Annotated in this window: 51 protein-coding genes and 1 pseudogene; 45 read left to right on the top strand and 7 right to left on the bottom strand. The window is 55.8% G+C overall.

Translation table 11 applies throughout. From position 1 onward, the window contains the following. The 8 genes from ACZRKZ_RS26410 to ACZRKZ_RS26375 form a co-directional block, all read left to right on the top strand. Positions 1-188: hypothetical protein (locus ACZRKZ_RS26410; protein WP_463983122.1), on the top strand; the 188-nt coding region annotated here is incomplete at its 5' end. A 535-nt stretch (positions 189-723) separates the two neighbouring features. Continuing rightward, entirely contained in the window at positions 724-993 is a 270-nt protein-coding gene (locus tag ACZRKZ_RS26405) for a hypothetical protein (RefSeq protein WP_463897850.1), read from the top strand. Beyond that, complete coding sequence (locus ACZRKZ_RS26400) at positions 990-1607, top strand: hypothetical protein (RefSeq protein WP_198792722.1); 618 nt, start codon at positions 990-992, stop codon at positions 1605-1607. Before ACZRKZ_RS26405 ends, ACZRKZ_RS26400 begins: the two co-directional genes overlap by 4 nt. 169 nt (positions 1608-1776) lie before the next feature. Further along, positions 1777-2301: a hypothetical protein gene (locus ACZRKZ_RS26395; RefSeq protein ID WP_463983121.1), complete on the top strand. Its 525-nt coding sequence runs from the start codon at positions 1777-1779 to the stop codon at positions 2299-2301. Positions 2302-2348: 47 nt separating this feature from the next. Next, the gene (locus ACZRKZ_RS26390) at positions 2349-2591 is read left to right on the top strand and encodes a hypothetical protein (RefSeq protein WP_198792726.1); all 243 of its coding nucleotides are present in this window, start codon (positions 2349-2351) and stop codon (positions 2589-2591) included. A 170-nt stretch (positions 2592-2761) separates the two neighbouring features. Continuing rightward, entirely contained in the window at positions 2762-3064 is a 303-nt protein-coding gene (locus ACZRKZ_RS26385; RefSeq protein WP_198792728.1) for a hypothetical protein, read from the top strand. Beyond that, positions 3061-3351 (top strand): hypothetical protein, encoded by a 291-nt coding sequence (locus ACZRKZ_RS26380; protein WP_198792730.1) that lies wholly within the window; start codon positions 3061-3063, stop codon positions 3349-3351. Before ACZRKZ_RS26385 ends, ACZRKZ_RS26380 begins: the two co-directional genes overlap by 4 nt. After that, positions 3348-3593 carry a hypothetical protein gene (locus ACZRKZ_RS26375; protein ID WP_198792732.1) on the top strand — a complete coding sequence of 82 codons (246 nt, stop codon included), beginning with the start codon at positions 3348-3350 and terminating at the stop codon, positions 3591-3593. The genes ACZRKZ_RS26380 and ACZRKZ_RS26375 overlap by 4 nt, the downstream gene beginning before the upstream one ends. A gap of 27 nt (positions 3594-3620) precedes the next feature. Here the strand turns inward: ACZRKZ_RS26375 and ACZRKZ_RS26370 are convergent, their stop codons facing one another. Then, on the bottom strand, positions 3621-3815 hold the full coding sequence (locus ACZRKZ_RS26370; RefSeq protein WP_198792734.1) for a hypothetical protein: 195 nt from the start codon (positions 3813-3815) through the stop codon (positions 3621-3623). Positions 3816-4784: 969 nt separating this feature from the next. On the opposite strand from ACZRKZ_RS26370, the gene ACZRKZ_RS26365 reads away from it, so the two are divergent. The 4 genes from ACZRKZ_RS26365 (at position 4785) to ACZRKZ_RS26350 (ending at position 9273) form a co-directional block, all read left to right on the top strand. Further along, positions 4785-5252 carry a TrfB-related DNA-binding protein gene (locus ACZRKZ_RS26365; protein ID WP_048402831.1) on the top strand — a complete coding sequence of 156 codons (468 nt, stop codon included), beginning with the start codon at positions 4785-4787 and terminating at the stop codon, positions 5250-5252. Between the two features lie 585 nt (positions 5253-5837). Beyond that, positions 5838-7811: a ParB/RepB/Spo0J family partition protein gene (locus tag ACZRKZ_RS26360; protein ID WP_153331799.1), complete on the top strand. Its 1974-nt coding sequence runs from the start codon at positions 5838-5840 to the stop codon at positions 7809-7811. Between the two features lie 337 nt (positions 7812-8148). Continuing rightward, complete coding sequence (locus ACZRKZ_RS26355; protein ID WP_048402826.1) at positions 8149-8985, top strand: DUF932 domain-containing protein; 837 nt, start codon at positions 8149-8151, stop codon at positions 8983-8985. Between the two features lie 69 nt (positions 8986-9054). Continuing rightward, positions 9055-9273, top strand: coding sequence for a hypothetical protein (locus ACZRKZ_RS26350; RefSeq protein WP_082149455.1), 219 nt, complete (start codon positions 9055-9057; stop codon positions 9271-9273). A gap of 55 nt (positions 9274-9328) precedes the next feature. Here ACZRKZ_RS26350 and ACZRKZ_RS26345 read toward each other — a convergent pair whose 3' ends face one another. Then, positions 9329-9613: a hypothetical protein gene (locus tag ACZRKZ_RS26345; protein ID WP_048402824.1), complete on the bottom strand. Its 285-nt coding sequence runs from the start codon at positions 9611-9613 to the stop codon at positions 9329-9331. A gap of 252 nt (positions 9614-9865) precedes the next feature. On the opposite strand from ACZRKZ_RS26345, the gene mobA reads away from it, so the two are divergent. Continuing rightward, positions 9866-10198 (top strand): plasmid mobilization protein MobA, encoded by a 333-nt coding sequence (mobA, locus tag ACZRKZ_RS26340; RefSeq protein ID WP_048402822.1) that lies wholly within the window; start codon positions 9866-9868, stop codon positions 10196-10198. Positions 10199-10204: 6 nt separating this feature from the next. Beyond that, on the top strand, positions 10205-12163 hold the full coding sequence (gene traI / locus ACZRKZ_RS26335; protein WP_048402820.1) for a TraI/MobA(P) family conjugative relaxase: 1959 nt from the start codon (positions 10205-10207) through the stop codon (positions 12161-12163). Between the two features lie 70 nt (positions 12164-12233). Here traI and ACZRKZ_RS26330 read toward each other — a convergent pair whose 3' ends face one another. After that, positions 12234-13658, bottom strand: coding sequence for an aminotransferase-like domain-containing protein (locus ACZRKZ_RS26330; protein WP_048402818.1), 1425 nt, complete (start codon positions 13656-13658; stop codon positions 12234-12236). 165 nt (positions 13659-13823) lie between these two features. Here ACZRKZ_RS26330 and ACZRKZ_RS26325 point away from each other — a divergent pair, with 165 nt between their 5' ends. Continuing rightward, a complete protein-coding gene (locus ACZRKZ_RS26325) occupies positions 13824-14012 on the top strand; it encodes a hypothetical protein (protein WP_048402816.1) in 189 nt (62 codons plus the stop codon). Between the two features lie 9 nt (positions 14013-14021). On the opposite strand, the gene ACZRKZ_RS26320 is transcribed toward ACZRKZ_RS26325, so the two are convergent. Then, positions 14022-14375: a helix-turn-helix domain-containing protein gene (locus ACZRKZ_RS26320; protein WP_169906946.1), complete on the bottom strand. Its 354-nt coding sequence runs from the start codon at positions 14373-14375 to the stop codon at positions 14022-14024. A gap of 232 nt (positions 14376-14607) precedes the next feature. On the opposite strand from ACZRKZ_RS26320, the gene ACZRKZ_RS26315 reads away from it, so the two are divergent. From ACZRKZ_RS26315 to ACZRKZ_RS26235, 17 genes are all read left to right on the top strand, one after another. Beyond that, positions 14608-15132, top strand: coding sequence for a transcription termination/antitermination NusG family protein (locus ACZRKZ_RS26315; RefSeq protein ID WP_420893722.1), 525 nt, complete (start codon positions 14608-14610; stop codon positions 15130-15132). Between the two features lie 368 nt (positions 15133-15500). Then, on the top strand, positions 15501-15719 hold the full coding sequence (locus tag ACZRKZ_RS26310; protein WP_048402810.1) for a hypothetical protein: 219 nt from the start codon (positions 15501-15503) through the stop codon (positions 15717-15719). A 293-nt stretch (positions 15720-16012) separates the two neighbouring features. Then, the gene (locus tag ACZRKZ_RS26305; protein WP_048402806.1) at positions 16013-16504 is read left to right on the top strand and encodes a lytic transglycosylase domain-containing protein; all 492 of its coding nucleotides are present in this window, start codon (positions 16013-16015) and stop codon (positions 16502-16504) included. Between the two features lie 36 nt (positions 16505-16540). Beyond that, on the top strand, positions 16541-17008 hold the full coding sequence (locus ACZRKZ_RS26300) for a DotD/TraH family lipoprotein (protein ID WP_048402804.1): 468 nt from the start codon (positions 16541-16543) through the stop codon (positions 17006-17008). Next, complete coding sequence (locus ACZRKZ_RS26295; RefSeq protein ID WP_048402803.1) at positions 17005-17805, top strand: type IV secretion system DotC family protein; 801 nt, start codon at positions 17005-17007, stop codon at positions 17803-17805. Before ACZRKZ_RS26300 ends, ACZRKZ_RS26295 begins: the two co-directional genes overlap by 4 nt. After that, positions 17802-18974 carry a plasmid transfer ATPase TraJ gene (traJ, locus tag ACZRKZ_RS26290; RefSeq protein WP_048402868.1) on the top strand — a complete coding sequence of 391 codons (1173 nt, stop codon included), beginning with the start codon at positions 17802-17804 and terminating at the stop codon, positions 18972-18974. The genes ACZRKZ_RS26295 and traJ overlap by 4 nt, the downstream gene beginning before the upstream one ends. Then, entirely contained in the window at positions 18971-19522 is a 552-nt protein-coding gene (locus ACZRKZ_RS26285; RefSeq protein WP_048402802.1) for a phospholipase D family nuclease, read from the top strand. Before traJ ends, ACZRKZ_RS26285 begins: the two co-directional genes overlap by 4 nt. Positions 19523-19559: 37 nt before the next feature. After that, a complete protein-coding gene (locus ACZRKZ_RS26280; protein WP_048402800.1) occupies positions 19560-19805 on the top strand; it encodes a hypothetical protein in 246 nt (81 codons plus the stop codon). Between the two features lie 38 nt (positions 19806-19843). Next, positions 19844-20131, top strand: coding sequence for an IcmT/TraK family protein (gene icmT, locus ACZRKZ_RS26275; protein WP_048402798.1), 288 nt, complete (start codon positions 19844-19846; stop codon positions 20129-20131). 48 nt (positions 20132-20179) lie between these two features. Beyond that, entirely contained in the window at positions 20180-24271 is a 4092-nt protein-coding gene (locus tag ACZRKZ_RS26270; RefSeq protein ID WP_463954513.1) for an LPD7 domain-containing protein, read from the top strand. A 34-nt stretch (positions 24272-24305) separates the two neighbouring features. Further along, positions 24306-24662 (top strand): conjugal transfer protein, encoded by a 357-nt coding sequence (locus ACZRKZ_RS26265; RefSeq protein WP_082149452.1) that lies wholly within the window; start codon positions 24306-24308, stop codon positions 24660-24662. Further along, on the top strand, positions 24659-25366 hold the full coding sequence (locus tag ACZRKZ_RS26260; RefSeq protein ID WP_048402794.1) for a DotI/IcmL/TraM family protein: 708 nt from the start codon (positions 24659-24661) through the stop codon (positions 25364-25366). Before ACZRKZ_RS26265 ends, ACZRKZ_RS26260 begins: the two co-directional genes overlap by 4 nt. Before the next feature lie 95 nt (positions 25367-25461). After that, positions 25462-26541, top strand: coding sequence for a DotH/IcmK family type IV secretion protein (locus ACZRKZ_RS26255; protein ID WP_087148782.1), 1080 nt, complete (start codon positions 25462-25464; stop codon positions 26539-26541). Positions 26542-26550: 9 nt separating this feature from the next. Continuing rightward, a complete protein-coding gene (gene traO / locus ACZRKZ_RS26250; RefSeq protein ID WP_048402793.1) occupies positions 26551-27927 on the top strand; it encodes a conjugal transfer protein TraO in 1377 nt (458 codons plus the stop codon). Then, on the top strand, positions 27927-28643 hold the full coding sequence (gene traP / locus ACZRKZ_RS26245) for a conjugal transfer protein TraP (RefSeq protein WP_048402792.1): 717 nt from the start codon (positions 27927-27929) through the stop codon (positions 28641-28643). Before traO ends, traP begins: the two co-directional genes overlap by 1 nt. Before the next feature lie 8 nt (positions 28644-28651). After that, positions 28652-29194 carry a conjugal transfer protein TraQ gene (gene traQ, locus ACZRKZ_RS26240; RefSeq protein ID WP_048402791.1) on the top strand — a complete coding sequence of 181 codons (543 nt, stop codon included), beginning with the start codon at positions 28652-28654 and terminating at the stop codon, positions 29192-29194. A gap of 76 nt (positions 29195-29270) precedes the next feature. Further along, entirely contained in the window at positions 29271-29657 is a 387-nt protein-coding gene (locus ACZRKZ_RS26235) for a DUF6750 family protein (protein WP_048402790.1), read from the top strand. Positions 29658-29699: 42 nt separating this feature from the next. On the opposite strand, the gene ACZRKZ_RS26230 is transcribed toward ACZRKZ_RS26235, so the two are convergent. Together ACZRKZ_RS26230 and relB are read right to left on the bottom strand one after the other, a co-directional pair. After that, the gene (locus tag ACZRKZ_RS26230; protein ID WP_048402789.1) at positions 29700-29975 is read right to left on the bottom strand and encodes a type II toxin-antitoxin system RelE/ParE family toxin; all 276 of its coding nucleotides are present in this window, start codon (positions 29973-29975) and stop codon (positions 29700-29702) included. Continuing rightward, complete coding sequence (gene relB / locus ACZRKZ_RS26225) at positions 29962-30153, bottom strand: type II toxin-antitoxin system RelB family antitoxin (RefSeq protein ID WP_048402787.1); 192 nt, start codon at positions 30151-30153, stop codon at positions 29962-29964. The genes ACZRKZ_RS26230 and relB overlap by 14 nt, the downstream gene beginning before the upstream one ends. A 182-nt stretch (positions 30154-30335) precedes the next feature. Here relB and ACZRKZ_RS26220 point away from each other — a divergent pair, with 182 nt between their 5' ends. The 13 genes from ACZRKZ_RS26220 to ACZRKZ_RS26160 all read left to right on the top strand — a co-directional run bounded on the left by ACZRKZ_RS26220 (position 30336) and on the right by ACZRKZ_RS26160 (position 46072). Then, the gene (locus tag ACZRKZ_RS26220; protein WP_048402785.1) at positions 30336-30962 is read left to right on the top strand and encodes a hypothetical protein; all 627 of its coding nucleotides are present in this window, start codon (positions 30336-30338) and stop codon (positions 30960-30962) included. Further along, positions 30937-33990, top strand: a complete 3054-nt coding sequence (locus tag ACZRKZ_RS26215; protein WP_048402783.1) for a conjugal transfer protein — start codon at positions 30937-30939, stop codon at positions 33988-33990. The genes ACZRKZ_RS26220 and ACZRKZ_RS26215 overlap by 26 nt, the downstream gene beginning before the upstream one ends. Before the next feature lie 11 nt (positions 33991-34001). After that, on the top strand, positions 34002-35219 hold the full coding sequence (gene traW, locus ACZRKZ_RS26210) for a conjugal transfer protein TraW (RefSeq protein ID WP_228392694.1): 1218 nt from the start codon (positions 34002-34004) through the stop codon (positions 35217-35219). Then, positions 35209-35787: a conjugal transfer protein TraX gene (gene traX, locus ACZRKZ_RS26205; RefSeq protein ID WP_048402782.1), complete on the top strand. Its 579-nt coding sequence runs from the start codon at positions 35209-35211 to the stop codon at positions 35785-35787. Before traW ends, traX begins: the two co-directional genes overlap by 11 nt. Before the next feature lie 128 nt (positions 35788-35915). Next, the gene (locus ACZRKZ_RS26200; protein ID WP_048402780.1) at positions 35916-38063 is read left to right on the top strand and encodes a DotA/TraY family protein; all 2148 of its coding nucleotides are present in this window, start codon (positions 35916-35918) and stop codon (positions 38061-38063) included. A 109-nt stretch (positions 38064-38172) separates the two neighbouring features. Then, entirely contained in the window at positions 38173-38388 is a 216-nt protein-coding gene (locus tag ACZRKZ_RS26195; RefSeq protein WP_019719043.1) for a helix-turn-helix domain-containing protein, read from the top strand. 31 nt (positions 38389-38419) lie between these two features. Further along, on the top strand, positions 38420-39058 hold the full coding sequence (excA, locus tag ACZRKZ_RS26190; protein WP_306418545.1) for a plasmid IncI1-type surface exclusion protein ExcA: 639 nt from the start codon (positions 38420-38422) through the stop codon (positions 39056-39058). Between the two features lie 119 nt (positions 39059-39177). Next, entirely contained in the window at positions 39178-40377 is a 1200-nt protein-coding gene (locus tag ACZRKZ_RS26185; protein ID WP_048402776.1) for a secretion/conjugation apparatus DotM-related subunit, read from the top strand. A gap of 78 nt (positions 40378-40455) precedes the next feature. Continuing rightward, entirely contained in the window at positions 40456-41550 is a 1095-nt protein-coding gene (locus tag ACZRKZ_RS26180) for a thioredoxin domain-containing protein (RefSeq protein WP_048402774.1), read from the top strand. Further along, complete coding sequence (gene trbC / locus ACZRKZ_RS26175; RefSeq protein ID WP_048402772.1) at positions 41537-43795, top strand: F-type conjugative transfer protein TrbC; 2259 nt, start codon at positions 41537-41539, stop codon at positions 43793-43795. The genes ACZRKZ_RS26180 and trbC overlap by 14 nt, the downstream gene beginning before the upstream one ends. A gap of 139 nt (positions 43796-43934) precedes the next feature. Beyond that, entirely contained in the window at positions 43935-44435 is a 501-nt protein-coding gene (gene ssb / locus ACZRKZ_RS26170; protein WP_048402770.1) for a single-stranded DNA-binding protein, read from the top strand. A 223-nt stretch (positions 44436-44658) separates the two neighbouring features. Continuing rightward, entirely contained in the window at positions 44659-44880 is a 222-nt protein-coding gene (locus ACZRKZ_RS26165; RefSeq protein ID WP_048402768.1) for a ribbon-helix-helix protein, CopG family, read from the top strand. Positions 44881-45298: 418 nt separating this feature from the next. Next, entirely contained in the window at positions 45299-46072 is a 774-nt protein-coding gene (locus ACZRKZ_RS26160; protein WP_048402766.1) for a hypothetical protein, read from the top strand. A 680-nt stretch (positions 46073-46752) separates the two neighbouring features. On the opposite strand, the pseudogene ACZRKZ_RS26155 reads toward ACZRKZ_RS26160, so the two are convergent. Continuing rightward, positions 46753-47871: pseudogene (locus ACZRKZ_RS26155) on the bottom strand (Tn3 family transposase); the annotation flags it as partial. Between the last annotated feature and the right edge of the window lie 101 nt (positions 47872-47972).

Below are 47972 nucleotides of genomic sequence, written 5' to 3'. Positions count from 1 at the left end.
AATTTTGGCTTGGCGTCTATGGAAATAGTCGCGGATGGGGTCAAAAAGTGCCATGCGCCCTTCTGCCTCTAAAAGTGGTGATAACCTATTTTATCACCACTTATCAGGCTTGCGAGCGATACGGCGGGTTTTGTCGTGTAGTGACCGGAATTGAGGGGCTTGTTCACGACGCGATCACGGAGTATTGATCTGTACCAGTGATCAATTTGGCGCCGGTGTGGGCCATCATGATCACCGCCCTCCCCTCTCGTAGAGTCCTTGGCTTACGTTGGTATTAGGTTCCATTGCTCCCCCATCCCCTTAACGTGCTTTATTTTCCGTTTTCTGGAGCGACGCCTATTGGTGTGAGAGAACGAGTGTGATGCCCTAACCTCACAACCTCACAACCTCACAACCTCACAACCTCACAACCTCACAACCTCACAACCTCACAACCTCACAACCTCACAACCTCACAACCTCACAACCACGTGGATCTATAGCTTTATAGGGTTACAGGTTTGTAGTGTTATAGGGTCATAGGGTTATAGAGTTATAGAGTTATAGAGTTATAGATTCATAGCGCAACAAAGCTACAGCTTCACAGCTTCACAGCTTTACGAGGTTTTAGATTTGTGAATTTATAAAGTTATAGCTTTGTAGTGTCTTGAAGTTATTGCTTTGTAGGGTTATAGTTCTGTGACGTTTTAAAGCTAAAGCGTCATAACGTTATGGGGTTAAAAAATGAAGCCAGCAAAAGGTTTAACTGATTTGGCCGCCTCTCTGACGGCCGCCGCCTCCGCGCCGTTGGTGCCTCCTGTAGCCGTCGCGGCTCCAAAAACCGCAAAAAAAACGGTAGCGGAAGGCGGCACCATGCAAATGACGTTACGGCCAGCTCGTACCTTGTACGCGTTGTACGTAGACAGAGCAGCAGAGCGGAGCAAGGCCGAGGGACGCACCGTGTCAGCTCAAGAGATCATGCTGGAGGTGTTGGAGCAGGGGGCTAAAGCATGAGCAACCTAATTTTCATTGGTGGGCAGAAGGGTGGTTCCACTAAAACAACGACCGCACATTTGATGTGTCTGGGAGCGATTTTGAGAGGCCAGCCAGCCGCTTATGTGCTGACAGACCCGCTTCGATCACTCAAAACAGAGGGCCGTCCATACGGTGTAATGGATGGCAGGGACAGTAATGAGCTGGCCAAAATTATTACTGCAAGCAGCAATACTAAAAATGGTTGGCTGATTGTCGATGGTGGCGGTAACAGACCTGAGCTAGACAAAGCTATTTCTACACAAGCGCAGCTCACAATTTTGCCTTTTCGTGGATCAGAAGAAGACCTCGAAACCATCTCTCGCGATTTGGCTGCTATGCCGAATGCAGTGGCTTTGCCTTCGGCTTGGCCAACAAACAAGCACGCCCAGGAAGCAGCACAGAAATTTATTGACGCTTTGGAGCAGGTATATCCAGGGCGTGTGATAACGAGCCCTAACTATTTCGTGAATTCGGCTTTAGAGCTTTTAGGGCAAAGCCTGGATAGTCCATCGACCCCTGTGCGTAATGCGGCACGCAAGGCGTTTTCGATTCTTGCAGAAACCTTTGAAAAGGCTTCCGGCACTAAAAGTTGAAGCGTTGATAGACATGCGAGCAACATAAGCCCGTACGGGGCTTATGGTGAGCTGTAAGTGTTTTAGGCTGGTCCTTGCATTCCTCTGCGCTGGAAACGTCTCTGGCGCGACCATAGAGGGTCGTTTTTCTGCGTAAACATAAATTCAGGGTAAAAAGAAAGGGACCTAGATGGCTACCTGCCTCTTTTGCATGGCTGCCCCGGCTGACTTGGGCCGTTATTGTTCTGGCTGCTATGGCCGGGTGTTCCATGAGGATGGTTCGCCCTTGGTGCTGGGCGATCCTGCTGACCCGTGGCGGGAGTTCAACGCCGAAGCAGACCGGACTATGGCTGACGCCAAGGTGCATGCGGTCCTGGCGCCTCGGATGGCGGCTCGGTGGTTTTTCCCGGTCAAGGTCGCAGCCTGGAAGCTGCGACCAAAAACCAACAACACAACACAGACTGGAAGGCCCCCCGACATGAGTACGACTGAAACCCCGTTGTTGACCCTTACCTTGGATGCCAAGGCCCAGGCCGCGCTGATGCGTAGCCTGGAAGCCTATCGGGCTTGGCTGTATGCCCCCGCCGAACAGAACACCGACAGCCTGCGAGAAGAACGCATGACAGCAGCGCTACGCCTGGCGGATGAGATCAGCCGCATCGCTCAACCGGATCTGGATTTGGCCCTCATCGCGGCAGCCCAGGCCAAAGGGTAAGCCCCCGGTACCGGGATTTTCACGAACAGAAAGGAACCCCCGCCATTATGAGTACGACTGACGTTTTTGACCCGATCACAGCCCACTTGGCGATGTACATGGACATGATCAATGACGCTGAATATGACCTGACAGTGCGGCTCAATTCCTGGCAGGCTCATGGCTACCTGCAAGCGCTGTACGACCTCAAGCGTATTCAAGCTGGCACTTATGGCCGCCACAAAGAAGAAATTGAGCGCCTGCGCGAAGCCCGCCTGGACGAGCTGGCCAAGTCCGGCGCCGAAGGGTAGGGCGGCTGCGTTACGAATAACGCCGCTTATGTTTAAAAGGCCCCACGTTTGCCGTAGGTCTTGAGGCCTTTTTAGCCCCATCGTTTATCAGTCCCCCATGGACTGGCCTACCAGCACCCCATAAAGTGGTTTTACGCACACTGACTCCACACTCGTAAAGGACGTGCCCCATGAACGACACCCCCGGGCTGGCCAGCTCGCAACACTTCACTATCACCAATGACGAACCCGTTCAGGGTGCCGGTCTGCCCACAGGCTCCCTGCAGGAGGCCTGGAACGACATTTTGAATCGCATTCGCACCACTTACGCAGCTGACCTGGAGTTGGCCAGCGAATACGGCTTGGCCTGGCTCGGGGCGCTGCTGCAAGCCAAAGTGATCGATCTAGCCACCTTTGAGGCGCTGCATGAGGCCCGTGTTAAAGCCAAGGATGAGGCTCAGGAGCGTTTCGCCCGTAAGGACAGCGGCCTATGACCTCTCGTTACCGGCACGTCGATCCAAACCCACTGGGAACCCTTCGGGGCACCGTGGCCCGTAGCCGCGAGGTGAATGCTGTCACTGAGCGTCTGACTGCCTGGGGGGAACGTTGGGCGCTGCGTGGCGCCTATGTGCATTGCCTGGGCTGCCAGATTGGCCGCCGGCATAGCGTGGCCAAGTCCTTTGAGCATATCGAGGGCTGCACCTTGGTAGATCCTGAACAGTTGGACCCTTGGGCCACCCTTGCGGCGATCCTGGGTGACCTGCCAGCGGTGCGCCGTTGAGTGCCCTGGATTATCTGGCCGAAACCAGCTTGCCGGCCGGTATACGCACTCATATTGAAAATCACCTGGTGCGCCTGGCCCGAGCTAAAGACCAATTGACCCTGAGCCTGGCCACCGAACGCGCCGAAGGCTATGTGGAAGGCGTCGAGTCAGCCCGGGCGCTGACACCGGCAACTGTCGAAGCGCTGTATGTGGCGGTCGACAACGCGGCCACGGCCCGCCAGTTGGAGCTGGAGCTTTGATTGATTGCCGACGTGCTTTGGCTGTGACTACACGCCCTGGGCGCGAGCTGCTTTGTCCAAGGCCTCGGCCAGGAGCTGCGCCGAGGTACTGAGAGCGCTGTACAGCTTGTTCAGCTCCAGACTGGGTGTGCTGGAGGTGGTGCGCTGAAACTCGGCGTACAGGCGGCGGAAGTCGGCCAGGGCATCGAGCTCAAGCGGGGATAGGTCCAGGGTGATCGACATGGCGAATCCTCGGGGGCCGTGTAACGGACAAAACGCAGACGAAAAAAAACCGCCTTAGAGAGGGCGGTCTTTTCGTGCAAGATCGGTTAGAGGCCGGGCTTGCGTTCTCACAAGGAGCATTAGCGTGTGCAGGAATTCTAGCGCCCGGGTACAAGCAATTACAAGGAAAAATCATAAATAACGATCTACGGGCGTTGCAAAACTGCTGTTCGTCAAAATAATCCCACCCCGTGAAGGGCTTATGCCGTAAGGCTTTGAGGCAATTTACCACGTACTGTCGCTCTATACCGTCCATCCGCCGCAACACAAAGTCGATTTTTTCCATAGAATGCGAGTGTTCCGCGTTCGTCACCTTTGAGGTTGGCCGGGCCAGCGCGCGAATTTTGGACCGACTGCCACGGATTAGAGACCCGTGCCGGATACATGCAGAAGGACCATCAGCCCAGCCGCCTCACAGGGAGCATTAGCGTGTTTCTGAAGGTGTGCGTGTTCCGGTAAGCACACTGGAGGTATGGCCCAACTACGGGAGGGCCAGGTATGTCTAAGTTAAGACGTGCGTGGGACTTCGTGGTGGTATGTGTACGTGTTCATCACGTTTACGAACTGCTGCGAGACTACTTTGATGGCCTGTAAAGGCTGAGAGGTGGGCCGCTCTGGCTTCGGTCAGAGCGGTTTTTTTTGCTCAAAAAAAAGCCCCCGACGCGAAGTAGGGGGCCTCTCATTCAACCGTAGGCCCGGCTAGGCCTTCGGTTGGGTGCTTCTTTCGCCCTTGTAGGGGATAACGAAAGTCGCCTGGTCATAATACACAGGACTCTGAGGTGTGGTTAAATTTAATTGTTTGTAGTGACAAGTAGTGACATTTTGTTGTAAGGTTAACTTGTTCTTGGCTGTACGGCCGTGGATCACACACCAACCATACCACCCGCCATGGGGTCGATTCTCCCTGGGCAATGAACTGGAAACACCACCATGCCTGCAAATCGCAACGAAGTAGAGCTGCAGATCATGGCCGCCCAAATCAAAGTGGCCTATTCACCAGGTGAAATTGCCCAACTGGTGCGCTTGATCAGTCCCACGCCCAGTACTGGAGAAATGAGCGCTGAAGAGTTTGAGCGCGTGATGAAGGTCCTGGTTGCGCACAATAAGCGACGGCCTTACTCCGCGAAATCGATTACCGCCGCTCGGCTCGTATTGGTGATGGGGGCCACAATTTCTGAGGCAGCAGCTGAGGTTGGGTTGAATCGACAGAATGTTAGTGTGCTGATGAAGCGCATACGTGGCCACATGGAGTCTTTACCTAAAGGTTGGGTAAAGGTCGGTGAGTGGTTCCCTGGCGAGGTGGCTACACAGCTAGGAGAAATCTCGGAGTCGCTTAAAGAACTTCATGCTGCAGGTAAGCCGCTCGATGGACTTACTTTTACCATTACACTGCCTTAGCTAACGCCCTGATTCCAGGCTTCCAGCTCTGCCGGCGTTCTGCAGATCCTGGTACCGGGCGTTCCCCTGCGCTGCGCTTGGGGCCGTGCTTTCGTGCTGCGCATCGAGCCAGGCCATGAAGCCGGCCCGTCTCGACCCTTCGGGCTTCAATCACATAACGCTTCGGCCTCCGGCCGGAACGCTCTACGCGCGGGCATAGCCCGCACTGCACGCCCTTCACTGTGGCCATGCATCCCACTCTTGCCTGCACCTACCCACCAGGTCGCCCTAAATGCCACGGCACAGGGCTCAGCGAAGCCATGTCTCCACCTCGGGCACACAGAAAGGAGCAGCAAAGCCCAAAGCAGGAAAGCGCGTCGGAGGTGGTCGGAATGCGATTTGTGCCGTCCTGCACTAGTGAATGCGTAGCTTGCACCGCTTCAATGCGTGGGGGGAGGTAAGCTGATTTATTTATGTTTATTGTAGTGACAAGTGGTGACATAAAATAGCGATGGATGTATAATAAACCCATCGGCGCCACACCGGCGCCGAAGCCCGAAACGAGCGGCGGCTACCGCTCCGGGCATCACTTGTAGGGGTTATTTCATGTCAAACGCATACAACACGGTCATTCCCTTTAACCGTCTGCGCCGCAGCGAGAGAAACGCCCGCCGTACTGGCCGCAATTCAGCCAGTTACCGAGCAGGAATTGTGTCCCTTGCAGCTTCCATCCTTAGCACTCACGAACAGACCGGCCAAGGGCTTTTGCAAAACTTGGTCGTACATGTCAACGGCGAATTCTTCGATGTAGCGGCAGGCGGTCGCCGGTTTGACGCGATCACTCTACTGGTCGAACAAGGCAAGTTTCCAGACGACTACCCCACGGCCAGCTTGGTTATCGGCGCGGATGCAGTCACGGCCGCCAGTCTGACTGAAAACTTCAGCCGTGAAGCCATGCACCCGGCCGATGAGTTCGACGCGTTCAAAGAATTGACCGAGCAGGGCTGGACCATCGACCGCATCGCGGACAGCTTCGGAGTCACGACGCTGGTTGTTGAGCGCCGCCTCAAGCTACGCGCAGCAGCTCCGGCATTGATCGAGGAATACCGCGTTGGTGAGCTGACAACCGAACAGCTGATTTCCCTGTGCGCAACGGATGATCATGACCGCCAAACAATGGTGTGGAACCGTGTTCGTGACCAGCACTGGAACAACGACCCGGCCGCGCTACGACGCGCCGTTATCGAAACGGAGGTAGATGCCAGCAAAGACACCCGTGTTGCGTTCATAGGCGGTGTGGAGGTCTACGAGCAGGCCGGTGGTGGTGTGCGCCGTGACCTGTTTGCAGAAGACGGGCAGGGCACCTTGCTATCTGACGGCGCCCTACTCGATGTACTGGTCGAGGCGAAGCTACAGGATCTGGGGGAGCAAGTGCGTGCAGAAGGTTGGGGTTGGATCGAGGTCTGGCCGAAATTTGATTACACCCAGTTTGACCGCCTAGGGCGGGCACCAAAGAAACTGGCCGATTTGTCAGCAGAGTCAGCCGCCCAGCTTGAAGCGCTGGAAAAGGAACTGGAAGACACACAGACCGCCATCGAAGGCCACGTGGAGGCTGGGGACGACGAGCAGGCCGAGGCACTGGATGAGCGCGTTGACGCGCTGGAGGCTGAAATACTGAAAATTCAGGCATCCAGAGAAGGATTTGCCCCGGAAGTCATGGAGCATGCCGGCGCGATCATCAGCATGCACTATGGTTCGCTGCGCATTGACCGGGGGCTGGTCCGTACCGCAGATCGTGCCAATGTCACTTCCGCCCTGGGAGAAGGGGAGCGCCTTTCAGGTGGCCGGGAAACTGAACCCGCAGGGCGTAAGGGCAACACAATCAGTGACGCACTGCGTCGCTCTTTACTTGGGCACCGTAATTTAGCCGCACAGTTTGTAACGGCAACTAATCCCAAGGCCGCAAAAATTCTAATTGTCTGCAAGTTCGTTACTGACACGCGCAGTGATTGGAGTGGTTCACCAACGGACATGGGTATCAGTAGCGGTTACGGTGCCCGCACAGGTTGCCCGATTACTGATGAAGCAGGGCAAGTTAAACAAGATGAGTTTGTTGCACTCGGTGATCAATTGGTCGAGGCGTTGCCAACGGCTGATGGGGACTTGTGGGATGCTCTTACAGCATTAAGTGATGCGGAGCTAGATACCCTGTTGGCATTTGCAGTCGCTCGGTCTGTAAGTCTGTCTATTGAGCCAAAAGAACTTACAGAGAAGTATGCTCAAGCGCTCAATTTGAAAATGGAAGATCATTTTATTCCTACCGTTGGTAACTACTTGGGCAGGGTATCCAAAGAATTGATCATAGAGGCGTTGACCGAGGCAGGAAAAATAAAGGGTGATGCTGATCGGATTGCTTTGCTGGATATGAAGAAAGGCGCACTTGCTACAGAAGCTGAAACCCGTCTTAGTGGGACAGGTTGGGTGCCTTCGCTGATTCGCACACAAGAGGCGATACCGGTGAAGAAGAAAAAAACAACCAAGCCAAAGAGCAATTCTAAGGCAGCCACCAGTAAGCCATAACTAGACAGGGCAGGGGTCAGATGGAACTGATCCCTATCCTAAAATGGAGAGCCAAAATCACTCATCACGGCGCACCTGGTGAAGGCACCATTTTAAAAATCTGGCGTCGGGAGTGGTGGACATATCGAGAGTGTTTCGACAGGAAAACGGGTTGTTCTTGAGTAGGATTCACGCGAGGCGGCTTGAAAAAAAGTCGAAAAATGTGCGTTTATTGTCATGACAAGTGGTGACACTATGGTGTGTGTTTGATACAATAAACACATCAGCGTCACTCCGGCGCTGATACCTGAAACGAGCGGCGGCTACCGCTCCAGGTAAACCTTGTAGGGGAAATGATATGCACCTTTCCAGCAGTTTCCGTAATCCAACCATGCTGCGTTCAGACCGTCCGCTGTCGAACGACGATATTGCCCGCGTGGCGCCCTCGATCTTCGCAGAAGAAGCGCATGACAGCCGGTCAGAACGTTACCTGTATATCCCAACTATCGACGTACTGGATGCGTTGCGTGCCGAAGGCTTTGAGCCGTTCATGGCGTGCCAGACTCGCGTGCGGAACGAAGAAAAACGCGAACACACCAAGCACATGCTACGCCTTCGCCATGCCAACACCATCATGGACAAGGAAGCGAATGAAATCATCCTGTTGAACAGCCATGATGGAACCAGCAGTTATCAGATGATGGCGGGGATGTTTCGGTTTGTCTGTGCCAATGGTTTGGTCATTGGTGATTGTTCAATTGATCAGAAAGTACGGCACAGCGGAAAAGGTGATGTCATCAGCGACGTGATCGAAGGTGCCTATGAAGTACTCAATCAGTTTGACTCTGTTAACGATCACCGCGAGAGCATGAAGCAAATCAAGTTACGCCCGGAGCAACAAGAGGCTTTCGCGACAGCTGCATTGTCATATCGCTACGAACCGAAAGATGGCCCTGCGCCGGTAACAGCTCGCCAGTTGCTCAGTGCACGTCGTGTCGAAGACTTCGATAATGATCTGTGGACTACCTTCAATCGTATTCAAGAAAACTCGCTTAAAGGTGGCTTACGTGGTCGCAACAAGGTAGGCCGTCGAGCGACAACCCGTGCAGTCGGTGGCATTGATCAGGATGTGAAACTGAATCGCGCCTTGTGGGTACTGGCGCAAGAGATGCGCGGCCATTTGACCACGGCGTAACAAGCAGGCCGGGTGCGCAATGCACCCGGCTTCAACACTTGTTGAACTCAATGCACGGGGCAATAAGATATGAAGACATACAGCGTTTCTTGGAGCATCGATATAGAAACCGATGGTGATCATTTGGCAGCGGCACAGATCGCCGCAAATCAATGTTTTCAAGCAGAGATTGCCGCCGGAAATTTTGACAGCGCTTGCGTATTTACCGTAACAGGTCCTGATCAAGTACCGGCCACTGTTGACCTTACTAGTAGTCTTTCTGACCTAGACGGCGACGATACGGAATAACAATAACGTGTGTTGCACAAGCCCCGCCAATGCGGGGCTTTTATTTTTCAGCAGATTACCCAATGTTGGTCGTCTTAGGTTTTGGGGTACGTCGCTTTGGTGGTGTACTCAAAAGCTCCGATATTGCCTTAATAGAAACCTCAACTCCGACAGATCCCAGTGCTGATTTTATCTCAGCAGTGGTGTAGCCCTTGGCATTTGTTAACGTGACAATCTGATCTTTCAGAGATTCTAGAAACTCAGTCTTTCCGATCTTATCGCGGCTCAGATCAGGAAGCTGATCGAGAGCCTTTTTTGTCTCCTCAAGCTTGGCTTGGGTGAAGGTAGTAGTTCTGGCCATACTGGGTAACCCTCTGATCATTGAAAACCGTGAAGCCCCGACTCTACCCCAGACCAGACGCGATGCCCAGACCCGCACCATCCGACGCATGCCTCTAATACACGTCCAGTCAACGCGATGACAAAATGAGGTAATCCGAGTAAACTACCGGACAGGAAATGTTTTGTGGCCACCGCCCGCACGCGGTCGATGTCCCAAAAACCCTGATCAGGGCTGCGGCCCGATACCCCGTTGTGCGTCACAGGTGCCGTTATGTCAAAGAGCGAATCGCGTCAGAGGAACAAGTGGTTGAAAGCCCGATGCAATGACGAGGAGGCTGAGTTGATTCGAAGAAAGGCAGAGGCGGCAGGCATAGGCGTCTCGGATCTGCTGCGCCGATCAGCTCTAAACCGCAAGATCGTGACGCGCACGGATCAACGCTTGATGAATGAACTGCTACGCCTCGGAGGCTTGCAAAAGCACTTGTTCAACCAGATGCAGGACAACATGACTACCGAACTCAGCAAGCAATTTTCGGAAGTCCTGGTGGAGGTCAAGAAGGCGATCATTGCCCTGGACCTGAACGTAGTCCCGGTAAGGAACTAAGATCCATTGAACGTCATTATTCCCCCCAAGCGTCGAGACGGTGGCACCAGCTTTATGAAGCTGGTGAGCTATGTCAGCCAGCGCGAGGACAAACCCTCGGGAAAGAACGTTCTGTCTGATGAGCCGAAATCGGCTCGTTCAGAATCAAGCAAAGCGGTGTTTGATAGACTGGTAGATTACATCGACCGAAGCGACTCAGAGGATGCACCTGTACGCGTCCTTGAGCAGTTCAACGACGGAAGGCAACGCGTTCAAGCTGGTGACGTGGCGTGTGAAACCAACTGCTTTTTTTGGGAAACAGCAGCTGCAGAAATGAACATGGTGGCGGCTCAGAATCGGCGTGTTAAAGACCCTGTTTATCACTTCATCATATCTTGGCCGGAAACTGACCAACCCACTGACGCCCAGGTATTCGAGTCTGCTCAATACGCCCTTAAATCCATTGGCTTAGAAGCTCATCAATACGTCACCGCTATCCATCGTGACACCGACAATGTGCATGCTCATGTCGCGGTTAACCGGGTAAATCCTGTGACCTACAAAGCAGCCAATATGTGGAACGATGTCGATACCTTGCAGAAAAGCATGCGCGTACTTGAGCGTCGTTACGGCTTTAAACAAGACAACGGCCCGTGGCAGATGAACGCGGATGACCACTTGGTTCGGCCCGGTATTCATTACCACAGCGCCCCCCAGGGCGCGGCTAAGCGCGAGATATTTTCCAACACCGAAAGCCTTTATCACTATGCGGTTGATAAGGTGCGGGTGAAGATCAACGAGGCAATCCAGAACAAAGAAGCCGATTGGAAATCCCTGCATCTGTTGTTGCACGCGAATGGCCTTGGGCTGCGTGAACAGAGCGGAGGTCTGGTGATCTACGATTATCTGCGCCCAGGTGAACCTGTACTTAAAGCCTCCTCGGTTCATCCGTCGCTCACGAAGGATCGAATTGAGGCGGGTTATGGTTCGTATGAAGGCCCACCGCCGTTTGAATCTGAAGACCCTTATGAGGGTGCATATGCAATCCTCAGTTCTTATCAGCCGTCCTTTCAGGCTAGAGACAAAGGGGTGAGACAAGAGCGCCGAGAAGAGCGAGCGGAAGCCCGAGAAGGATTGAAGGCGCGATACCAGGAGTACCGCAGTACTTGGGAGAAACCAGATCTGAATGTGAAGGGGCGTTACCAGCATGTGGCCGTGTATTACCAGGCTATGAAAGCTGACGTGAAGCGTTCGTATGATGATCCTTTACTGCGCAAGTTGATGTATCGGGTCGCTGAGTTTGAACGGATGAAAGCCATGGCCGAGCTGCGCATCGAGCTTCGCCAGGAGCGTCAGGCGCTGTCTGATAAAGGTCTACTTCGGCCGCTCGCGTATCGTCCCTGGGTGGAGCAGGAAGCCTTGAAAGGTGATCTTGCAGCCGTCAGTCAACTGCGTGGTTTCGCCTATAGAGAAACACGTAAGCAAAAGGTACGTGGGGATCAACGTGACAGAACCATTTTTGCCGCCAGGGCTGATGACTCGCAGTTCTATAGTCCGCACACACATTCCTCCAGGCTCTATCGTGATGGCACCATCGAGTACCTGCGAGACGGTATCGCCGGCGTGGTCGACCATGGCGGCCGCGTCGAAATCAAGCCAGGCTTTGAGGACTATGACGATTCGGCCAACTACCGACTGGCCGCCAGTCTGGTCAGTACCAAAAGTGGGGAGAGGGTCGAGATTGTGGGTGACGATCAATTCGTTGACCGGGTGCTTGAAGCCGCCTGCGACTTCAACCATCGGGACAACGGGTATGTGTTCCAGGTAACAGATCGGGATCAGTTGGAACGTTATGACGCCATTGAAAGGGATTACAGGCACTACCAAGTCGATGATGAGTCGGTCCAGGGACAGCCTCGTTATGCCGATTACAATGACCAGGTGGATGAAGCTGAGGTCAGGCCAGATCAACAGCCGAGACCATGAGGTTTTTTAAACTGAACTGACCGAAGCAGTAATGCACTTCGGTCAGTAATTCAGGTTGGCTACTTAGCTTTTACAAACTAAAGCGTTCTCGGGTATGGCTTAGTGATTTGGTTAAGGTTGTAAAAGCCTCAATCAGTAGTTGGTCACTCCCAGACGTGTTGCTGACGCTTGCCCGGATGAATTGAGGTACGACGGCATGTCCTACCGCAAAGTTTTCAGCTGTCGCAACCAAGTAGTTTTGTTGTTTCAGCTCTGACTCAATCTCAGATGCACGGCGTGGCTCGGGAACGGGTATCCAAAAGTGCGAACTGCTTGCATGAGTTTTGTATTCAAGTCCGTAAAGTAGGTGTTCAACCAACATTTTACGCCGACGAATCTCTTTGACTTGTTGTCGTCGTAATAGATCGGCTGTACCGTTTTCTATCCAGTCAGTAACTAACTCAAACGACATTGGAGTAGCCATCCAACACGTCGAACGCAAAGAGGCGGATAGTCGACTGATCAAAGTTAGTGGAGCATGCAGGTAACCTACACGAAACCCAGATGGGACCGTCTTACTCAAGCTGGTGATCAGAGTCGTTCTTTCTGGTGCGAAGCAACAGAGGGGCGGCGGGCGATCATCCATCAAGACTGCGTAGGCGTCGTCTTCAAGAATAAGCAAATTATGATCGCGACATACCTTCGCGACTTCCTCGCGCCGAGTTACCGACATCACGGCAGCGGTTGGAGTCTGGATTGTCGGTGTACAAAAAAGTGCTGAAACACGATGGTTGCGACAAACCGCATCCAGTGAGGATGGCAACAACCCTTCCTCATCTGTTTCAACTCCCACCAATTTAATCCCGAGCATCCGAGCCGCAGTGATCAGCCCGGGATATGTCAGCTGTTCGGTGGCCATCGTGTCACCCGCCTGCAGCAATGCCATCAGGGAACAGACCAACCCGTGTTGACCGCCGTTAACACAGATCACTTGCTCAGGGGTCGGAGTGAAATCAGGCTGCTTAAGCCACTCTGCTCCAGCAGCTCGATACCGTGGTAGGCCAACGTCTGGGGTGTACTGGCTTATATCCCTAATTGCGCTGGGGTTGCCCGCGAGTACTTGTAAGCTCTGCGTTAGAAAGTCGGTCTCGGAACCTGGGATGTACATGTTCCGGCTCATATCAAAAAACGTTGGGGTCTCTTCACTGAAATTGCGAAAGCCCTCATCAAGCTTACGATCAAGCCCACGTTTGCGGACGAACGTGCCATCACCAACGCGAGCCACTACCAGCCCCAACCGTTCTAACTCACCGTAAGCCCGACTGATGGTGCCAATGGTGACCTTGAGCTTGTCGGATAGCGTGCGATGCGGTGGAAGTTTTCGGCCTGGTTCGAATTGACCGCTAAGAATACCGTCGCCTATCGCGTCTGACAGTCGCTTGTACTTCACGCCTTTCCCTTTAGCCAGGCTCTCGCGCAAAAATGACACCATGTCAATATTTGTTTTGACGGCCATCAATTCCCCCGTTAGTGTCATTTTAAGGTCAATTAGATTGATCAGCGTCTAAATATAGATGTCAATCGTGGATCTTGACAGGGGTTTTTAATGGGCGGCGGGGAACCGTGGGAAAGCGCCTAAAGGCACATCAGCGAGCGGAACGACGTTTTCAAGGAAAAGGATATGACGAACAACATAGATATAGATATGCAGAAAGAGCTTAAAGAACTCGTGACTTTGGTAAGACTGGACGAAAAATTCACGGCGGTGGTTGCGGAGGGTTTCTTCCCGCTCGACCAGCAGTCGAGCCAATACCATCATCAGCGCGTGATTCGTATCGATGAGTTGTCTCGTAAATACGGAATAGCGTGATGATGGTCACTATTTTTTCGGTGGCTGGTTATACGAAATAAATTTATCAGTGAGGCGAATGATCTCTTCCAAGCTCTCGGGTGAGTCGACCTGAACTATTTTTTCGGCAAGTTCTTGTCGAAGAGCTATCAGGCGAGTTCTTAGTTCGTCCTGGCCACCAGGGAGTATTTCACCTGGCGCTACGTTAAAAACAGTTGCAATTCTGATCAACTGCTCAATGTTAGGAAGCGTCAAACCTCTCTCATAGCGACCGATTAATGGCGCATCACTCCCAATCAAATGAGCCAACTCAGCTTGGCTCATTTGGCATGCTTTTCGGAGAGCCTTGATTTTGGCTCCAATCACATTGCGAAGATTGGTCACATAAGCCCCAAAAAAATCAATAATTTCATCTGGTTATGGATCTATAAAGCTACAGATGTATTCATAGATAACAGAAGTGTTTACTTTTTTTCTAAAACGATTTATTTTGTCACCTGGCAATCCGTCACCCGTCGACCGTCATGGCTCTGGGGCGGATGAAATTGATTTCCCAAGCCGATCACAAAAGCCCCTGCGCCTAACGGTTCGGGATTTCGGAAGGGCGCCTGCTAGGATGGTTCTGCATATGCGAAACTGGTACGTTCTAATTCATAATTCCTCGAATCATCAATCACTTACAGAGTTGATCAAGAGGCTGGACGTTGAGGTGTATTCGCCTTGCAGGGTCACACTTCGTAAGCGCACGGATCGGCCTTCGTCCGTGCGCCGTGAGCTTCCGTTGTTCCCCGGCTATTTGCTGCTGAATTTCGACCCGTATGTGACCCACACCACAGAAATCACAGCGTTGAATGGTGCCCATGGGTTCGTTCGATTCGGTGGGGACGCTTGTGTTGTCCAAGACAGTGTTGTCGACGCATTAAGAGATTTGATCCTGTTACGCACTGATCGCACCTTCAACTGCGTTGAATATCGCAATCTGCCATCTGAGCTGGCCAAGTCCCTACACCTCATCATTGACATGCACTCCGAGGTCGCGCGCAAAGCTGCTTTTTTTGCGCTCCTTGCACAGGGCGATTCACTGCAACGACTAACCAGTCGCCCAGGTGGCCGCGTGTATTCAGCGGTACACCCTTTGTAGTAGTTGATTACCTAAATTCGAATTAGTGCTCTGAGCCTCGGCTATGAGGAGCGCCGGACCTCATGCACCCTGCCCCAACCACTCAGGGCATTCAGAGCTGTAGCGTGCATGTTGTAAGGACCTATGATCCACGGCGAACAGATGCTGTTTGACGCTGTGAGTAGGAAGCTCGAAGCCCACACCGAAGACGACCGGCCAGCCCTGCAATCAGCAGCGGGTACCTGGCCAACACCGCTGACGCAACAAACCCCGCCTGCCGCCAGTAGCGAGGCGGGGGTTCACCATTTCTCATCCCCACCTAATTTGTATTCACCGCCAGGCCCTTGCCTAGCGGTGTTTTTGCGCTTTCCCAACCCATAGGAGTTCCCATGGAGCTACCAGAAGATGAAGCGATGTCCGCAACTACAACAACAACCAGCGTCTACGTCCGTGCAATCAGGGTCGAGGCACTGAATAAGGCTGCTACTAAGGTCAGCTACGAAACCAACAGCCCTAAGCAAATGTCCCCGTCCGGGTTAGCTCGATACCTAATCGATAATTACTTGGACGTGGCAGTTAAAAAGCTGATTGATGACTCGAAAAGATAGTCATTTCAGGAGGCGATTATGCAAAAGCGACTACTTCTAACCGTTCTGCTCATATCCCTATCGGGATGCAACACCACCGCATCAAAGGTCGCCCAGGTGCCAGCAGGACAGTGGGTGGATGAGCAGATTGTGCAAAACGCTACCTCACTGAGTCAGGCGCAGGCCCGGTTACACCAGACCAGCTCTGTGCGAAACACTGCTCCCCTCACGGCACCGGCACCGTTGCCAGCAAAAGTCCAGGTGCCTGCTGTCAACCCTCCCATAAGGCCAGTGCCTAGCTCTGGAGGTTAGCCATGCGTTCGCTATGGCTCATCTTGGCGTTATCGATGCCGTTGCCGGCAGCGGCGTTTTGTTTTCAAGAGGCAGGCCAGCGTTATCAGCAAGATCCCCTGTTACTGGAGGCTATTGGTATATGGGAGAGCAACCTGCGGCCGGGGGCTGTGAACCATAACCGGGACGACACCGGAAAAATCATCAGTTCCGATTACGGTGTCATGCAGATCAATACCGATAACGCTAATCGGCTGGTCCGCCTGGGGCTGATCAAGCGCCCGGAAGACCTGCTGGCCGATGCCTGCTTCAACGTGCAGGTAGGCGCTTGGGTACTGGCCCGCCACCTTCGGGTGTGTGGCAACACCTGGCGCTGCCTCGGGTCGTACAACGCCGGTTTTCATCCCTCGGCTCGCCAAGAAAACAAACGCCTGCGCTACGCGCAGGGCATTCGGGTGATTTACAACCGCCTCAAAGCGCTTGGCGCCACGCCGGGCAACCTCGCAATCCGTTAATTACTGCACCCTGTCCAGGGTGTCAGGAGACCCTTGATGAAGCTCTCTTTTGTTGCTGCGCCTGCGGTGGCTTTGCTGCTGGCCGGCTGTCAGTCTTTTTGCGAAAAGAAACCTGTAGCGCCTCCCCCTGCACCGCCCGTGGTGCTTGCCAAGGTCCCAGCCCAGCAACAAACGCTGTGGATGGAGGGCGTTATTAATACTCGCTCAGCCTTACCGGCTGACGCGATTCGTACCCAGGGCGACCTGGTAGCCGTTGACTGGAGCGGGGATGCGGTCGAGCTGCTTTCCCACCTGGCTCTCCAACGCGGCCAGAAATTTACCTGGACCGGTGTTCGCCTGCCTTTGCCCGTTAACCTCAAAGTCAACGGCATTACCTACCAGAATCTATTGCGCCTGGTAGAAATGCAGACGGCATGGCGTGCCACGCTGACCCAGCTTCCAGGGCAATTGAATCTGGCCTTTGCACAGGCCGAGCCTCAGAAGAAGGCAGGGGGGCGTCAGTGAAAAAATCCATTCTGACGCTGGCCCTATTGCAGGGCTTGCAGGGGTGTGCCCACACACCACCCGCCACGACACCTGATGCGCCGCCGCCTGTTGAGAGCTACTTGGTTCCTGCTCGCCCGGCGTCAGAGGATGTGTCTGAGTCCCGCCGCCAGTTGCTGGAGGAATCAGGGCGCACCATAGGTTTTCGCGGTGGCAAGGCTGAGCGTGCCTGGGAGTTGCGTCAGGCTCTGGACGGACAGATAGGGCGTCTCGATAGCCTTTACGACTTTCGCACCCTTATCAGTCGCCAGGGCTGGCTACCGCCCGTGATCGATGAGGCGGTGGACGTGGCGCACATCACTCCACGGCAGATCCGCACGGCGAGCCATGTTTACGAAATCATCCTTCCAGAGCGGTTTGTCAGTAACCCGCCGTCCTGGCGCACTTGGCTGATGGCTGGGCTGGCATCGTCCACCACCGATGCGTCGTTATCGGTAACGCCTGAAAACAGTGTGCAGAAGGGGCTTTGGCAAGCGGCAATTCGCCAGGGTTGGGGGGAAGGGCGGTTGAGTGCCGATCAGACACTGGAAGCCAACTTCAACCGCCTGACCCGTGATTACCGGGGGATGTTGTTGTACTCGCAGCTTCTGCGCCAAGGCTTCATCACGGCGCCGGTGGTCACGGACCAACAGCAGACTGTCACTGGCGATCGGCAGAAGCTCACCACGGGCGACCGGGTGCGCAAACTCAAGGAAAACGCCGGGTTTATCCCTGATAAGACCCAATGGCAGCCGGTGATACGGAAGGTGCAGCCATGACCCAGGCTACGAGCTTTGAGCCTTATCCGTTTGACGGAGGATTGACCGGTACCTCACTGCGCGAGTTTTTCGTCTGGTGTGCGCGGAAAAACGTCAGTGATATCCATATCCAGGGTAACAACCACCTGGTGGTGGGGCATCACGGACGCTTGCGCCAGGCCAGTCCGTTCGTGCTGGCTGATGACACCCTGTCCAAGCTGCTCGACGAGGTGTTCAACCCGGAAATCCGGGCGACGGTGCGCGGCGGCCGGCCTGTAGACCGGGCGTTGCAACTGGATGGCGACATGTACCAGCGCTACGGCCTGGAACGCGGGGAGCGATTGCGCTTCCGTTGCAACTTTGTACAGGCCACCGCTGGACGGCTGGACACCACCATTGCTCTGACGATGCGGGTTATTCCCTCAGATATCACACCGCTGCCACAGCTGGGTCTTGAGGATGACCTGTTCGAGGCGTTGTTGCCGGCCAGTGGATTAGGGCTGATCGGTGGGATTACCGGGTCAGGGAAAAGCACCCTGGCGGCCTCGATCTACCGCTTCTGCCTGGACACGGACCCTGACCGTAAAGTGACCACGACTGAGGACCCGATTGAATTCGTTCTTGGGCGTGCGGGTGATGTATTGCTCCCGACTCAGTTGCAGATCGGCCGTGATGTGCCGAGCTATGCCGAAGGCATACGGGCGCACCTGCGCCGCGCGCCGTCGATTATCGGCGTAGGGGAAATGCGGGACTTGGAGACCTTTCAGGCGGGCGTTCTCGCGGGCCAGTTGGGTCACTTCAATCTCAGCACCTTGCACATTCACTCCCCCGGCGAAGCCATTCCTCGTTGCCTGACGATGGTGCCGTCTGAAATGCGTGAAGCGACGGCCCGCGATCTACTGGGGGTACTGCAGTACATCGTTGTGCAAAAGCTACTGCGTACTACAGACGGCAAGCGTCAGGCGGTGCGCGAATACATCCTTTTCGACGATCCGCTGCGTGCCCAACTGGCCGGGATGCCATACACCCAGTGGGGCCAGCATATCGACGGGATTATTCGTACTGAGCAACGTCGCTTTGCCGATCATGCTTGGAGGCTTTACCAGGGCAACCGGATTGACCGGCGAGAATTGGCGGTGGCCATGTCGGCCTCTCAGTTGCGCGAACTGGAAAAGCGAGACAGATCATGAGCAGCTTTTCGGCACTAACGCGCCCGATCAGCCGTGGCCTGATGCTCTCGACGTTGCTGTTTAACCTGGTGTTAACGGCTCAGGCGGCAGAGATACAAGTCGGTTTCTCTCCGGAAGGAAGTGCTGAGCAACTGGTACTCAATGTGATCCAGGATGCCCAGCAGCAGATCCGCTTGATGGGCTACAGCTTCACGTCGCCCAAGGTCGTTAAAGCCCTGGTCGCCGCGCAAAAGCGTGGCGTTGATGTCCAGGTGGTGCTTGACGCACATGGCAACGAAAGCAGGGCCAGCCGCGCCGCCATGAACCTGTTGGCCAAGGCCGGAATCGGTCTGCGGACGAATGCCGCGTACAAGATCCAGCACGACAAAGTGATCATCAGCGACGGGCAGAACGTGGAAACCGGCTCGTTTAACTACTCGACCTCGGCAGCCAAGGCCAACAGCGAAAACGCGTTGGTGCTGTGGGGCTTTCCTGCGGTGGCCAGCGTTTATTTGGAACATTGGCAATCACGCTGGGAGCAGGGTCAGCCTTATCAGCCGACCTTCTAAAGGGTTGTCACAGAGGTTCTAGGGAAGGAGAAAAACCATGTGCGAAGACGATTGCCAGTGCTACTTGGAGTCGGACGAATACAAAGGCTACAAGGCCGTTGAAGAACAGATCATCCACTGCACACCAGAGCAAGCCTGGGCCATGTACTTCGTCTCAACTGGCGTGGTGCGTGAACACATCACTCTTGCAGTGATGGAGCAGATCGCCAAGGGCAACACGGCACTGCTGGCTGAATTCCCCGAATTTGCACCGGCAGGGAAGGGGGATCACGAATCAGGCTGATGCGGATCACGCAAGCCTTTACCACGAAGGAGCCACCTATGGCTGATCAACAAGACTTCCTGCAACCGGGCTATTGGCGCAACGCCTCACGCCCTCTCAACGTTTATGGCATTCCAGCACCGTTGTTCTTGCTGTATCTGGTGTGGTTTCGCTTCCCATCGCTGAATACGATTTTTGTGATCAGCGCCATTATTGGCGGCTTTCGGCTGCTGTCGCTATTTGGCTGGACGCTCAAGGTGCTGGTCACCCGACTGACCTACTTGATGCGCGGTAAACGGCTGTCCGGTCGGCCCTGGTGGTACCGGCGTTTTACCGAAGGGGATTGAGCAGGAGCGCAGATATTGCGCTGGGAGTAAATAACGGAGGCATGATGAATGACATTATCCATTGATGATGCCAAGGCACTCGTAATAGATTTCTGTGCTACTTACCCAGTAGCGTCCAGCCTTGGCTACAAACTCAGAGAAACCCAGGAGGAACTATATGGACCGCACGCCACCCGAGAAGCCGCAGGAACAATCCTCGGTTCATTTCATCCAGGAGGAGGACGAGTCCTTTTCGCCACTTCCAACTTTGGTTCGGACGAAGAGTTTAAAAGATCTCTTAGGCACGAAGTCCTTGGACACTTTGGAATCAACACCTTCAACCCCGCCGAAAAACGAGCAGTCCTAGACGGGATTATTGAGGCTCGCAACGAGCCCAGCACGGCCGGTATCTGGGCTAAGGTCGATCAGCTTTACCCCGGGATCAGCGACTCGCGCAAAGCTGAGGAAGTATTTGCCTTTGCCTGTGAGGATATCGAATCACTTGCGTACGGCAACGCCATTGGGGGCGCCCAATCTTTTCGTGAGACCTGCATCGAGCGCTCCCGCCCAATGCAGATCCGCGACCTCATCAGCGTCACCACAATGGTTGCCGAGGGCCTGCATGACCGCAGCCGGTCACAGCAGATCTTTCCGGCGTCGGACGATGCCCAGTTCAAATTAGAAACCACCCCCAACACCTCCGAGTATCCGGTTTGGCTGGCCGTGCCACATGACGCGCGTGAAGTTGTGCGCGCAGCGGCTGGAAAGCTTGAAAACGGTCAGGCGGCAATTGGATGGGACAAAGAATCGAGCTTGTGGTTTGCCCGCCCGGGCGCAGACCTTGACCGTCTTGCGCAGTGGTTGCCCGATACCAGCATTCGGTCGGGTGGCGGTGATCCGGAGGCAGAGTTTTTGGACGCCTTGACCCGTGAGGGGCTAGTGATTCAAGGGATGCCGGTGATGGATGGCCAGCGGCATCGAGTGGCCACCGTAGAAGACAAAAAAGGCAATAAAAGCGGTGTGTACCGAGGGTTTCTGGATCGTCGCCCTGGTGGGTGGTTTATCAACTATCACCGAGCCGAAACGGAAAAGTCAGTGACCAACTGGAGTGCCAAGGGAGGGGAATCTGACCCCATGGCACGTCTACATATCCGCGCCGCCGCTCGCCAGTCGCAGGAAGATGCAGTGCGTGTGCGCGAGCAACTGTATGCCCAGCAAACCCTTGCTGCCAAAAGGCTCTATGACCGATTGCCTGGAGCAGACCCCGCGCACCCGTACTTGGTGCGTAAGGGAATACCCCCTACGCCCGACCTACGCCAAACAAGAAACGGCGCCCTGGTGGTGCCGTTTTTTAATGCCTCGGGAACATTCAAAACCCTGCAGTACATCCCCCCGGACGGGGAGAAGTACCTCTTTAAAGATGCGCCCAAGCAAGGACACTTTCTGGTTGTGGGTGGTTCGCTGACCCCTGGCCAACCGGTGCTTTATGCCGAGGGCTACGCCACGGCGCGTAGCGCGAACCTCGCCACGGGCCTTCCGGTGGTGATGACCATTGATGCCGGAAACATGGTGGCCGTCGCCAAGGTTTTGCATGAGCAGCTGCCCGATAGCCGGCATGTGTTCTTGGCGGACCTCGATCACGCCAAAGAGCAGAACAAGGGGTTGTTGATGGCCACTGCGGCGGCTGAGCAGGTCGGCGGTCAGGTGCTGTACCCCGCATTCACTGATGAAGAAAAGGCCCGTGGCCTGACCGACTTTAACGACCTTCACCAATCCCGGGGACTGGATGCCCTGCGCAACCAGATTAGCCAGGTATTGGCCCATGACAATGAGGTGCCCACCATGCAGGAAGAGAAAGCTGCTTTAGATCCGGCTGCTACCTCAGCCCTTGTAGACTCCGTATTACCACCCGCTGCTCCAGAGCCGTTGACCTTCACCCACAACGGCGAGCCCGCCACGATTGACCTGGAGCGCTTTCAGTCACAACCACAGGTTGAGCAACCTGCGGCACCGAGTGAGCGGGATATTCCAGCCGCTCCAGCGCCGCTGAACTTTACCCACAACGGTCAACTCGCCACGATTGACCTGGAGCGTTTCCAGCCACAACCGCAGATTGAGCAACCTGTGACACCGAGTGAGCGGGATACTCCAACAGCTCCAGCACCGCTGGCCTTCACGCACAACGGCGAACCCGCTTCGTTGGGTTTGAAGCCCGATCCAGCGACTGCATCATCAGCTGACGCGGTGGCTGCCGTTGATGAAACGACGCGTGCACAACGACGGGCCGAGGAACAATTGAGCATGGCCCTGGAGCCAACATTGGCACCGACTGCCAACGCAGAGACTGTTATTGCACCCATTGTGCAGCCGGTTGAGCGTCAGGCGTTGGAGTCAGAAGCAGACTCTACCGCTCCTGACGCCACACCATTGTCTCCAGCGCCGTCAGCACAAACCCCGGAACAAGAGACCCCAGTGGCTTCTGATGATCCAGCTCCGGTGTCCCGGTTAAACGACGCCGGCAATGGAACATCGCCTGTAGCCGCTAACGAGGCAGATGCAATCTTGGTGGGGGCACCACGGCCTAGCGGGACGGAAGTCGAGCCACAGATCAGCCATCTGGATTTGGATTCACTGCTGGCACGGGTTGGCTGGGAGAAACAAGGTGATAGTCAGACCCTTTACACGCTCGATGGTGAACCGGCATTTGTGGATCATGGCGCCCGTTTGGAAATGGCACCAGGAGCGGGCCAGAGTGATGAAAAAATCGTCGCGGCCCTGCTGACCGCTGCGCAATTTTATCGAGGTCGAATCGAACTGACCGGCAGTGACGAGTTCAAGGCCAAGACGATCGGCTTGATTGCGCAGCATCAAATCAACGTCGAGATGAAAAATCCCGTTCAACGGGCATTGCTGGACGACGCCCGTAAAGCCTTGACGGCAGAACCGGTGGTACGCGATGCCATTGCCGGCGAGGCGCCACCTGCATTCGGTACGCTTCCTGCTCAGCCTAGCCACGCGGTGCCAGAGGCGGTGCCAGCACAGCCTCAAGCGGCGCCATTGCTGGAGGTTGAAAATGTGGCCACCGTGTCACAGTCAGCCGCGCCAAACAGGGCAGCTGAGCCTGGACCTGAAAATGTCGTTGCCCAGCCTCAAGGGGTTTCTGCGGAGGTTCATCAACCCGCTGAAAAGGCCAAGGACGGCGTCGTCGGGAAGGTGATGGCTTGCGGAATGGCACCGTATCACTTTGATGAAAACAACGACCCAACTACCTATATCAAGCTGCGCACCAAAACCGGTACGCAGACCTTTTGGGGTAAGGAGCTGGCAGGGTTGATGCGTGAAACCCGTGTTCAGCCAGGGAAAATGGTGACATTGCAGTGGCTGGGTAAAGAAGCGGTCGTGGTTAAGGTTCCGCACAAGAATGAGCAAGGCGTCACGACACACTTTGAGGACAAGAATGCCCATCGCAATCAATGGGCGCTCACCGTGAAGGGTGCTGCAACTGTACGTACCGGCCAGGATGAGGGGGTAAAACTGGCTCCTTATGACGCAGCCCGATTTGCCGTAGTACAGCAAGCCGTGATTAACCGTCTGGGACTGGACGTGCCAGTACCCACACCACCCGCTCAGGGCCTGTACTGGATGACACCAAACGGCCAGGGCAGTGCAAAAGCTGGGGATGAACTGTCGGCACAACGTCCGGCTATTGACCCGAGAAAGTCAGCAGGGCAACCGGTGATCAGCAGTTGGTCGCAAGACGGGCACCTGGACATGCTTCTGGTGCGCGGCGATGGCCCTTACCTGCAAGGCGTGGTGCGTCAGGGTAATGAGTTCCAGCATGTGTTGGTTAGCTTGCCGGGCACTCAGGACGCGCCGCCGATGGTGTTTAACGCCATTACACCAGAGGGGCTTGTGCCGATTGGCACGGGCAATGCCATTAACCGCTCAGGCGGTGTGCCAGTTTCTCGGGAAAACATCGCCTTCAAGCTTGAAGGCGACAACGCAACGCGCATCGCCAAGCTTGATGCGCCTGCCGATATTCCCCCCGCCTTGCATGCCCGGTTGGGTTTTGATGAGCGCTGGAAGGAGGACAACTCCCTCCCAAAGTCAGCACCCACAGCGGCACCGGCAGCACAGCCGAGCGATCCACGCCCGGCGTGAGCAAGAAAAAACGCTAACAGCAAAGGTACTCACCATGTTCAAGAAAAGCATGTGCGCAGCACTGCTGACGGCTTTGTGCTGCTTGCCAGTTGTGGGAAATGCAGCGGTTTGCCGCTCAGGACAAGCGGCCAGCGCAGGCAGTCAAGCCGGTTACGAGCAAGCCAAAAGGGCATCGGATGTATGGGCAGAGCGTGAGCGCACCGTCTCCGATGAACTCCAGGACTGCTTGGCACGTATTCGCACCACCAGCATCAGCTTGCCCTCATTCCCGAGTCTGTCGGATCTGTTGAACCAGCTAGCCGATCAGATATGCCAAGCAGCGGTGGACAAAATCAATAGCCATATCCCTAGCACCATTGATCCCTGGCGGTCCCAAGGAGGTTTGTTGTGAACTCATTACCTGATAATTCGGTCCAGGCGGATCAACCGCCTTTCGAGCCCAATACAGTCTCGGCGGCGGATGAAGAGACGTTTAAACATGCGGTAAATGCGCAGAACAAACGGGAACTTGGCGCCGCGTTTGCCCACCGCTGTCTGACGGCTGTGCTGTGGCTTGGCCCCGCCCTGGTGTTGTCGGTGACCATTAATGGGTTTCTTGGCTGGAAGGTCGCTAATCCCGACGTGAAGTACTTCACCACTGAAAATGGGCGAGTTACCAAGGTCATTCCGCTGGATAAGCCCGGGGTTAGCATGAGCGACGTGGCAGCGTTTGGCGCTGACACGATCCGAGAGAGCTTCACCCTGGACTTTGTGCATTACCGAGACCAGATGACCCGCCTTGGTGAGCGCTATTCCGAAGTAGGTTTCCAGGACTACTACAAGGCCCTGACGACTTCGAACGTGCTAAAGGCGGTCAAGGAACAGCGCATGAACCTTTCGGTCGATGTGGGCCCCGGGGTAATTCGCAGCAAAGGCGAATTGGGTGGCCGGTATGTGTGGGAGTTTCAGTACCCGGTCACGCTGAAATTGCACGGGCAACAGTCCGGCAGCCCGCCGTTGCACTTCTTCTTCACCCAGCGCATTCAGCGCACCGACGTGCGGGTGAAAAACGCCGGTCTGGAAGTAACGCAAGTCATCACCAGCAATACCAACTGAGGTGAGGACGGCACGCCGCTCCCTCACACCAGTTCCATAACCGACAGGATTTACGCACGTTGACCGTCAGGTCTTCGGTGTTACGAGGAACTTCCATGAAAACCACTATTGCGCTCGCCTTATGGCTGGCAGCAGGCGGATACGCCTGGGCGGATGAAACTGCCAGCCCGCAGGCGGCACCGACAGCATCCGCCGCACCTACAACGACAGCAACGGTACCCGCTGCTGCGCCTTCCGCCAATACGGCGGCGCCTTCAGGCTGGGTATCGGGTGCCTCACTCACCTCCGCAACGCCGGCAGCCAGCGTTCCCAGCCAGGCTGGACCAGGTCCCGACATCGGGAAAGTGGCTGCAGCCCCGGCGCCTTCGGGCAATGACCCGTTGCCGCCGCCGTCTCCGCTGTTTCAGCAGGCTCAGGACATGGTTTCACCACTGACCCCGCAAGAGATTCGGCAGTTGCGAGGGCAGGTTGAGGACATTAATCAGGCGATCGCTGCACCACAGATCACGGTAGTGCCAAGGATCAGCGCACTGACCGTGAATTTATCACCGGGAGCCAGCTTGCCGCTGATACGCACTGCCGTGAATTACCCCAGCTCGTTGAGCTGGATGGACAGTACCGGCGCACCTTGGAAAATTGGTGCGGCGCCCATCAGCGGCAATTCTGACTTCACTGTGTATTGGATACCCAACAGTCCGGTAATGGTGGTACAGGCCAAAAAGCCCTTTAGCAGCGGCAACGTCACTGTCTACCTGGAAGGGTTATCGGTGCCGATTGTTCTCAACGTCACCAGTGGGGAGCCTGACACCAAAGCGGGCACCTGGACGGTAGACAGTCGCTTGGACATGCGCATTCCCGGCCGGGGGCCAGCGGCTCTACCTGGCGCCGCCCCTGAAACCCGTATCGGGCTGCATGACCGCACGTTGCAAGCCTTCCTTGATGGCATACCTCCCAAGGAGGCCCGGCGTCTGAAAACGACCGGTGCGGTGCCCGATACCTCGGTATGGCAACTGGGCGATGACCTGTACATCCGCACACGGGCTGATATCCGAGACGAGTTTGAGGCAACGCTGTCGTCGGCAGACGGTACGCACCTATGGAAATTGCCGGTGACGCCTTACGTATCGTTCTCGGTAATGGGCCGCACAGCGGCGCTCAACGTGGCCTTGGAGTAATTAATCATCATGGCAAACGAAAACGATGCAAAACGTGACAAAAAACTCACGCTGGGGTTGATCGGTGCGGCCGTGGTGGCGGTGGTGGGGGGCAGCTATTTCCTATGGACCTGGCTCACCAGTCCTCCCCCGGAACAATCACGACTTGACCTCACTCGGGTATCGGTGGCTTCACGCACCAACAGCACTGAAAGCCCGGCTTACCGCGCGTTGTTAGACCAATTCAACCAGAACGGGGCCGCAGCGGCCAAAAGCCAAAACAACAGCTTTATTGCCAGTATCCCAATGGAGCAACAGGCCGTAACGCAACCTACACCGGTTGCCAAACCCGCTCCCCAGCGGGAAACAACCACCCGACGTAGTAGCAGCAGCCAAGGACAGACTTCAAAAAGCGGAAGCGAAAAGGAAGATCCGCGTCAGAAGGCGTTGGTCAAGTTACTTTCTCGAATCAATCCCCAAGTTAAGACGCAAGACGAACAGCCCAGCGGCCTGCAGGTGGCCGAGGTGATTGGGGGGGTAAGTAGTGGAAGCGGTTCTGGCGGCACGATGGCTGGCACTGCAAGCAGCTACGACCGCTGGAGTGAAAGCCTTCCAGGTGGCGCCAGGCTACAAACAGCCTCCATGAAGTCCGGTGGCGATGCGCCTTATTCCGCTGTTGAAGTGGTTCCGCCGTATTGGCGGGGTGCTGGGGTTATTGATATCGGGGTGGATTCGGACAACAGCACCACGCCGGTTCTTGGCAAGTTGTCCGGGCCCTATGCCGGGGCTGTATTGAAAGCCCCAGATGGGGCCAGATTGCAGGGCGATGGCGTGGTCATCCACTTCACTGAAATGGCCTTCAAGGGTATCAACTACAAGGTGGATGCCTATGCGCTTCAAGATGACACCTTGTTGGCCAATGTGGCTTCCGAAGTGAACCACCGTTACATGTCGCGCATTGTCTTGCCGGCAATTCTGGGCGGCATTGGCAACATCAGTGACATGTACACCCAGGCCAACACCCAGGTGGTGAGTAATGGGTTTAGCACTCAGGTAGCACGACCAGGAACACCGGACGGAACAGCAGTGGCCGGAGCCATTCTTGGCGGCGCCGCTAGCCAGGCTGCCAAAGTGCTAACTGCGGATGCCGCCCGTACCCCAGCGACCCAAGTGAACGTGTTCAAGGGCCAGGTGGTAGCCATTCAGTTCATGCGCGGTGTGTATGCCGGTGATGCAATTGCACCAGGGCGAAGCGGGGAAGCGGTGCAATCTGCTGTTCCAGCTCAGGCAGTGATGACGACACAACCTCAACCCCAGGCCCCAACCCAACCTCAGTCGGCTGATCAATGGCGTGCGCAGACCCAGGCACGGATCGAGGCGCAACGCAGGCTACAGGAGAATCAATAATGAGCGAATTTAGTGCTACAGCAGAAGATAGGGTGTCGCCGGTTGTCTCGGCACCTTCCTCCCAATCAGCCGATCAGGGGGTGTGGCAACGCCCGATGATGGGGGGACTGTCATTGCCCTGGATAATCGGGGTCGTGGTGATCCTAGTGGGTGCCGGTTGGTACTTATTTGGTCCCGACAGTACCCCCACGGTAAATCAGTTGGCTTTTCGGGAAGATCACGACGAGCAGAGCATTACCACCGAAGGGACTGGGACGACCCCCCCATTACGGGCCACCTCTGACGCAGGAGGGAGCCAGTTCAAGGATGAGGTAGCGCTCATGATTGGCGGTGTTCGCAGTTACGCGGAAACCAACCGCACAGCCATTGGACGGTTGTCGGAAACGGTCAAGTCTCAGGGCGCGGGGATGACGCTCCAACAGCAGCAGCTGTCTGAGGCTCAAGCACAACTCAGCGTGTTATCGGCTCGTTTGTCTTCCCTGGAGGGGCGACCCGTTGTACAGGTTTCCACACCGCGTGCGACCAAACCTGCAGCCCGTGTCCGATCACCATTGACCGGTATGCGCGTGGAGGCAGTGCAAAACGGTATGGCCTGGCTGTTCTGGCAAGACAGAACCTGGGCGGTGAAAGTGGGCGATCAAGTGGGGCAGGTGACCATAACCCGTATTGATGCTCAAGCCCGTGAAGTGCATACCAGCGCCGGCACACTCAAGTGAGGTGAGCCATGGGTGGTGGAAATGATGCGATTCAAATGTTGGTCAATCTGTCCCATAACTTGCTGGGCACATTTGTCAGCCTGGCTTTCACGTTAGGCGGTTTTTTTGCCGTCATTGGTGCAGTGACCTACCTCGCTTCCAATGCCAGTGCCTCCCGTAAAGCACCCGGCCAGTCGCAGAGCGGCGGCAAGGTGATTGCCGTGTTGTTGCTGTGTGGTGGTCTGGCAGGCCTTGATCAGATGATCGGCGCCGCTGCTCGCCAGTTTGGCTGGCAAGGGGCGACTTTCGACGCCATCAGCTACGTGGATGTGGGCACCTTCGGTGTTGCAGCAGACGCAGCTAATGCGGTGTTGAGTTTGGTACGAATGCTGGGCGTATTTTTTGCCTTGCAAGGCATGCTCGCCTGGAAGCGGTCACTCAAGGATGGGCATTCAGGGCTTACAGCCAGTCAGGATGTATCCAGCGGCACTCTCAAGTTTGTCCTGGGCGTTTTTTGCGTATGCAGTCCGTATCTGCTGAGCGCCCTGCAAAAGTCTCTTGGCATGCTCTAAGCCGGCCGGGGATCTAACGCGCCTAAGCGCACCTTTAATCGTTACATCAAACTGATCAATCAATAAGGAGTTGGCCATGTCCAAAGACATGTTGCTGTGGGCTGCTGTGCGCGTCACTGTTTTTAAAGATGGGATGCGACAGCGGATGGTGAAAGGCTTAACGGCGGCCATGGCCGCGAGCCCGGTACTGGCCTTTGCTGGTGACGATATTGCGGGTATGGGGGATGCTGCGGCAGAGGGGGCCAAGTCTTTGCAAAAATCCGCGCTGACGGTCGCTCAATTCGTTGGCGTGGTCTTTGTAATTGGTGGGCTGATTGCTGCCAAGACCAAGAAGGATAACCCTCAGATCAAAACCGGTCACATTATCGGGTCCATCCTGTTTGGGGTGTGCCTGGTCGTGATCCCGGAGATCATCAAGCGTTCGCAAACTCAGGTTGGCTTGTCGCCTGTGGACGTGGGCTAAGGAACCACCCTGCGATGACTTCGGTCATCGCAGGGCTGCGGGTTAGGGGTATTTCTGGCGGGCGTGCAGGACGCGTAAAACATCAACGCTGCCTGATTTGACCTGATAGACCACAACGTAGTTGGGATGTACGACGCATTCACGCGTTCCTTGAATACGCCCGTACCTGAAGTGATAAGCCGTTTCTGAAAGACCTTCCGCGGCCTTCTTGATGATGTTGTGCAGATCTGTGGCTGCTACTGGGTTTCTCTGGTCGATGTAATCAATGATTTCGTCGAGGTCGTCAAGGGCGACGACTTTCCAGTTAACTGCCAGCACGGGCTTTTCTCTTGGCGGCTAGGCGCTGCTCGACGAGAGCCATGGCTTCATCATGAGGAATGCTAGGCCGAGGATCATCAAGCGCTTCTTGTACTTTGGCGCGAAACCAAAGGTCGTAACTGTCTGCTTGTTCCTGCGTTTCGAACTCTGAAACGATGGGAGAAAGTTGGGCGCTCATAGAGACCTCCTATATAGATACCCATCAGCTTAAACCTTCCTGGGCTTTCTGTCGTTTAGCCCGGACCAAGTGCACCACAACGGTTCAGCCGTTGTATTTCTGACGCAAACCTACGGCGGTTAGCCGTACAAGCCAAAAACTACGACTTTTCCGAATTCTGAAGTGATCCAGAAGGAGCGCTTATGGATGTCGATATCCAACATGAACAACCCCCACTGGCCCCCCTGATGCTTGATATCAGTGGCGACCCTGAGTTGCCGGTGCCGGTGGCCATCGCAGGCGATCGATGCGCCTGCTGTGGGATCTGGACTGAAAAACTGTGGCAGGGCGCCAGGGCCGGATTCACCGACTCCCATACCGTTTGCACCCTCTGTTACCTGGCCGGGCACCTGGACAGCCCAACGGCGGCCCATGGGCTTCTGGCCTTTTTGCCTGGTATGGCGATGAGCGACGTGCATCACCTGCAGCGCCGCGCCCTGATAGCCATCCGGGCAGGAAACAAAATCCAGCGCCGTGAGGGCCAAAAAATATGGCTGTGGCTTGCCCGCCATGGCCGTGAAGTTGAGCAGGCATGGGGCACGGCGCGAGCGGGAGAGTACGCCATGGCCCTTCAACGTCTGCCCCCCCATAAGCGCTTAACCCTGCAAACCCGACTGACGGGCTGTGCCCTGATTTTGCCACCTGACAGGTTTGATGACCTGACGTTGTTACTGCCCAGCGGGAAAACCGCTGCTGCCGTACTCACCTCCCGAAGCTGGGACACCTATACCCGGAGTGATTTGTATGTCGAGCCTGATACGTTGGGTTGAAAACCTGATTACTGAAACCTCGCGGTTTGCCGTGTCCCGGGATCTGCCGGACTACTGCGACCTGCAAACGATCGTGCGTCTGACCGAGGATGACCGGACCCGTCACCCGGGCCTCAAAGCCCCGTATATCTTGGTCAACGATGAGGGTGATTACTGCACGGTGTATGCAGTGGCCGGAAGCTTTTGCGATACCGACGAAGCTGCAGCAGTTAACGAGCCCTATTCCTGGAGTGGTCGACTTGAGCGTATGACTCAGGCGCTGACGGCTCACTATCGCCGTCATGGGCACAAGGTCAGTCTGGTATTTGAAGACGATCCGGAGCAGGGCCGAAAGGAAGTTCAGCGCTTGTTGGCTCCCCAATACGTTTCCGTGAAGCGTACCGGCATCGACATGACGCCTATTTTGGATGAACACGTCGAGAAGCTTGCCCCGTGGGTATCGCGGGAGCGTTGCTACATGGTGTGTTACACCGGGCGAAAAGCTCTATCCGCGCATGAGCTGGTCGATGAAAACAAACGCCTCAAAGAGCTGATCGGCCAAAGCCCAGATGCGAAATTTGGGCAAAACCCAGTGTTGGCCGAAATGGCCGGGTTGAAAATCCGACACGATGGCTTTCTGAGCGCTGTGGAAAGCGCATTTAGTGATAACGGCCAGGGTGTGCTGCTGGAATTGCTCGATGCCCACGACGTGGGTCAGGCTCTGCGCTCGCAGGTGGACCGCGAGGGCACCAGTGACGCCTGGCAACCACTGTTACCTGATGATCCCATTACCCCGCATGGCGTGCGTCAAGGGGATGACCACACGCCTTTCCTGGCACCGCATCTGAACTTTCAGTTGATGAACCAGGACATGGAAACCCACGGAAACAAGCTGTGCATCAATGGAACCTGGCATGGAACCTTGTCAGTAGCCCTCGGACCGCAGGCGCCGCAGACCTTTGCCCACCTCAAAGCATTGGTGCCGCGTGGTGTGCCGTGGCGTGTACGCATGGACCTGATGCCGGGCGGCATGAAGTCGCTGGGGGCCAAGAAATCAACCCTCGATTTTATGGCGTTTGTGCCGGCGCTGCGGCCGGTGTGGAACTCCATAGAAACCCTGACGCGGATCGAGCAGGAAGAGCCGGTGTGCGTGATGACCATCATGGCGTCCACCTGGGGTGATAGTAAGGCCACGGTGACACGTAATCTGACGCTGCTTACCCAGGCCTTTCAGTCCTGGGGTGTCTGTGAGGTGACGCAAACCTTCGGTAACCCGGTACGGGCCTGGGCGTCGACCTTAGTTGCTTCCAACAAAGGCAGCGGCCCACACCTGTTGTATCCGCCGCTGTCAGAGGCGCTGAACCTGTTGCCGATCACCCGTCCAGCCTCGGCTTGGGAAGATGACGGTAACGCCTTGTTCCCAACATTGGATGGCAAGCTGTACCCAGTTGGGCTGGCCACCAGCAAGCAGAACAAGCTCACTAACGTGATTGTTGGTTCTCCGGGGCTGGGCAAGTCGGTGCTGCTGAATGCACTGGGGAACACAATGGTATCCAGCGCCCAGCGGCAGTTACCGTTCATCGCCGGCGTGGATAAGGGCTTTTCGATGCAGGGTCAGGTGGCCTTGCTGCGCGATAGTCTGCCACCAGAGCGCAAGGACGAAGTCGTCGGGATCGTGCTGCAAAACAGCACCAAACATTGCCGCAACCTGTTTGATATCCAGTTGGGCGCACGCTTCCCAATCCCCCACGAGCGTAACTGGATCATCAGCATGCTCACGGCCATGTGCATTGATCCATCGACGGGCAACCCGCCAAACGAGCGTGATACCCGGCAGATCTTGGAGCGCATCATCAGCATGGCCTACACCGCCAATGCTGAAACCAGTCCCAGGGCCTGGACGCGAGGTGTTGTACCTGTGGTCGACGCAGCCCTGGACAAAAGTGGCCTGATCGAGCGTTACCCGGCCCAGTGGTGGGAAAGCACTACCTGGTACGAGGTCCGCGACTTGTTGTTTGAAGCAGGGTTTGTACAGGAAGCTCAGCGCGCCCAGTTTCAGGCGGTACCGGAACTGGCGGACATGACCAGCTTCTTGAACCATGAAGACGTACAGGGGGCATTTGGTCGGGTGCAACGCGATGAGAGCCAGGAAGTCCTGTTGGAGTACCTGCACCGCTGCATGACCGACGCCACCAACGAATTCAAGATGTTGGCCGGGCGCACGCAGTTTGTAATCAGTCCGCGCACGCGAGTGATTGCTATCGACCTGAACAACGTGATGGGCGATGACAGCAAGTCCGGGCACTTGAAAACCGGGATCATGTTCTTGTTCGCGGGCCAGGTGGCTGGTGGTGATTTTGTGTTGCCTCAATACAAGGAGGCCTTGTTGGAGGCGGTGCCCAAGCTTTATCACCCCTTGCATAAGGACCGACTGGAGCAGCTAGACCAGGAAGTCAAAACGAAGGTCTACGACGAGCTACACAACGCCGCCAAGGTGCCCTTCATCTTCCCGATGCTGGAAACCCAGGACCGCGAGCAACGCAAGTTCGGGGTCCGTACCGTGTTGTCTTCGCAATACGTGCGTGACTTTCCCGACGCGATTCTGCGTTCGGCCAACTCGTTGTTCATGATGGAGGTGGACCCCGATGACGAACACTTACTGATCGACCGCTTCAAAGTGCCGAAGGTAACGATTCGCACATTTCAGCGCACCGGATCAGGTCCGGCAGCGGACGGCAGCGGCGTTCCGTTTTTGGGTGTGTTTCGGATCAAGGGCGGCGGCACCCTGGCGCGGATTCTGAAAAACGCTTTGGGGCCTCTGGAACTTTGGGCTTTGAACTCATCACCCACCGACAGCTCTTTGCGCCGTCTGCTGTACGAGGAAGTGGGAGGTGCCACGGCCCGCGCCATGTTGGCCGAAGCCTTCCCGCAAGGCACGGCGGAAAAGCTCGTAGCGCTGCGTCAGAAAGAGGCTGGTGAGGCGGACGAAAACAACGTGATCCGCACTCTGGCCAATGAACTGATCACCCGGCGCGGTTACAACCTTTGAGGGAATAAATCATGATGAAAAGACGTTATACGTTAACCGCGCTGGCCATGAGTGTGCTGGGGGGGCCGCAGGCTTTTGCCTATGTGCAGCCGACGGCGGAGGTGTCCAGCGTACCAATCACCATGCAAGTTATGCCTGCCATGGTGGGGCTTCAAGCCACCTTGGCGGAAATTCTAACCACTGATATGCAGATCGGCACGGCCATTGTGCAGGCCAGTGACAAGCAGGTCGCCGTCATCACTGAATCGGCCCGCGCTCAACGCGAAGCGGACATTTTCGGGCGTCAGACTGAGCGCCTGGAACGTGCCCGAGAGCAGTACACAGTAGCGGACAGTATTTGCAGCGAGTCTGCTTCTGGTATGGCTGCAACGGTAGGCAAGGTGAGTCGTTCCAATTCCTCAACCCTTGCTACGGGATCGGGCGTCAGTAGTGCGGTGGTGCGCAAAACCATCGCCTCATTGCCCGTCGCACCACGCCAGGGTGGCTATCGCAGTGCAGCCATGCACGCTGCATATTGCACCGAGAGCGAGGCCGCGCAGTATGGCGGCACGGACTTGTGCCCGGGTGTGTCCAGCCTGCCAGGGGGCGACATTGAAATGCGTTCGTTGCTCGACGGCGCGGGAGCGGTGGGTAAGGCCCCTGACCTGACCTTCAACCAGGACCAGATAGATGCGGGGATGGCCTACATGAAAAACTCTGCGCGTCATGACGGTGGTCGGGTACCGGGTAAGGGCGAAATCCAGTCAGCCACTGGGCGTGAATATCAGGGGTTGATGACCCAGTACAAGGCGATTCAAAGCGCGGCCACTCAACCGCAACTGGACATGATCGCCGCCAGTCAGGCCAATCCGGCCACGAAGGACGCGCTGCAAGAAGCCTTGCAAAGCCCGTCAGCGGCGGAGTATTTCGCCACCACCGGCAGTCAGGAAGCGCAACGCACGGGTGTGATGAGTGAACGCGAGTTTGAGGCCTTTGAGGTGGGCAGACGTTATGCCAATACAGCCTATGAGACTGACTTGCAGGCTATGAGCGGTGAAAACCTGACGCGTGAGCTGGTACGAGTGCAGAGCTTGGGCAATTGGCTGCAATTGGGACTTAAAAATGATCAGCGTCAGGCCAACATCATTGCAGGCCAGCAATTAGCCCTGGCGGCCGATGCCAAGTACGTACCGCAGCTTCAAGAGCTGGGTTCAAAAATGAGTTCGGGAGTGACAGCACATGAAAACTGATCCTCGAAACGCCGGTGAAAAAACGCAGGAAACCGATAAGACCACCAGTACGCCATTACAACGCGTCGGGCACGTGGGGTTGTCGATTATCAACCCGTTCTCGGACCTGGGAGTGATTTATCGCCAGGGTGTGCAACCGACTATGGGCCGGCTGCGTGAGGCTTGGGCTCTTCTGAACCACCAGTCCGTCCCGTCTGAATCACTGGATTGGGCTCAGGCAGTGGCATGTAGCGGCAGGACCATTGAGCAGCTAAACACCACCTTCACGCGTATTCGGCTCGCCTGGTGGTGCTTGATGGTAATTGGCGGAGGGTTGGCATTGGTGCTGTCGGGCCTGGTACTGCTCGCACACGGTTTGCCCTCCGGTACGCTGTTGCGCGCAGTGATAACGATCCTGGTACTGGCAGGCGCAGGTGGGCTTGGGTTTGTGAAAACACTGATTACCACCTACCGCGTATGGCAACTGCAGGAGAGACGCGTCAGCGAGAGTGAAGGGGGCACCTTCAAGGACTTCCTGACCGAAAATCATTGGGGCCGGCAGGTGCTTACGTTGGGCGCCGCGCGGTGACTCCGCTTTGTAGATAAGGGGAACACCTCTTCCTTGCCCCGGGTCGGCGTCCTTTTTGGCTTACGACTTTTCTTCTGTTTCACCTCTACGGTCCCTTTCGCGGTCCGGCATCTCACACGGAAAACTCTATGAAACTTACCAATAAATTTTGGTGGGTCGGACTGTTGCTGGTCTTTTCCCTGCCGGCCCTGGCCGACACTGTGGATTATCAGACTATCGCGGCTGCGGCCCAAAAGACCAACGACCTGTCACGGCAGGCACTGGTGATGATTTTTGGCGACGTGGTGCTTAATCCGTTTGCCCCTTCAACCCCCACGTTGATCGGATCGTTGTTCGCGCTCATCAACGGTTTTTTGAGCGTGCTGGCCTTGTTCTGGTTTCTGGCAATCACGATGAGAACCATTGTGAAGTCAGGGCACCAGGGGCAAGTCTTTAACGGGGGGCGCTCAGCGGTGTATCCGATTATGACGTTCGCCGGATTCATCACCTTGCTACCCACTGCATCGGGCTGGTCGCTGGCCCAGCTGGTTATGCTGTGGGCCACATCTGTGATGGGGGTCGGTGGGGCGAATCTATTGACGGATAAAGCCGTCGATATGATGAGCAGTGGCTATTCGATGGTGACGCAGCCAACGGCGCCGGTCACTCGGTCATCTGCCCGGGGCATCTTTGAGATGAACCTGTGCAAGTACGCGATTAACCGTGAGTTGCAGTCGTTGTATGCGGATGGAGAAGCCAATACACCTCTGATGACCACCAAGGGCGGTAATGGTCAATACGACACCGGCAATGGCAGTGCCGTGTGTGGCTCTGCCAAAACGCCCAACACAGGCCGCACCGGTACCTGGAATCTGCTGTTTGACAGTGATGTGGATACGAATGGCGTTATCACGGCGCAGCGTCAAGCGTTGGACACGATGCAAAGCTCTATGGATCAGGCGGCGCGGTCATTTGTGGACACCTACCTGAGCAAGCGTGACCAAGACGTGGGGAGTTTTCAGGATGCCGAGACGCAGATCCAGAACGCGGCTGCAGAGTATGAAAATACGGTCAACCAGGCGCTGACTAAGATCGACTTCAAGGATACGCTGCAAAGCCAGCTATCAAGTCAGATCAAAAGCAGTGGTTGGGTTGCCTTGGGTAGTTGGTATCACACCTTCGCTACGGCCAATAGCAAGACCAATGACGTGGCCAGCTCGACGCCGGTTGTCACTGGAATGAGTCATGTCGGCGAACATGGCACCAGCGATCTTTACAACCAGGTGTTTGCGGCCTATCGGGCGCAGGTGCAGAACAGCACCTATACAGCGCCATTGGGGACACAGACCGCCAAGGATGATGGAGCGGCAGTTACAGCGGAAGATCCCAACTCGGTGTTTGTGAGCTTTTTCAAAAATCCTATGCAAATGATTACGAGCGGAATAGCTACGTTGAAAGTTGGCACGGACGCCAATTTCTCTAACCAAGTAAACCCGCTGATCAAAATGCAGGCAATTGGCGATTACACATTGGTCGCAACAGAAACATCGATGGCGGTTTATGCACTTGCTGTGGGTGCTGCTTCGGCGGCCAGTAACTCGGTCCTGGGGACACTTGGGCAAGTCTTTGGTATCAACGGCGGTGAAGTGGCGAAAGATGTGCTGGGCGCTCTGGCCCCAATCTTCTTTTTCGTTATGTTTGCATTGATGGCCATCGGCTTTTCCTTGGCAGTGTTTTTGCCAGCAGTGCCTTTTTTGTTCTGGATGACGGGGGTATTTAACTGGATTGTCAGTGTCTTGGTGGGTTGTGCCGCTGGTCCAATGTGGGCTGCAACGCACTTGGGGGCGGAGGAAGACAAAGGTAGTCGGAGTGCCTACGGCTATATCTTCTTGATCGACATGATGTTGCGACCGGCACTGATGGTGCTGGGTTTCTTCTTTGCGGCCGTGGCCGTTATGGCTGGGGGCACAATCCTTAATCTGCTGTTCGCCTCTGCACTGGCTAATGCCAATGCGGACTCCATTGTTGGGCTGTTCAAGATGATTGGCTGGTTGATGATCTACGCCCGTATCGCGACCTTTGGTGTCACTCGGATCTTTGGTCTGCAAGCGTCCCTTGCTGACTATGTGATTTCGTTCCTGGGCGGTCGTGAAGGGGCCAATGTGATGGGCGGTATGGTTGATAACATGAAGGGTATGTTCGGTGCTGCAGGCGGTGGGGCACAGCGCATGCCGGGTATGCGAAGCCAGCCTAGGCGCAATCCTGGCGGTGGAGGTGGAGGGGACGGTATTCAATGATCAGTTACAAACAAGTTTCTGCTGTCCGATAAACGGCGGTCTGGGTAACAGTGTTATCCGCTACGCTGTATTCATGGTTAAGGTGCTATGACAGCAGGAATCTTGTTTGATGAAGCCTGATGCTTGCAATCACAATCCAGATCCGCGTTATCTACGCGAGCTGATCGATAAGGCCGGGATTAGTCAACGCAAGGCGGCCCAGCTGCTTGGTATGTCGTGGACAGGCTTTCGAAATTACCTGCGTGATGAGTCTGAGCCGCTGTATAGGGTGGCCGATTATCGGGTTCAGTTTGCGCTTGAGTGTTTAGCCGATTCAACAGGATGAAATTCTTCTCAATCATGAGGGTAAGGTCATGGTGCAACGATTGAAAACCGCCAAAGAGGGATGGGTTGGGATCGTAAAAAGTCTCTATATGTTTTTTGCATTCCCATTTTTACTGTTCATAGGCGTAGTAATGTTTTTCATGGTGACATCAGGCAAGTCCATGGGGCGAGTCGCAGATGACGCATTGGGTACTGTTATTATCTGGGCCGTAATAATTGTATCAATTGGGACATTTGCATATGGCGTATGGAGCCGGAATCGCTTACTCAAAAAAATCACGGCGTATCTTCGTGATTCTGCGTACTACGCCCCTGAAATTGGCTACGAAATGTATCGCCAAGGTGAGGGCAAGTACCTGGGGATCGACAAGAAAAATGGAACGATTTTGTATGTTCATAGAATCCGTAAAGGACAGGTGGACGTAGTGGGCTTGACCATGGATGACTGGACCAACCGCGAAGTTGAAGGGAACATGTTTCGTCTAAATACCAAGTTCCCTGACCTGCCGCGTATTGAAATCGCTACTCCTTGGGCACAGCGCTGGTTCGATACCTTGGGGGCTATGGAATACCAAAAAACCAACGTAGCTAAGCCGTTTGCGCAGCACGTGCGCGACCAGATCGAAAAATTGGAAAGCGATTTCAAGATTCAAATCCCACGCCTGGCGTGAAGCAATAGATCCCCTTTCTCGTTTTACCCTCCCACACTGCCCATTCGGGCGGTGTGATTGTTTGTGGGCCATTAATGGCCATTCCGGTTAGTTGGTTTTAATCTTCGTAGGAAATCCCAATGCAAAATCGACCTCAACAAAGCGCGTGGGAGGGCGAACAAGCGTATGTGTTTCTAGCGTTTTGTGCCGCTGTACTGCTGTGCTGGCTATTTTTCGATTCGTTCGTGTACTGGACTACCTGGACGCTTTATTGGTTATGGAAAATAGTGGACTTCGGGCCACTTCATACCTGGGCCGGGGGCAAGATCAACCTTCTGGCTGAGGTAGCCAATAACGCCAAGGACATTACGTTGAACGAATGGATCGACGTGATGAACCAAACCAGCGGGATCTTCATGCTATTCCTCGTACCGCTAGTGGTGATGAGTGCGATGGGATTGGCGCAACACCCGGCGCTGCCGTTTCGCAGTAAACGGATGGTGAACATCCACACTCTGCCTGGACTGGTGAGTGCGTTTGCCCCCTCAGTGATACCAGTCTTGGCCGCATCAGGGCCTGATGGTTTGATGAATGACACCTCGGCCGCTAATGCCTGGGCGCTCAAGCCCGAAGAGTTTGCCGATCGGTACAACCTGGTGCAGCGCAAAGTGCTGGATCTGGAGGCATCGCGTTCGGCGTTTGAAGCTCAGATCGGCGGTGTTCATAACGGTCTTTCGGACTGGACACCTTATGAGCGGGCCTTGTTGGCCGTGTTTGGTCAGCAGGTGTTTCTCGATGATCGCAAAGCGGCAACTCGATTGCTTGATGACCTGAACCGCTCTTGTATGGTCAGTGGTTTGTTGCGCCGCAAACGCTACTCGGTGACGCCGCTCTACCGATTGGCTGATAAGGGCTTTGAGCGCCTAAAACAGGCTCCAGGCGTCAGTGAGTGGTTGGAAAGCCATATATCGGTGCGAACTGCATTAGTCGGCTTGTACGGGCGCGATCTTCGCTTACCGCCTGCGCGGTTCCGCTGGCTCAAAGGCGTCGACCGCACGTTGTGGTATGCCCTGCATAGCGCGGACACCGCGAAGGTGTTTGTTGAGGGCGCCGGTGTGCAGGCTCAAGCGCGGGCAGAGGTTCATGCCCAAAAGAAGGGTTTGCCACGTCCCGGATTGATGGTCACGCAAGCCATCGAAGGCTTGCAGATTGAGCTGGAAAGCATCGGCCTGGTTTACCCGCGCGAAGTCATCACGGCCAAACGTCGAGAGGTTTCTGATGTTCCCGTTATGACGGCGATTTATGCCGTGCAGGAAACGGTGGCCAACGAGCCAGGCTAATAGCTGCTGAATTATCTGTGTACCTCCCCGCACTGTTCTGACGCTCCATCCCTACCTATTTCGACTAGAGGAAACCCCATGGCCTCGGCATCCCTGCACGCGCCGTTTTCGGTGCTTATCAAAGCTAATCACCTTGTCATCACTCAGACAGTAGATAGCGTCAGCCGCACGCTCTGTACCTTGGACCTACGCCAAAAGCCCTCCTTTTATTTGAACAATGGCAATGTGGTTTGCCGTGCTGCTCAGGGGTTTGAATTCTCACTCGAAACCCTTAATAACGATGAGGCGCAGGACCTACTCAACCAGCTGGTCACCGTGCAGTTACACCATTCCACCCTAAAGGACATACTCAAAGTGACCGGCGTGGTGCTAGCTGTAGCCGCACTCACCTTCGGCTATTTTTGGGTTAAGGCAGAGGACATACAGCCAATCTCAACGCCGGTTGGCCTGGCAGTCACCAGTCCGGTACTCAGCGCACCTAAACCCTTGACTCCCCTCCCGGTCCTCAGCGCTCCAAGCGCAGCTGCGGTACGGCCGATAGAGCCAGCGCCAAGCCCGACAGCCTCAAGTGAGGTGCCAGATGACGGCTGGGCCTTGCCACAGGCGATCCGGGCCACGCTTCCGAGCAAGCTGCACAACGCGGCAGAGCGCAAGCTGTTTACCGTGGACTACTCCAGCGGCCACGCCCGGACGCTGTACGTCTTCGCTGATCCCAGTTGCCCCAACTGTAAGCGTCTGGAACCAGCATTGAATGCCATCTCTGACGCCTTCAACGTGGTGGTGTTTCCGGTACCGGTGATCGGTAAGGAAAAGTCGATTGCGGCCATTACGCCAGTGCTGTGCCTGCCACCTGAACAGCGCAAAGCGGCCTGGGACGCGTTGTTTGATTCGGCCCCTGATGGGCTGAACCTGGGCAAACAATCGGAAAAGCAGGCGTCGGAAGGGGCGGATTCAAAAGCGGCGCAACCTGGTGAATGCGATGTAGCCCTCAAGGCTCTGGGAATCAATCAGGTGGCCTATCAGGCCTATCTAATTCCTGGCACGCCTTGGGTGATTAGCGACGATGGCCGTTACGTGTCGCAGGCGCTTTTGCGCGACCCGCTGAAACTGCAAGCCTTCCTGGACGAACAACCGGCGCAGAAGGGCCAGGAGGTATCGGATGCGAGCCAATGACTACGCCGTCGAGCGTACGCGCCTAAACCGCCGGATTTACCACTCGGCATTGGGCGAGTGGATGATGGGGCCCGGAAGTCTCGCGTTGGGACTGGTCGGGTCCGTGGTGGGTGGCATCGTGTATCCGGCCAGCCTGTGGTTGAGCTTGCCCATCATGATTTTCTGGGCCCCCTCGATGCTGCTGGAACCCTGGCAGATGCCTATGCGGATGCCTTCGGACATGGACCGCTTCGATCCTTCGACGCAACGCCAGGTACCGGGCAAGTTACTGGGGTTTTTGCCGGTGACGGTCATGCGCACCTCCATGAGCAAGGCTGCTGGCATCTTGTATATGGGCTATTTGCGGGCCCGGGATGCCGGGCGTGAGCTGTGGCTCTCCATGGATGACATGACGCGCCATATTTTGATGTTCGGCACGACCGGCGCCGGCAAAACTGAGGCACTTTTGGGGTATGTCGTTGGCCAGCTCAGCTACGGGAAAGGGCTAATTTATTCTGACGGCAAGGCCCAAAACGATGTATCCGCCGCCATTACCTCCCTGGCACGGCGCTATGGCCGGGAGGATGACGTTCGGACAATGAGTTTCATCACGGGTGGTAAATCCCGGGCACAGGATCTGCTTGAAGGCAATAAAAGCCGAGGGCAGACCAACACCATCAATGCGTTTGGTATCGCCCAGGAAACCTACATCATCAACCTGATGGATTCGATGTTGCCCCCGGCCGGCAACGATGGTGGCTGGCAGGAGAAAGCCCGGGCCATGATCCAAGCCCTGGTGTTTGGCCTGGTGTACAAGTGCCGGCGTGAAGGGACGGTCATGTCTCAGCGCACGATTCAGGCACATTTACCGCTGCGCGCGATCGCCAAGCTCTATATCCAGGCAGTGGAGCAACAATGGCATGAAGAGGCCCGGTTACCGCTGGAAAACTACTTGGGCACTCTGGCCGGGTTTGACTTGGCCAAGGTGGACTCCCCTTCTGAATGGGCCCCGGAGGCACTGAATCAGCACGGGTATTTGATCCAGCAATTCACTCGCATGCTGGCCTTGTTTAACGACACCTACGGCCATGTGTTTGCCCTTGATGCCGGCGATATCGACCTCAAGGACGTGGTGCATAACGACCGCATCCTGCAGGTCTTGATTCCAGCTCTGGAAATTTCCTCGACCGAGGCGGCGACCCTTGGCCGTTTGTACGTGTCGCAGGCGGCCATGATCCTGAGCCAGGATCTGGGTGAGAAGCTGGAGGGTAAGCCCGAAGATATTCTGGTGATTCGCAAGTACAAGGACCGCTTCCCGTTCTTGTGGATCTTGGATGAGGTAGGGGCCTACTACACCGACAAAATAGGCGAGTTGGCGACGCAAGTGCGGTCCATTGGTATTTGCTTGCTGTTGGCGAGCCAGGAGGCGCAGCGCCTCAAATCCGCTGCCGGCGATAAAGTCTGGACGTTGATTGCCAACATGGGCACCCGGATCACCGGGAAAATCATGGACCCCAAAGACACGCTGGAGATCCTGCAGTTGATGGCGGGTGACGAGTATGTGCCTCAAATGTCCGGCTTGGTGCGTCAACCGGGCATGTTGAGTTCCAACTGGGAAGACTCCGACACCTTGACCATGAGCAAGGACAAAAAGGTCAGTGTCGAGGAAGTCCAGCAGCTGCAGGAGGGTGAAAACATCACCCTCTACAAAGGGAATGTGATTCGCGGCAGTTCCATGTATGTCGATGATGTCGACAAGCTTTCCAAGGAAGCCATCCATATCAACCGCTTTATCGAGGTCGCCCCGCCAGGGCTGGAGACCTTGTTGGCCGGTGCGCCTGCCAGGGTCCGGCGCAGCTATCCGCGTGCGGATCGAGTGCAACGGATTTTGCACCATGTGGCGATGAAGCCTGGTCGCAGCGACCTGGAAAGCCTGGTGCTGACTGATCCGTTGCTGGTGGCCTTGAATGACTTGGACGAGGAATGGCAAGCCATTTGGCGTCGGCGTCCAGGGGCAGCGGTGCGCAGCTCGTTGTTATGGAACACCGCATTGCAGCATGTCCCCAAGCGCGGCCGTGGTTATCAGGCGCAGTCGCGTACCGCACAGGCGTTAACGGTGGGCAGCAAGCGTCTGGAGGACTACCAGGCGCAGCACATCCGACCGGCCAATGTCCCGAATGCCCAAGCTGCAGCGCCTAGAGCTGCAGCGCCGAGGCCACATAGAAACGACCTGCAACCCCCGATCTATGAAGACGAAATGAATTAACGGGCGTCATCGAGTGGGCTTTGAGCGGGCCATGACACTACATGTTGTGTCGCCGGCAGCTGATCAAGGCACCACATCTAGTGGTACCGAGAAAAACTTGCACCTTGATTTTCAAACCCAAGTAACGAGGAGAAACACCATGGCACGCGGCGTAAATAAAGTGATTTTGGTTGGCACATGCGGGCAAGACCCGGAGTTGCGGTACACCCCCACCGGTAAGGCGGTAATCAATCTGAGCCTGGCCACCAGCGAACAATGGACCGACAAGCAGACTGGTCAAAAGGTTGAAAAGACCGAATGGCACCGCGTGGTGCTGTTTGACAAGGTGGCGGAAATCGCTGGGCAATACGTGCGTAAAGGCACTCAGGTTTACATTGAGGGCAAGTTGCAGACCCGAGAGTGGGAAAAGGACGGGATCAAGCGCTACGCCACGGAGATACATGTGGACATGCGCGGGACGATGCAGCTTTTGGGCGGGCGTCCACAGGGCGATCGACAGGCCTCTCAAGCGGGCCCGGACGACAACGTGCCTCGCCAGGCTCCCCGGCCGCAGCCGACCAATACCCAGGAGCCACAGTCTTCACCACAGTCAGAACCGGATCAGGACTACGATAATTTTGACGATGATTTGCCGTTTTGACCCCTACCGTTAACTGCTTTGTCAGGCGGAACAGCAGCGTAAATGCCTGTTCTGCCGACACTTAAGCGTGGTGAGCAATAGCGTGTTCAGAGGAGCGGCCGTCGCCGTATCGCTCTAAGTCCTTATCTGGCAAAGGTTTACCATCTGGGCCAAGCTTGACGTAATACCGTATAACTTCTAATCTGGCAGCGAGAGTCTTACCGTATTACCTTGGAATCTTATTATGTTTTCCGACCAGAAAATTTCCGTTGTCACCTTCAAGCTAGAAGAGCAAACCAAAAGGAGATTTGATGCCGCGATGCGTGCGGAGGGTACTACGGTGTCAAAAACCATACGCGAGGCGGTTTTGAGATATCTCAATGAGGTGGACGAGGGTGTAGAGCACCCACAGTTCCGCCTTGAGCTTAAAGATGAGGCGTCAAAGAAGAAAGAAGAACAACATTAAGCACTTACGTACCATTCACAGAGAGTTTTAACGTGTAGATACCGAATCGCAGAAACCAAAAAGCCCGGCTGGTAACCGGGCTTTTTGGAAAATTCTGAACAGGTCTTTCTCTTTTCGACGGGGATGACCTGTTCAACAACAACAAACGGTAAGCCGATTATGGCGCGTACTGCGGTTTCTTGCAAGTCGCAGAATGTCAACATAATTAGCTTGCCGCCAAACGGCGTATTAAAATGGAATTCGAATTTGCAGCGGCTGTGCACGCCCCATACGGCAACAGATCGCAAATCACAGTAGTCATGGCTCCTCCCCTGAACGGTAACTGCTACCGCTGGAGGGAGTCTTGATGGCAAAGCTAAAAGTCGTTCGACTTGACCCTTCTAATCCCCACTCTGCATTGCGACGAGCTGCCCGGCCTATGCCGGCGTCTTATGCGGCACCGCGACACCTCACTGAACAGCAGCTGAAAAACCCCCTGATTCGTTCAGCCTTTGAGCGGCTGAGCAATATGGTCCAGTACCGTGGCCGCTATCTGCGTCGTTTAGACCGTGTGAATGGCGATCGCCGTACCCGTATCGAGAAGTTCGTAGCGATCGAGAAGTCAGCCGAGCAGATGCTGATTCGTCTGGATCTGGCCACCGGCGTCCTGGGCTACCTCGATGAAGACAATGGACGCTATGTCCTCAATACCCAGCGTCGTATTGCTGAGGACTCGCCTATTTCAGCACCGGTGCTTTGCCGGCTATTTCAGACCTTCGACGCGGCCGGGTATGTGTACCGACGCATCGAGCGTGTGCGCCTGGATGAAAAGGACGAGAACGGCTTGCACCTGGTGCGTACACGCGTGCTTATCCGCTTCACCAAACTCTTCTGGAAAGACCTTGGGTTACTGCATGTGTTTGAGCGGGTGCAGAACTCCGCGCGCAAACGTCGCCAGGTTCAATTGAATGTGATTGGCCAGCGTCGTCTCGACGACATGGAGCGCCATTCGAAGGAACTGCTGCGTCGTGAAGTGTCCCGTAATCGTTGGCGTGCCAAAGAAAGCCGCGAATCAGACGACAGGCCGGCATCAGTGGGCCAGAGCCAATCGCCAGACGGTGGACCATCGAAGCCGCAGGCGGTGACTGGTAACCAGGTTACTGACAGGTTGAGCAAGCTGTTGGCCAACGTCGCTGTCAAGGCGTCAGGCTAAGCTTCCAAACACTACCCTTCCTTCCCTTTTTTCTGTATCCGCTCACGCGGAGGCCGCTTCACGCCTGCGATTTGTGCGTGTCCCAGGGACAGCTGGCCATCTCTCGAAAAAGCCACTGATTCGCCGGTGTCGCCGGCATTTCTGGCTCGTGTTCTGGAGCCCGTCGAGGTCACCGGCCGGGGCTTTAAAATAAATGGAATTTTATACCCCCTTCAGTTTCCCCCTACGGGTAAAAAACAGGGCTTTACGAGGTGTACCACCTCTCAGATAGCGCCCGTGCAAAGTCGTGCCTACGGCACGGCACGGTAAAGAGCATGGGGCTACTCGCCCCAAACCCCGGCAGAGGCCTGCGGCCCCTGCACCCGCTGCCTGGAAACAAACCCGACTACCGCGTAACAGCCTGTCTAAGCGGCCCAGGGCGATAAAGCTGCCCTGCCCTGGCCTCCGGCCACCCTTCGGGCGCTAAGACCCGGATAAATCGCCCCAGGACGGCAAGCCGCCCTGCGCCTCAACCGGGCGCGTGTGCGCGCAGGCTCATTTTACGGATCAGAAACGCGAATGCTGCCATGTGCCTTCGGTGAAGGCATTGATTTAAAGATTTCCGACCAGATCCTAAACCCTTGCTATGAGACTTGTACGGTGGTTATGGGGCGAATAGAGAAAACGGAAAAAATCGTACGCTAAGGTTTTCCGGGCAACCGTAGCGGCCTGAACTTCCCGTCTTCAAGCCGGCGGCTCTGCCGCCAGACGTAATCGCCGGTTAGGTTGATGTGTTCCCAACCCAGCGGCGACAGGTATTGCAGCAGCTCGCCGTCCACCGGCTTACCAGCCTCGACCAGCCCCTGGGTGGCGCGTTCCAGATACACTGTGTTCCACAGCACGATAGCCGCCGTCACCAGGTTGAGGCCGCTGGCCCGGTAGCGCTGCTGCTCGAAGCTCCGATCCCTGATTTCGCCGAGGCGGTTGAAGAACACCGCCCTGGCCAGGGAGTTGCGCGCTTCACCCTTGTTCAGGCCGGCATGCACGCGACGGCGCAGCTCGACGCTTTGCAGCCAGTCGAGGATGAACAGCGTGCGCTCGATCCGGCCCAGCTCGCGCAGGGCCACGGCCAGTCCGTTCTGGCGCGGGTAGCTGCCGAGCTTGCGCAGCATCAGCGAGGCGGTGACGGTGCCCTGCTTGATCGAGCTGGCCAGGCGCAGGATGTCGTCCCAGTGGGCACGCACGTGCTTGATGTTCAGGGTGCCGCCGATCAGCGGGCGCAACGTCGGGTAGGCTTGCACGCCCTGCGGCACGTACAGCTTGGTTTCGCCGAGGTCGCGGATGCGCGGCGCGAAGCGGAAGCCTAGCAGGTGCATCAGGGCAAAGACGTGATCGGTGAAGCCGGCCGTGTCGGTGTAGTGCTCCTCGATCCGCAGGTCGGACTCGTGGTACAGCAGGCCGTCGAGCACATAGGTGGAATCGCGGACGCCGACATTCACCACGCGGGTGCTGAACGGCGCGTACTGGTCGGAGATATGGGTATAGAACAGCCGTCCCGGCTCGCTACCGTACTTCGGGTTGACGTGCCCGGTGCTCTCGCCCCGGCCACCCGCGCGGAAGCGCTGGCCATCGGAGGATGAGGTCGTGCCGTCGCCCCAGTGGGCGGCAAAGGCGTGGCGATACTGGTGGTTGACCAGCTCGGCCAAGGCCGCCGAATAGGTTTCGTCGCGGATGTGCCAGGCTTGCAGCCAGGACAGCTTGGCGTAGGTCAGGCCGGGGCTCGACTCGGCCATCTTGGTCAGCCCGAGGTTGATCGCATCACGGGGATGTAAGCCGGAACCCCAGAAATTTCCGTCACCCTAGTTGGGTGGGCTCAACACTCGTGTCACCAGCTACCTTCTGGAGAATCGAGCTCGGCCAT

The organism is Pseudomonas sp. c313 (assembly GCF_055407145.1).
The sequence above is the reverse complement of the archived record's forward strand: the minus strand, read 5'-3'. Positions and strand labels throughout refer to the sequence as shown.

What these genes read in the sequence shown, in the direction of transcription:
- ACZRKZ_RS26305 (WP_048402806.1), top strand. Translation starts at nt 16,013, where the DNA reads ATGCGTTCGCTATGGCTCATCTTGGCGTTATCGATGCCGTTGCCGGCA.
- relB (WP_048402787.1), bottom strand. Translation starts at nt 30,153, where the DNA reads ATGAGCGCCCAACTTTCTCCCATCGTTTCAGAGTTCGAAACGCAGGAA.
- ACZRKZ_RS26345 (WP_048402824.1), bottom strand. Translation starts at nt 9,613, where the DNA reads ATGGCCAGAACTACTACCTTCACCCAAGCCAAGCTTGAGGAGACAAAA.
- ACZRKZ_RS26380 (WP_198792730.1), top strand. Translation starts at nt 3,061, where the DNA reads ATGACCTCTCGTTACCGGCACGTCGATCCAAACCCACTGGGAACCCTT.
- ACZRKZ_RS26270 (WP_463954513.1), top strand. Translation starts at nt 20,180, where the DNA reads ATGACATTATCCATTGATGATGCCAAGGCACTCGTAATAGATTTCTGT.
- ACZRKZ_RS26180 (WP_048402774.1), top strand. Translation starts at nt 40,456, where the DNA reads ATGGCCTCGGCATCCCTGCACGCGCCGTTTTCGGTGCTTATCAAAGCT.
- ACZRKZ_RS26390 (WP_198792726.1), top strand. Translation starts at nt 2,349, where the DNA reads ATGAGTACGACTGACGTTTTTGACCCGATCACAGCCCACTTGGCGATG.
- ACZRKZ_RS26280 (WP_048402800.1), top strand. Translation starts at nt 19,560, where the DNA reads ATGTGCGAAGACGATTGCCAGTGCTACTTGGAGTCGGACGAATACAAA.
- ACZRKZ_RS26385 (WP_198792728.1), top strand. Translation starts at nt 2,762, where the DNA reads ATGAACGACACCCCCGGGCTGGCCAGCTCGCAACACTTCACTATCACC.
- ACZRKZ_RS26255 (WP_087148782.1), top strand. Translation starts at nt 25,462, where the DNA reads ATGAAAACCACTATTGCGCTCGCCTTATGGCTGGCAGCAGGCGGATAC.
- ACZRKZ_RS26330 (WP_048402818.1), bottom strand. Translation starts at nt 13,658, where the DNA reads ATGGCCGTCAAAACAAATATTGACATGGTGTCATTTTTGCGCGAGAGC.
- ACZRKZ_RS26220 (WP_048402785.1), top strand. Translation starts at nt 30,336, where the DNA reads ATGGATGTCGATATCCAACATGAACAACCCCCACTGGCCCCCCTGATG.
- ACZRKZ_RS26325 (WP_048402816.1), top strand. Translation starts at nt 13,824, where the DNA reads ATGACGAACAACATAGATATAGATATGCAGAAAGAGCTTAAAGAACTC.
- ssb (WP_048402770.1), top strand. Translation starts at nt 43,935, where the DNA reads ATGGCACGCGGCGTAAATAAAGTGATTTTGGTTGGCACATGCGGGCAA.
- ACZRKZ_RS26160 (WP_048402766.1), top strand. Translation starts at nt 45,299, where the DNA reads ATGCCGGCGTCTTATGCGGCACCGCGACACCTCACTGAACAGCAGCTG.
- ACZRKZ_RS26310 (WP_048402810.1), top strand. Translation starts at nt 15,501, where the DNA reads ATGGAGCTACCAGAAGATGAAGCGATGTCCGCAACTACAACAACAACC.
- traP (WP_048402792.1), top strand. Translation starts at nt 27,927, where the DNA reads ATGAGCGAATTTAGTGCTACAGCAGAAGATAGGGTGTCGCCGGTTGTC.
- traQ (WP_048402791.1), top strand. Translation starts at nt 28,652, where the DNA reads ATGGGTGGTGGAAATGATGCGATTCAAATGTTGGTCAATCTGTCCCAT.
- ACZRKZ_RS26215 (WP_048402783.1), top strand. Translation starts at nt 30,937, where the DNA reads ATGTCGAGCCTGATACGTTGGGTTGAAAACCTGATTACTGAAACCTCG.
- ACZRKZ_RS26315 (WP_420893722.1), top strand. Translation starts at nt 14,608, where the DNA reads ATGGTTCTGCATATGCGAAACTGGTACGTTCTAATTCATAATTCCTCG.
- ACZRKZ_RS26195 (WP_019719043.1), top strand. Translation starts at nt 38,173, where the DNA reads ATGAAGCCTGATGCTTGCAATCACAATCCAGATCCGCGTTATCTACGC.
- traX (WP_048402782.1), top strand. Translation starts at nt 35,209, where the DNA reads ATGAAAACTGATCCTCGAAACGCCGGTGAAAAAACGCAGGAAACCGAT.
- ACZRKZ_RS26405 (WP_463897850.1), top strand. Translation starts at nt 724, where the DNA reads ATGAAGCCAGCAAAAGGTTTAACTGATTTGGCCGCCTCTCTGACGGCC.
- mobA (WP_048402822.1), top strand. Translation starts at nt 9,866, where the DNA reads ATGTCAAAGAGCGAATCGCGTCAGAGGAACAAGTGGTTGAAAGCCCGA.
- ACZRKZ_RS26285 (WP_048402802.1), top strand. Translation starts at nt 18,971, where the DNA reads ATGAGCAGCTTTTCGGCACTAACGCGCCCGATCAGCCGTGGCCTGATG.
- traJ (WP_048402868.1), top strand. Translation starts at nt 17,802, where the DNA reads ATGACCCAGGCTACGAGCTTTGAGCCTTATCCGTTTGACGGAGGATTG.
- ACZRKZ_RS26165 (WP_048402768.1), top strand. Translation starts at nt 44,659, where the DNA reads ATGTTTTCCGACCAGAAAATTTCCGTTGTCACCTTCAAGCTAGAAGAG.
- ACZRKZ_RS26200 (WP_048402780.1), top strand. Translation starts at nt 35,916, where the DNA reads ATGAAACTTACCAATAAATTTTGGTGGGTCGGACTGTTGCTGGTCTTT.
- ACZRKZ_RS26265 (WP_082149452.1), top strand. Translation starts at nt 24,306, where the DNA reads ATGTTCAAGAAAAGCATGTGCGCAGCACTGCTGACGGCTTTGTGCTGC.
- ACZRKZ_RS26395 (WP_463983121.1), top strand. Translation starts at nt 1,777, where the DNA reads ATGGCTACCTGCCTCTTTTGCATGGCTGCCCCGGCTGACTTGGGCCGT.
- trbC (WP_048402772.1), top strand. Translation starts at nt 41,537, where the DNA reads ATGCGAGCCAATGACTACGCCGTCGAGCGTACGCGCCTAAACCGCCGG.
- ACZRKZ_RS26370 (WP_198792734.1), bottom strand. Translation starts at nt 3,815, where the DNA reads ATGTCGATCACCCTGGACCTATCCCCGCTTGAGCTCGATGCCCTGGCC.
- ACZRKZ_RS26360 (WP_153331799.1), top strand. Translation starts at nt 5,838, where the DNA reads ATGTCAAACGCATACAACACGGTCATTCCCTTTAACCGTCTGCGCCGC.
- traW (WP_228392694.1), top strand. Translation starts at nt 34,002, where the DNA reads ATGATGAAAAGACGTTATACGTTAACCGCGCTGGCCATGAGTGTGCTG.
- ACZRKZ_RS26235 (WP_048402790.1), top strand. Translation starts at nt 29,271, where the DNA reads ATGTCCAAAGACATGTTGCTGTGGGCTGCTGTGCGCGTCACTGTTTTT.
- ACZRKZ_RS26365 (WP_048402831.1), top strand. Translation starts at nt 4,785, where the DNA reads ATGCCTGCAAATCGCAACGAAGTAGAGCTGCAGATCATGGCCGCCCAA.
- ACZRKZ_RS26350 (WP_082149455.1), top strand. Translation starts at nt 9,055, where the DNA reads ATGAAGACATACAGCGTTTCTTGGAGCATCGATATAGAAACCGATGGT.
- ACZRKZ_RS26400 (WP_198792722.1), top strand. Translation starts at nt 990, where the DNA reads ATGAGCAACCTAATTTTCATTGGTGGGCAGAAGGGTGGTTCCACTAAA.
- traO (WP_048402793.1), top strand. Translation starts at nt 26,551, where the DNA reads ATGGCAAACGAAAACGATGCAAAACGTGACAAAAAACTCACGCTGGGG.
- ACZRKZ_RS26185 (WP_048402776.1), top strand. Translation starts at nt 39,178, where the DNA reads ATGCAAAATCGACCTCAACAAAGCGCGTGGGAGGGCGAACAAGCGTAT.
- ACZRKZ_RS26355 (WP_048402826.1), top strand. Translation starts at nt 8,149, where the DNA reads ATGCACCTTTCCAGCAGTTTCCGTAATCCAACCATGCTGCGTTCAGAC.
- icmT (WP_048402798.1), top strand. Translation starts at nt 19,844, where the DNA reads ATGGCTGATCAACAAGACTTCCTGCAACCGGGCTATTGGCGCAACGCC.
- ACZRKZ_RS26300 (WP_048402804.1), top strand. Translation starts at nt 16,541, where the DNA reads ATGAAGCTCTCTTTTGTTGCTGCGCCTGCGGTGGCTTTGCTGCTGGCC.